This window comes from Psychromonas sp. SR45-3 (genome assembly GCF_014163575.1).
Taxonomy (GTDB): Bacteria; Pseudomonadota; Gammaproteobacteria; order Enterobacterales; family Psychromonadaceae; genus Psychromonas; species Psychromonas arctica.
Map to the genome: position 1 here is coordinate 186,087 of NZ_JACJDP010000003.1, position 43,911 is coordinate 229,997.

General features: G+C 37.1%; 38 protein-coding genes. 27 read left to right on the forward strand and 11 right to left on the reverse strand.

Annotation, left to right across the window (positions count from 1 at the left end; genetic code table 11):
- Positions 1 to 136: 136 nt before the first annotated feature.
- Positions 137 to 1,618 carry a ketol-acid reductoisomerase gene (gene ilvC, locus H5084_RS03320; RefSeq protein WP_028868380.1) on the reverse strand — a complete coding sequence of 494 codons (1,482 nt, stop codon included), beginning with the start codon at positions 1,616 to 1,618 and terminating at the stop codon, positions 137 to 139.
- Positions 1,619 to 2,003: 385 nt separating this feature from the next.
- Here ilvC and H5084_RS03325 point away from each other — a divergent pair, with 385 nt between their 5' ends.
- The 4 genes from H5084_RS03325 (at position 2,004) to H5084_RS03340 (ending at position 4,791) form a co-directional block, all read left to right on the forward strand.
- A complete protein-coding gene (locus H5084_RS03325; RefSeq protein ID WP_182689525.1) occupies positions 2,004 to 2,873 on the forward strand; it encodes a sulfurtransferase in 870 nt (289 codons plus the stop codon).
- Positions 2,874 to 2,939: 66 nt separating this feature from the next.
- Positions 2,940 to 3,821, forward strand: coding sequence for an HTH-type transcriptional activator IlvY (ilvY, locus tag H5084_RS03330; protein ID WP_182689526.1), 882 nt, complete (start codon positions 2,940 to 2,942; stop codon positions 3,819 to 3,821).
- Between the two features lie 239 nt (positions 3,822 to 4,060).
- Positions 4,061 to 4,372 (forward strand): ubiquinone biosynthesis accessory factor UbiK, encoded by a 312-nt coding sequence (gene ubiK, locus H5084_RS03335; RefSeq protein WP_182689527.1) that lies wholly within the window; start codon positions 4,061 to 4,063, stop codon positions 4,370 to 4,372.
- Positions 4,373 to 4,383: 11 nt separating this feature from the next.
- Positions 4,384 to 4,791 (forward strand): DUF2750 domain-containing protein, encoded by a 408-nt coding sequence (locus tag H5084_RS03340; protein ID WP_182689528.1) that lies wholly within the window; start codon positions 4,384 to 4,386, stop codon positions 4,789 to 4,791.
- 142 nt (positions 4,792 to 4,933) lie between these two features.
- Here the strand turns inward: H5084_RS03340 and rraB are convergent, their stop codons facing one another.
- The 4 genes from rraB to hemL form a co-directional block, all read right to left on the reverse strand.
- Positions 4,934 to 5,299, reverse strand: coding sequence for a ribonuclease E inhibitor RraB (gene rraB, locus H5084_RS03345; protein ID WP_182689529.1), 366 nt, complete (start codon positions 5,297 to 5,299; stop codon positions 4,934 to 4,936).
- A gap of 26 nt (positions 5,300 to 5,325) precedes the next feature.
- Positions 5,326 to 6,069 (reverse strand): 1-acylglycerol-3-phosphate O-acyltransferase, encoded by a 744-nt coding sequence (locus H5084_RS03350; protein WP_028868375.1) that lies wholly within the window; start codon positions 6,067 to 6,069, stop codon positions 5,326 to 5,328.
- A 3-nt stretch (positions 6,070 to 6,072) separates the two neighbouring features.
- Positions 6,073 to 8,352, reverse strand: coding sequence for a DNA topoisomerase IV subunit A (gene parC / locus H5084_RS03355; protein ID WP_028868374.1), 2,280 nt, complete (start codon positions 8,350 to 8,352; stop codon positions 6,073 to 6,075).
- 450 nt (positions 8,353 to 8,802) lie between these two features.
- Positions 8,803 to 10,080, reverse strand: a complete 1,278-nt coding sequence (gene hemL / locus H5084_RS03360; RefSeq protein ID WP_028868373.1) for a glutamate-1-semialdehyde 2,1-aminomutase — start codon at positions 10,078 to 10,080, stop codon at positions 8,803 to 8,805.
- A 212-nt stretch (positions 10,081 to 10,292) separates the two neighbouring features.
- Between hemL and clcA the strand changes: the two genes are divergently transcribed.
- From clcA to H5084_RS03400, 8 genes are all read left to right on the forward strand, one after another.
- Positions 10,293 to 11,705: a H(+)/Cl(-) exchange transporter ClcA gene (gene clcA / locus H5084_RS03365; RefSeq protein WP_182689530.1), complete on the forward strand. Its 1,413-nt coding sequence runs from the start codon at positions 10,293 to 10,295 to the stop codon at positions 11,703 to 11,705.
- Positions 11,706 to 11,716: 11 nt separating this feature from the next.
- Positions 11,717 to 12,445, forward strand: a complete 729-nt coding sequence (locus H5084_RS03370) for a DUF6776 family protein (protein ID WP_051369088.1) — start codon at positions 11,717 to 11,719, stop codon at positions 12,443 to 12,445.
- A gap of 79 nt (positions 12,446 to 12,524) precedes the next feature.
- Positions 12,525 to 12,875 carry an iron-sulfur cluster insertion protein ErpA gene (gene erpA, locus H5084_RS03375; protein WP_028868371.1) on the forward strand — a complete coding sequence of 117 codons (351 nt, stop codon included), beginning with the start codon at positions 12,525 to 12,527 and terminating at the stop codon, positions 12,873 to 12,875.
- Positions 12,876 to 13,581: 706 nt separating this feature from the next.
- Positions 13,582 to 14,766, forward strand: a complete 1,185-nt coding sequence (locus H5084_RS03380; RefSeq protein ID WP_182689531.1) for an efflux RND transporter periplasmic adaptor subunit — start codon at positions 13,582 to 13,584, stop codon at positions 14,764 to 14,766.
- 5 nt (positions 14,767 to 14,771) lie between these two features.
- Positions 14,772 to 17,924, forward strand: a complete 3,153-nt coding sequence (locus tag H5084_RS03385; protein WP_182689532.1) for an efflux RND transporter permease subunit — start codon at positions 14,772 to 14,774, stop codon at positions 17,922 to 17,924.
- Positions 17,925 to 18,237: 313 nt separating this feature from the next.
- Positions 18,238 to 18,864 (forward strand): trimeric intracellular cation channel family protein, encoded by a 627-nt coding sequence (locus H5084_RS03390; protein ID WP_028868370.1) that lies wholly within the window; start codon positions 18,238 to 18,240, stop codon positions 18,862 to 18,864.
- A 344-nt stretch (positions 18,865 to 19,208) separates the two neighbouring features.
- Positions 19,209 to 20,540 carry an amino-acid N-acetyltransferase gene (gene argA / locus H5084_RS03395; protein WP_028868369.1) on the forward strand — a complete coding sequence of 444 codons (1,332 nt, stop codon included), beginning with the start codon at positions 19,209 to 19,211 and terminating at the stop codon, positions 20,538 to 20,540.
- Complete coding sequence (locus tag H5084_RS03400; protein WP_259396669.1) at positions 20,537 to 21,613, forward strand: TAXI family TRAP transporter solute-binding subunit; 1,077 nt, start codon at positions 20,537 to 20,539, stop codon at positions 21,611 to 21,613. Before argA ends, H5084_RS03400 begins: the two co-directional genes overlap by 4 nt.
- Before the next feature lie 247 nt (positions 21,614 to 21,860).
- On the opposite strand, the gene fur is transcribed toward H5084_RS03400, so the two are convergent.
- The 5 genes from fur to H5084_RS03425 form a co-directional block, all read right to left on the reverse strand.
- Positions 21,861 to 22,289: a ferric iron uptake transcriptional regulator gene (gene fur / locus H5084_RS03405; protein ID WP_028868367.1), complete on the reverse strand. Its 429-nt coding sequence runs from the start codon at positions 22,287 to 22,289 to the stop codon at positions 21,861 to 21,863.
- A 27-nt stretch (positions 22,290 to 22,316) separates the two neighbouring features.
- Entirely contained in the window at positions 22,317 to 22,844 is a 528-nt protein-coding gene (gene fldA, locus H5084_RS03410; protein ID WP_182689533.1) for a flavodoxin FldA, read from the reverse strand.
- Between the two features lie 10 nt (positions 22,845 to 22,854).
- Complete coding sequence (ybfE, locus tag H5084_RS03415) at positions 22,855 to 23,133, reverse strand: LexA regulated protein (RefSeq protein ID WP_028868365.1); 279 nt, start codon at positions 23,131 to 23,133, stop codon at positions 22,855 to 22,857.
- 88 nt (positions 23,134 to 23,221) lie between these two features.
- Positions 23,222 to 23,443 carry a DUF2788 domain-containing protein gene (locus H5084_RS03420; protein ID WP_028868364.1) on the reverse strand — a complete coding sequence of 74 codons (222 nt, stop codon included), beginning with the start codon at positions 23,441 to 23,443 and terminating at the stop codon, positions 23,222 to 23,224.
- A 298-nt stretch (positions 23,444 to 23,741) separates the two neighbouring features.
- A complete protein-coding gene (locus H5084_RS03425) occupies positions 23,742 to 24,524 on the reverse strand; it encodes an alpha/beta fold hydrolase (protein ID WP_028868363.1) in 783 nt (260 codons plus the stop codon).
- Positions 24,525 to 24,675: 151 nt separating this feature from the next.
- On the opposite strand from H5084_RS03425, the gene H5084_RS03430 reads away from it, so the two are divergent.
- The 4 genes from H5084_RS03430 to H5084_RS03445 all read left to right on the forward strand — a co-directional run bounded on the left by H5084_RS03430 (position 24,676) and on the right by H5084_RS03445 (position 30,398).
- Positions 24,676 to 25,311: a Negative modulator of initiation of replication gene (locus tag H5084_RS03430; RefSeq protein WP_028868362.1), complete on the forward strand. Its 636-nt coding sequence runs from the start codon at positions 24,676 to 24,678 to the stop codon at positions 25,309 to 25,311.
- A 33-nt stretch (positions 25,312 to 25,344) separates the two neighbouring features.
- Positions 25,345 to 26,997, forward strand: a complete 1,653-nt coding sequence (pgm, locus tag H5084_RS03435; protein WP_028868361.1) for a phosphoglucomutase (alpha-D-glucose-1,6-bisphosphate-dependent) — start codon at positions 25,345 to 25,347, stop codon at positions 26,995 to 26,997.
- Between the two features lie 498 nt (positions 26,998 to 27,495).
- Positions 27,496 to 29,988 carry a glycogen/starch/alpha-glucan phosphorylase gene (locus tag H5084_RS03440; RefSeq protein ID WP_182689534.1) on the forward strand — a complete coding sequence of 831 codons (2,493 nt, stop codon included), beginning with the start codon at positions 27,496 to 27,498 and terminating at the stop codon, positions 29,986 to 29,988.
- A 104-nt stretch (positions 29,989 to 30,092) separates the two neighbouring features.
- Entirely contained in the window at positions 30,093 to 30,398 is a 306-nt protein-coding gene (locus H5084_RS03445) for a DUF406 family protein (RefSeq protein WP_182689535.1), read from the forward strand.
- Between the two features lie 16 nt (positions 30,399 to 30,414).
- Here the strand turns inward: H5084_RS03445 and H5084_RS03450 are convergent, their stop codons facing one another.
- On the reverse strand, positions 30,415 to 31,152 hold the full coding sequence (locus tag H5084_RS03450) for an FCD domain-containing protein (protein WP_182689536.1): 738 nt from the start codon (positions 31,150 to 31,152) through the stop codon (positions 30,415 to 30,417).
- Between the two features lie 259 nt (positions 31,153 to 31,411).
- On the opposite strand from H5084_RS03450, the gene H5084_RS03455 reads away from it, so the two are divergent.
- From H5084_RS03455 to hemH, 11 genes are all read left to right on the forward strand, one after another.
- Positions 31,412 to 32,377: a TRAP transporter substrate-binding protein gene (locus tag H5084_RS03455; protein WP_182689537.1), complete on the forward strand. Its 966-nt coding sequence runs from the start codon at positions 31,412 to 31,414 to the stop codon at positions 32,375 to 32,377.
- A gap of 11 nt (positions 32,378 to 32,388) precedes the next feature.
- The gene (locus H5084_RS03460; protein ID WP_182689538.1) at positions 32,389 to 32,916 is read left to right on the forward strand and encodes a TRAP transporter small permease; all 528 of its coding nucleotides are present in this window, start codon (positions 32,389 to 32,391) and stop codon (positions 32,914 to 32,916) included.
- A gap of 1 nt (position 32,917) precedes the next feature.
- Positions 32,918 to 34,192, forward strand: a complete 1,275-nt coding sequence (locus H5084_RS03465; protein ID WP_182689539.1) for a TRAP transporter large permease — start codon at positions 32,918 to 32,920, stop codon at positions 34,190 to 34,192.
- Positions 34,193 to 34,212: 20 nt separating this feature from the next.
- A complete protein-coding gene (locus H5084_RS03470) occupies positions 34,213 to 35,349 on the forward strand; it encodes an alpha-hydroxy acid oxidase (RefSeq protein WP_182689540.1) in 1,137 nt (378 codons plus the stop codon).
- Between the two features lie 14 nt (positions 35,350 to 35,363).
- Entirely contained in the window at positions 35,364 to 36,416 is a 1,053-nt protein-coding gene (locus H5084_RS03475) for a zinc-binding dehydrogenase (RefSeq protein ID WP_182689541.1), read from the forward strand.
- Positions 36,416 to 37,921, forward strand: a complete 1,506-nt coding sequence (locus H5084_RS03480) for a mannitol dehydrogenase family protein (RefSeq protein WP_182689542.1) — start codon at positions 36,416 to 36,418, stop codon at positions 37,919 to 37,921. Before H5084_RS03475 ends, H5084_RS03480 begins: the two co-directional genes overlap by 1 nt.
- Positions 37,918 to 38,988 (forward strand): mannonate dehydratase, encoded by a 1,071-nt coding sequence (uxuA, locus tag H5084_RS03485; protein WP_182689543.1) that lies wholly within the window; start codon positions 37,918 to 37,920, stop codon positions 38,986 to 38,988. Before H5084_RS03480 ends, uxuA begins: the two co-directional genes overlap by 4 nt.
- A 203-nt stretch (positions 38,989 to 39,191) precedes the next feature.
- A complete protein-coding gene (locus H5084_RS03490; protein ID WP_028868358.1) occupies positions 39,192 to 40,526 on the forward strand; it encodes a DEAD/DEAH box helicase in 1,335 nt (444 codons plus the stop codon).
- Positions 40,527 to 40,974: 448 nt separating this feature from the next.
- The gene (locus tag H5084_RS03495) at positions 40,975 to 41,244 is read left to right on the forward strand and encodes a DUF3081 family protein (protein ID WP_182689544.1); all 270 of its coding nucleotides are present in this window, start codon (positions 40,975 to 40,977) and stop codon (positions 41,242 to 41,244) included.
- 169 nt (positions 41,245 to 41,413) lie between these two features.
- Positions 41,414 to 42,163, forward strand: coding sequence for a bifunctional 2-polyprenyl-6-hydroxyphenol methylase/3-demethylubiquinol 3-O-methyltransferase UbiG (gene ubiG / locus H5084_RS03500; RefSeq protein WP_182689545.1), 750 nt, complete (start codon positions 41,414 to 41,416; stop codon positions 42,161 to 42,163).
- A gap of 623 nt (positions 42,164 to 42,786) precedes the next feature.
- Positions 42,787 to 43,827 carry a ferrochelatase gene (gene hemH, locus H5084_RS03505; RefSeq protein ID WP_182689546.1) on the forward strand — a complete coding sequence of 347 codons (1,041 nt, stop codon included), beginning with the start codon at positions 42,787 to 42,789 and terminating at the stop codon, positions 43,825 to 43,827.
- The last annotated feature ends 84 nt before the right edge of the window (positions 43,828 to 43,911 follow it).

A 43,911-nucleotide genomic window follows, 5' to 3' on the forward strand; every position in this document is an offset into this window, starting at 1 on the left:
TTAAGAAGCTTCTACGATTGTTTTCATGTCTTTCGTGTTTTCATAACGCCACGTAGTTTCTTACTTATCGCAGAGTCAAAAAAGCCAAGCGAGTGCTTGGCTTAAATAGAAAACTTATTTAATTATTAACGAATTATTAAGAAGCTTCTACGATTGTTTTCATGTCTTTCATGTAACCGCGTAGTTTCTTACCTACGATTTCTACTGGGTGGCTACGAATTTCTTCGTTGATTTCGATTAAACGTGCGTTATCAACAGAGTTAGACTTAACTTCAAGTGCTGAACCTAGGTATTGTGGGCTCATTGCTTTAACGAAGTCTGCAAGTAGTGGTTTTGCAGCATGGTCAAACAGGTAACAGCCGTATTCTGCTGTATCAGAGATAACAACGTTCATTTCGTAAAGTTTCTTACGAGCGATAGTGTTAGCAATAAGTGGTGTTTCATGTAGAGACTCGTAGTATGCAGACTCTTCGATGATACCTGATGCAGTCATTGCTTCAAATGCTAGCTCAACACCTGCTTTAATCATTGCAACTAAGAAAATACCGTGGTCGTAGAATTCTTGTTCACCGATTTCCATGTCACCAGCTGGTTGCTTTTCGAAACCAGTTTCAGCAGTTGCCGCGCGCCATTTAAGTAGATTAACGTCATCGTTAGCCCAGTCAGCCATCATAGTTGCAGAGAATTCACCTTCAATGATGTCATCCATATGCTTGTTGAATAATGGGCGTAGAATATCTTTAAGTTGTAAAGACATATCAAACGCTTTGATTTTAGCTGGGTTAGATAGACGATCCATCATGTTAGTGATGCCGCCGTATTTAAGGCCTTCAGTGACTGTTTCCCAACCGTATTGAATTAGTTTAGAAGCGTATGCTGGCTCAAGACCGTCAGCAACCATTTTTTCGTAACCTAAGATTGCGCCAGTTTGTAACATACCACAAAGGATAGTTTGCTCGCCCATCAGGTCAGATTTAACTTCAGCAACAAAAGAAGACATAAGTACACCAGCACGATCACCACCTGTAGCAGATGCGTATGCTTTAGCCCATGCAAGGCCGTGACCCTGTGGATCATTTGCTGGGTGAACAGCAATTAGTGTTGGAACACCGAAACCACGTTTGTATTCTTCACGTACTTCAGAACCAGGACATTTAGGTGCACACATGATAACAGTGATATCTTCACGTACTTGCATACCTTCTTCAACGATATTGAAACCGTGTGAGTAAGCTAATGTTGCGCCTTCTTTCATAAGAGGCATAACAGCGCCAACTACAGCAGTATGCTGTTTGTCAGGTGTTAAGTTACATAGTAAGTCTGCTTGTGGAATTAGCTCTTCGTACGTGCCTACTGTGAAACCATTTTCCGTTGCATTTTTCCATGATTGACGTTTTTCAGCGATGGCTGCAGCACGTAAAGTGTAAGAAACGTCAAGGCCTGAATCGCGCATGTTTAAACCTTGGTTTAAACCTTGTGCACCACAACCGATGATAACTACTTTTTTGCCTTTTAATGCTTCACTTCCTTCAGCAAATTCGCTGCGATCCATAAAACGACATTGACCTAGTTGATGTAACTTCTCACGTAGAGGAAGAGTGTTAAAGTAGTTAGCCATTTAGATGAGCTCCAAAATAAATTAATAGGGGTAAAATCAATCGTAATAATTAAGTGTTCTATTTTTGCTGAAAACTTAGATCTAATATTTAATACAATCGAATATAACGTTTAACATTGAACGTTGTTTACATTTCGATGGTCACTATAACGTATAAGTAATATTGCGCAAAATGATATATTAGCAATGTCATGTTGCAGAAAGTGAAATGCACTACCTTTATTATTGCAGTTATAGAAAAAGTATTACTTTTTTATCACACCTAATTTAACAATGCTGTATCTTGAACCCTTATAGAGATTATTGTTGATTTGAATATGTTGTTTTATAATTATTGATTGTTAACGTTTACACTTTTTATCTTGTTGTCTTAAAAGGAGTTTTTATGTCTTTACTGGTATTGCCGAGTGACTTGGTTTCGGTCGAATGGTTGGCTGAACACTTGCATCATACAAACTTGATTCTGTTAGACGCAAGCTGGCACATGCCGATGACAATGCGTAATGGTTATCAAGAGTGGTTGAGTGAACGTATCGATCATTCGCGTTTTTTCGATTTTGACCGTGAAGTCTGTGATAAAAAAAGTGCATTGCCCCATATGATGCCTACTGCTCAGCATTTTGAACTATCAGCGCAATTATTAGGTATTAATAATGACCATGCCATTGTGGTTTATGACAGTATTGGCATTTTCTCCAGCCCAAGAGTGTGGTGGATGTTTAAAGCGATGGGGTTTAATAATATTGCCGTATTAGATGGTGGTTTGCCTGCTTGGAAAGAAGCGGGATTGAGTGTAGATACTCAACCTCCTTGTATTGATGGCTATCAACAAGGTAATTTTAAAGCGGTCTATCAACCTGAATTAATCAGCAATAAAGAACAGGTACATGATGCGATTGATAAGCGAGGAGTATCAATTATTGATGCCAGACCTAAAGCCCGTTTTTTAGGTGAAGAACCTGAGTTTAGACCTGGATTGCGTTCAGGGCATATGCCATCAGCGATCAATTTACCCATTGACGAAATATTAAATAATAAGACCATGAAAAATGCTTATCAGTTGGCGCAAATATTTGAGGCATTAATGCCGCAAAAGCAACGTTTGGTATTTAGCTGTGGATCCGGTGTGACTGCTTGTATTCTTGCTTTAGCCGCTAAAATTGCTGGTTATGATGCGTTAAGTGTCTATGACGGTTCATGGAGTGAGTGGGGCGCAAATGAAAATTTACCTGTCGTGCAAAAAACGACGAATTAGTTTTCAATAAGCGAACACAATAAAGTGTGCACAATAATGCTAAATAAAATAAATAAGGCACGTTAAATGGATATTAAGTCATTACAAACGTTTGTTCATTTAAGTCAAAGCCTACATTTTTCAAAAACTGCATTAGCCATGCATGTGAGTCCATCTACTTTAAGCCGACTTATCCAACGTTTGGAAGAGGAACTTGGCTGCAGCTTGTTGATACGCGATAATCGTTCAGTATTATTAACTGAAGCGGGTGTCGCTTTTAAACAGTTTGCCATTCAGCAAATAGAGCAATGGGAATTGCTCAAACATTCGATCACTAAAGGCTCTAATGAATTAGAAGGTGAAATTAATTTATATTGCTCAGTGACGGCAGCCTATAGTCATCTTCCTCCTATCCTAGAACGATTTAGACGTATTCATCCTAATGTCGATATAAAACTATCTACCGGAGATAGTGCCGTTGCGATTGAGCAAGTAATGCTGCATCAAGTTGATTTTGCGATCACCGCGCTTCCGGATAACTTTCCTGCGCGTTTACATTTCAGCCAATTAGCTGAAATTCCTTTATCTATTGTCGCGCCTACTATTCCCTGTGCGGTTACTCAAACGATCAAGCAATCACCGATAGACTGGAAAAATATTCCTTTTATTTTACCTGAGCATGGGCCGATACGCCGTCGCTTTGATACTTGGTTCCGTTCATTAAAATCAGGAAAACCACAAATTTACGCAAAAGTAGCAGGACATGAAGCTTTGATCAGTATGGTCGCTTTAGGCTGTGGGGTTGGGGTTGTGCCAGATGTTGTTGTTGAGAATAGTCCAGTGCGATACCGCGTTCAAAGCTTGTCTGGAGTGGGAGAGATTGCTTCATTTAATTTAGGGGTGTGTTGTTATAAAACACGCTTATCAGAACCTTTGATTGAAGCTTTTCTGAATTGTGTAGAAGCTTAGCTAAAAGCTCAAGTTAATAACAAAAATTATTGAAACAGCCTCTGCGATTGGACATTAATGCTAAAGCCTTAAATCCTCAAGCTTCAAATCCTCATTACAAGGGGAATAACGGTGCTGAAAGTGGTGTGAATCTCTTGTTGCCATTTTTGCTTATCAAAAAATAAGCATTGCTCGGATATTCCCATAGAAATTAAGTAAACTGGGGTTTACAATAGCGGCTAATTATTAAGGAGCTTTTTATGTTTAATCCACAGAAATTAGAAGAAATCGCAAAGCAAGTCAGTGATGCAATGCCTGAAGGTGTAAAAAGCTTTGGTAATGAAATTGACCGTAAAGTTAAACAAGTATTACAAGCTCAACTAGGCAAGTTAGATATGGTTAGCCGAGAAGAGTTTGATGTACAAACACATGTGCTATTGCGTACACGTGAAAAACTCAACCAAATGGAAGAGAAATTTGCGCAATTAGAAGCTAAGTTAAATCAAAACAACTCAGCTAGTACTGATAAAAACCCATCAGAAAATAATTCAACAAACATTGAAAAAGAGTAAATAGGAATCAAATGAAAGATCAATATTTAAAACGTGCAGAATTATTTGTAGAACAAGTGGCTGCAAACAATGAATTATTCGGTTTGTTTGATGAAAATTTAGGTTGGGCAAATTGTCACGCGCACGATAATAAAGATGCCACTGCTGTTTATTTATTTTGGTCTGATGCCGCTTTGGCTGAGAAGTTAAAATCAGAAGAGTGGGCAAACTACAAAGTTGAACCTATTGCTTTAGAGGTTTTCTTTGAATCATGGTTAGACGGCATGCAAAAACAGCAAGTTTTTGCGGGCGTTAACTGGGATGAAGAGTTGTGTGGTTTAGAGATTGAAGCAATGGTCTTAAAAAATGCATTAATTGAAAAATTTCAAGTTGATGATGCAGACGTTGAAGTAGAACCTGAAGCAACAGAAGCAGTTTAACTTTTACAATAATTGTTTATTTGTGCAGAGATTGTGTTTTGTAAAATGATTGTTTTTTGCAATAAATTGTTGAGATATAAAAATAAAAAACCAAGCTCGTCGCTTGGTTTTTTTATAGATGTTAACTAATGAAGTTTAAGCCTTATTCTTCAGGGTAAGTGCCCCAACCGTCATAGTCAATATCAAATGATTTAGCTAATGCGACTAGTTTTTCAACGTCTTCAAAAATAGCTTCTTCATCTAAGTTCATTTCAACAACCACATCAAAGCTAAGAATAATTGAGCCATCTTCTAGCTCTAACTCTTCAGGGTCGGTTACCTCATAACCTTTTTTGAAACAAGCGATAGCGGCTTTTTCTAATACGTCAAAGTTATCACAAGATAGGTGATGTTCAATCATATAAACAGCATCAGGGTTACTGCCGTCTTCTAAAATAGCCTCAACAATTTCTGCTGTTTCTTCAGCTAATTCCGCTAATAGTTCTTCATGTGTAAGTTCTTCTGACATTTTTATCTCTTCTCTATCTAAGTGAATTATTTACAACAATCGGTATTAGAATCTGGACGATTCACTTCTTCATTAAGTTGTTTGTATTTGGCTAGCATGATCTCATAAGAATCATTCATTAAGCGACGAATTTCACGCTTTTTGTATTGGGTAATATCAATCGGATCTAACATTTCAACAATCACTTCGCCATTATCCCAACGATTTAAGTTAACTTGTTGATGCGTATTAGATACGACTGTGGGGACCACGTTTACACCTGCTTGTAATGCTGTATGGAATGCACCCATTTTAAACGGCATTAAACCACGGCCGCGGCTACGAGTGCCTTCAGGGAATATCCACACACCTAAGTTTTTAGCGCGCATTTGTTCTACTACGTCGGTGATCGTATTTTTTGATTTATCTTTATTGTCACGATCAATCAAAATATTACCCGTTAACCAGTAAATAATGCCGAAGAATGGAATCAATACCAGACTTTTTTTACCGATAGTGACAGAGCCCGGTTGAACCGCACCTGTTGTGGTGACCATATCGTAATTGTTTTGATGATTTGCAATATAAACAACAGAGCCATTATTTTTGGCACTTTCAGGTACTCGAACCGTGACTTTTAATCCTACTAAACGTGACATTTTGCTAAATAACATCGCAAAGTGATAGGTGTTTTTAGGATTACGTGGACTCAAAATACAGTAAAAGAGTGAGTACGCACTCATTAGAATAACGGCAACAATAATTAAAATTGCTCTGATAATAAATAACATAGTTTATTGGTTCTCTTCTTGTTCAACTTCAGATGTAATGACTTCAATATTATCAACGCGCTGTAAACCACGTGGTAATTTGTTACCACGACGGCCACGTTCACCTTGATAATGCGCTAAATCGCTTGGCTTTAAAGTAAGCTTACGTTTACCTGCATGCAAGGTGACTGCACTTTCTGGCGAGATAATTTTCAGCATAGTAACAAACTCTTCTCGTTTAGTCGCTTTAGCTGTCATGATGTTGATCATCTTGTTACCTTTACCCTTACTCAAGCTTGGTAAACTTGCAACTGGAAAAATTAACATGCGACCTTCATTACTGATGGTTAAGCATAAGTCGAGTTTATTATTTGATAATTTTTGTGGCGCGAGTAAATGGGCATTAGTAGTTAGGTTGATCAAAGCTTTACCGTTTTTATTACGGCTATTAATATCACTTAAATTGGCTACAAATCCATAACCATGGTCACTGCTGATAATATAACGATCTGAATCATCTCCCATCAATACACAGGCAAAAGGTACGTTTTCATTTTGATTGAACCGACCCGTTAGTGGCTCACCTTGAGAACGAGCTGAGGGTAATGAGTGTGCATCTAATGAATAAACACGGCCTGTAGTATCAATAAATAGACAGCTTTGATTGCTTTTACCTTGGCAGCTAGTTAGGTATTCATCACCAGCTTTATAGCTCAGAGCTTGTGGATCAACATCGTGACCTTTAGCACTGCGCACCCAGCCCTGTGTTGATAATACAACTGTCACTGATTCACTTGGCATTAATTCTTTTTCAGTTAATGCTTTTGCTTCTAATCTTTCAACCATTGGTGAACGACGGTCATCACCGTATTTATCAGCATCTGCTTTGATCTCTTTTTTTACTAGCGTATTTAAGCGTCTGTCTGAGCTAAGTAGTTGTTCTAATTTCTTTTGTTCTTCAGAAAGCTCAGCCATTTCGCTACGAATTTGAATTTCTTCAAGTTTAGCTAATTGGCGTAGTTTAATTTCTAGAATGGCATGCGCTTGCGTATCGGATAATGAGTAACGAGACATTAGCTCCGCTTTTGCGTCATCATAGGTACGTATGATTTCAATCACTTCATCGATATTTAAGTAGGCAATTAATAAACCCTCTAAAATATGAACGCGGGCTAAAATCTTATCTAAACGATGTTGTAGGCGGCGACGTACTGTATTACGACGATAGACTAACCATTCACTTAAAATAGTGACTAAGCCTTTGACACTTGGGCGTTGGTTTAATCCCAGCATATTAAGGTTTACTTTATGGCTGACTTCTAAATCTGTAGAAGCAAAAAGATGATTCATTAATGCTTCAATATCGATTCTATTTGAACGCGGAATGATCACTAAGCGTGTTGGATTTTCATGGTCTGACTCATCGCGCAAATCAGCCACCATTGGTAGCTTTTTATCCTGCATCTGTTTAGCAATATCTTTTAATATTTTGCCGCCTGACACTCGATGCGGCAAAGCAGTGACCACGATTTCACCACTTTCTACGATATAAACTGCACGACTTTTGAAACTACCACGTCCGGTCTTATAGATATTAACGATCTCACTACGCGGTGTGATGATTTCAGCTTCCGTAGGGTAATCAGGACCTTGTACAAACTCCATTAAATCTTCTAATGAAGCTTTTGGGTTATCAATCAGGTGTAAACAAGCGTCGGCTACTTCTCGCGCATTATGCGGCGGAATATCTGTCGCCATACCCACAGCGATACCTGTGATACCATTTAACAAAATATGCGGCAAACGAGCGGGTAATAATTCAGGTTCTTTTAAGGTGCCATCAAAGTTCGGTTTCCAATCCGTTGTACCTTGGCCAATTTCAGACAGTAATAACTCAGAAAAAGCAGATAAACGAGATTCGGTATAACGCATCGCAGCAAATGATTTTGGATCATCGGGCGCACCCCAGTTACCTTGACCATCGATTAATGGGTAACGGTAGGAGAAGGGCTGTGCCATTAATACCATCGCTTCATAACAAGCACTATCACCATGAGGATGATATTTACCTAATACGTCACCGACGGTACGAGCAGATTTTTTATATTTTGCTAAAGCTGATAAACCTAACTCAGACATAGCGAAAACAATACGGCGTTGTACGGGTTTTAACCCATCGCTGATATGCGGAAGTGCACGGTCCATGATCACATACATGGAATAGTTGAGATAAGCATCTTCAGTAAATTTAGCGAGCGATAATTGCTCCACGCCTTCTAAACTCATGTCTAACACGTCACTCATATTGTACAGCCCTATATTGGTAATGGATAAATAAAGCGTGAGTATACAGCACTTGTATTCTAAGACAGAAATAGAAATGAATTTGTGCGAATTAAGTGTGAAAAAATTGCATTAATAGAGCTAAATTACAGCAAGTTAGCCTTGAACGTTTATTTTGAGCAGAATAATAATGGCGATTGAGTTAAATGGTGATTGTGTTTTAAGGATGTATTGGAAGATGGATAGACAAGCTAAACAAGTCGCATTGAGATGACTGTTTAGCTTGAACAAGAGAACATTGATGATAAATAGAGAAGATTGATGACTTTATTCGATTTACTATTTATCTATTTTACTATTTATCTATTTTACTATTTATCTAGCTTTCTCTTTAGCGCATTTTAGTTGTTGTTTGATAACTTTTAAAATGCGCTTTATTGCTCAGTCAGTTTATGACGCTATAGAGAATATTTATAACTGAGAAAATGCTTTTTTAGCCGCTGAGATTGTGTCGTTAATATCTTGCTCAGTATGTGCTAATGATAAAAATCCAGCTTCATATGCTGAAGGAGCAAGGTAAATACCTTGATCTAACATCAAATGGAAGAATTTTTTGAATCTTTCAATATCACAGGCACACACTTGTTGGAAATTAGTAACTTCTGCTTCATTGGTAAAGAAGAAACCAAACATGCCGCCAGCATAATTCACACTAAGCGCGATACCTTCTTCAGTTGCTGCTTGCTTTAAACCTTCTGCAAGTTTCTTAGTTTTAATGGCTAGTTGCTTGTATTCAGGTGTATCTAAAGCCGTTAATGACGCTAAACCTGCATGCATTGCAATTGGGTTGCCCGATAAGGTACCCGCTTGGTAAACAGGGCCCGTTGGTGCAATAAATTGCATCACTTCACGGCTACCACCAAATGCGCCGACAGGCATACCGCCGCCAATCACTTTACCTAACGTTGTTAAATCTGGTTTGATATTATAAAGCGCTTGAGCACCGCCAAGTGCAACACGGAAACCAGTCATTACTTCATCAAAAATCAACAAAGCTTTATGCTGGTCACAGATATCTCGTAACCCTTGTAAGAAACCGGCCGCTGGCGGAATACAGTTCATGTTACCTGCAACGGGCTCAACAATAATACAAGATATTTGGTCTTTATATTCTGCAAATAATGCTTCAACAGAGGCGAGATCATTAAAGTTAGCGGTTAAGGTGTGTTTAGCAAAATCAGCTGGAATGCCCGGTGAACTTGGTTGACCCAAGGTTAATGCGCCAGAGCCGGCTTTGACTAATAAAGAATCAGCATGGCCGTGGTAGCAACCCTCAAATTTTAATATTTTATCTCGGCCTGTAAACCCGCGAGCTAAGCGAATTGCACTCATCGTCGCTTCAGTACCTGAACTTACCATGCGGATTTGTTGCATAGATGGAACTAGCTGCTGTACTTTTTCTGCCATGGTGATTTCAATTTCAGTTGGCGCACCAAAGCTAAGGCCATTTTCAGCGGCATCAATCACGGCTTTTTTTATCGCTGGGTGGTTATGACCTAAAATCATAGGTCCCCATGAACCGACGTAATCAATATATTGTTTGTCATCTACATCATAAATGTAAGCATCTTGTGCTTTTTGTATGAATAAAGGGCCGCCACCAACGCCATTAAATGCGCGAACCGGTGAGTTTACACCACCAGGAATAATAGATTGTGCACGGCTAAATAGTTCAGTTGATTTGCTCATAAGCATCCCATTAATTATTTTTAAGTCGAGAGAAACTGCAATATACCCATGATAAATCAAGATGCAACTGACAAAGCAGAGTCGATAATGATTTTAACAGGGGTTTATCGTTTAAATGTTTGTTAACATGATACCAATCAAGTAATTTGAATGATTATTTTTATTATAATATTAGTTTTTCTTCACTTTCTCGTTTAGGTTGTACTGCATTTATGAAAATAGCATTGCCGTCGGTTTTTATTAATGGATTAAAGCGTTTTATTGAACGTTTTTTCACCAGAAAAAGTAGCGCTTTATTAATATGGCTTTCTATTTTTATTGGACTCTTAGCTGGGACCGTCTCTGCATTATTTGACCACGGCATTGTTTGGGTATCAGAAATGCGCCTAGAATTTATCCATACCTATGGTGACAGCGGTCTGCCATTATGGCTGATTGCCATTCCTGTCTCATCTTTAATGGCTGGAACTGCTTTTTACATCACTCATCGTTTTGCACCAGAAGCCGGCGGCAGTGGTATTCCTGAAATAGAAGGTGCGATGGAAGGAATGCGACCAGTACGTTGGAAACGCGTCATTCCAGTTAAGTTTTTTGGTGGTTTACTGGCATTAGGTAGTGGCATGGCGCTTGGGCGTGAGGGTCCTTCGGTTCAGCTTGGTGCGAATGTCGGACGAATGATTTCAGATTTATTCAAAGTCGATAAAGTGGATGCGCAAGCTTTATTAGCCGCGGGTGCTGCCGGTGGTTTAGCCGCCGCTTTTAATGCCCCCTTAGCTGGCATTATGTTTGTTATTGAAGAGATGCGTTCACAATTTAATTACAGTTTAACCTCTACTAAGAGTGTATTTATGAGTGCCGTTATGGCGACTATCGTGATGCGCTTGTTCACTGATCAAGATGCCGTTGTAACGGTCACACAATATTCTCATCCTGACTTATACACATTAGGCTTCTACCTTATTTTAGGTTTTTGTTTTGGTGTGATTGGTATTTTTTTTAATAAGATGGTCTTAGCGACACAGGACATGTATTTGTCTATTCATCAAAATCAACGTTGGCGTTTTGTAGGTATTGGCTTATTTTTAGGGGCGTTATTTGGTGCGTTGTCTGTGATTGAACCTGATATCGCATTTAGTGGTCTTGAATTAATTCCGCATGTGGAGGGAGGGCAATACCTTGCTGGGGGCTTGCTGCTTTTATTTATTTTACGTACATTCACCACTTTAATCAGCTTTGGCTCTGGCGCGCCTGGTGGCGTATTTGCGCCCACGCTTGCGTTAGGTACTTTATTTGGCATGTTATTTGGCGTTATTGCTCAGGCATTATTTCCTGAGTTGATCACTGACCCAGGCGCTTTTGCGATTGCAGGAATGGGCGGGTTATTTGCGGCAACAGTACGTGCGCCGATCACTGGCATTTTATTGGTAATAGAAATGACCAGTAATTATGAAATGATTTTACCATTAATTGTTACTTGTTTAGGTGCCACTATGGTTGCTCAAACGTTAGGGGGCCGTCCTATTTATACTCAATTATTAGAAAGAACATTGAAATTATCAATGCGTGCCAAACGTCAACAAACAACGGATAAAGCAATGTTCCGTATTAATGATAAATATAAGTAAGAAGGAACTGTATGCGCGGTTATAGAAAGAGCTTTTTTAAATGGTTAACTATTAGTTTATTGTTTGCTTACTTTGGTTTTATGGTAGGGAAATTTAAACAAGATATTTTATACAATAGTATTCATTTATTAGAGTTAGATGCCGCCAGCCTAAATGCAGAAAATCAGGAGCTAACCCAACAGTTAAGTTTAATTCAAGCCGATTTTATCGCTGAAAAGCAAGTTAATGAAACATTAGTCGTTGAAAATAAAACGTTGAACCAAGCGCTAGATGCGAGTAATAATAAATTATATTTTTATGAGCAAGTGGTTGCGCCAGGCCTTTCTGTAAGCGGATTAAATGTCTATTCATTTACCGTCACTCAGGCTGCAGAAAAAAATCATTGGTCATATGAGTTAGTGTTAATGCAAACTCAAACGGGGCGACATGTTTTAACGGGGAGTGTTGATATTACTTTTGCTGGCGCGGATGACAGTGAAGGAACTGCAAAACCAATTAAGTTGAGCGAACTTGATAAAGATTTTAGCGGCGCATTTAAGTTTAAATACTTCCAAACCTTAAAGGGGGAGTTTGTCTTACCTAAAAAGGCAAAAGTGGAACAAATATTTGTATCTGCTGATGCTAATGGTTCTCGTTGGAGTCGTTCTCAACGTGTAGAAAAAATTTATGACTGGAAAGATTTTATCGAAAATGGTGGTTCATCGCTTAAAGAATTAGAAACTCAAGAAGAGAGTGAATAAATCATTCCGCTTATACTTGAACAAATTAGTCAGGTATTAGATAATAGGTTCGGGCAAACTAATAGGACTAAAAATTATAATGACAAGCGAAGTGGAAATAGCGTTACCGATTTATTTCAGTGATAACGCAGCAAATCGAGTTAAAACGTTGATTGCAGAAGAGGAAAATCCTGATCTGAAATTACGTGTTTATGTCACAGGCGGCGGTTGTTCTGGTTTTTCGTATGGCTTCACTTTTGATGAAAAAGTAAATGATGACGATACTTTAATTGAGAATAGTGGTGTGACCTTATCAGTTGACCCGATGAGCTTGCAATATCTTGTTGGCGGTACAGTGGATTTTGTTGATGGTTTAGAAGGTTCTCGCTTTTTAGTTAATAATCCAAATGCTACAGCAACTTGTGGTTGTGGATCTTCGTTCTCTATCTAATCTTTTATTGGTTAGAATAATCATGATCAAGCGTCATTGTTGAAAATGTAAGTGCTCACTTTTAAAATTATTAGTGAGCATTAAATTTCAATAATCGAGCCTATCAGCCTTCCTTAATCACTATTCCTTTTATCCATCGCATTTATATCATCCACTCTGCTAATCCTGAATTTATTACCCCTCTATTTACCCGATTTAATTCTGTAACTCATGCTGCACTTTATGAGGGACATTAAGCGCTTTTTGATTTACTTTGACACATTGCTGGCAAGGTTAGGTAGTAAGGCTTATCTGATAAGGGAAACCGTCATCGTGTGCGATGACGATAGATGTTGTACTCAGATGTATCATTACAATGTAAGAAAACTCATTTCATTGAACGATAGTCGCTCACGCCACGCAAATACAGCGACGCCATTTAAAACTAAAATGTATAAGTAGTTGTTAATCGTAAAAATTACAATAAAGACGTGAGGAGTTTTATTTTGCGAAATAAATCCGCTATTTACTGTGATTAGCATCGGACAATTTAATCAAAGTAAGTGCTACAGCTCCCTTTTATCTGCATCCTTTGCTTAAGGTCTTCTTATTTAAGGATACCTTGCTTTATCGCAACCTTAATTTATCTCTATTTTAAATAGTTAATAACTTTACCTTGGTGATAAGTCTATTTTTTGTAACCGAATCATTCTTTTTAGGGTCATTTATGTTCTCTCGTATTATCACTTTTATTACTTTAAGACCCTATCTCATTGCATTAGTCATTGTGATTTTATTGGTTGTTTGGATGGTGCTACCCCACCATACGGAAACTGCGGAAAGTACAAATCAACAGTCGCAGCTCGAAAGCGAATCAGTGGATAATGAGCAACGAACTACCTTACCTAAAGTACAAACGACACACTTTGTTACTAAAAAAATCACTAAATACCTGACACTCTATGGCAGAAGCGAAGCGAACAGTCGTGCTGTTATTCGAGCTGAAATAGCGGGTAAAATCATTAGTATCAATGCCAATAAAGGTGACTATGTTGCACGCAATAAAAACATTGTTAATATTGAAAAGGGGGAGTTAGCCGCGCAATTAAAACAAGCTAAAGCTAGCTTGTTGGAAAGAGAATTAACTTATAAAGCCGTGAAGTCATTAAATGATAAAGGTTTACAGGGGCGTGTTCGTTTAGCCGAGGAGAACAGTTTATTTTTATCTGCACAAACGATACTCGCACAATTACAGTTAGCGTTGAAGCGTACTCGTGTTGTTGCTCCCTTTAACGGTATTTTACAGCAACAGTTTTCTGATTTAGGCGATTATTTGCAAGTAGGCGATCCTATCTTTAGCCTTGAAAATGTTGACCCGATGGTGATTAGAGGTGATGCCACCGAGCATTATATGGGTGATTTAAAATTAGGATCAACGGTGCATGCAACGCTCTTATCGGGCGAGATTATCGAGGGGAAAATATCTTTTATTGCGGCAATGGCTGACAGTGATAGCAGTACTTTTAGGGTGGAGGCTGAGTTTCCCAATCCAGAGCAAAAAGTGCTGTCAGGTATTAGCGCTAAGCTAGCTATTCCTTTATATCAAGTTGAGGCCATTTATGTGTCTCCTTCCGCATTAGCTTTAGATGAACAAGGTAACCTCGGTGTGAAACTGGTCAAAGATGGCGTGGTTGCTTTTCAAGGTATTACATTAGTTGAAACTGATAATGATGGCGTATGGTTATCAGGTTTTACAGGTGATGTTGATATTATTACCTTAGGGCAAGGTTTTGTTAAAGTAGGAGATCAAGTTGATGCAGTTGACCAAGGTGAGTTTGAACAAGACGAAGTAGAAAAAAAGCAGACCTCTGATCATCACTCAGTCAATACTCCACCTAACGGCGCGGAGTAGTTGCCATGAAAACAGTGATTCAAGGTGCATTATCAAGAAAGCGAGCAGTATTATTGTTGTTGGCTTTTTTACTGATATCGGGATTATACGCTTATCTTAATATTCCCAAAGAAGCTGATCCTGATGTAAAAATCCCCGTTATTTATGTCTCTATCACCCATGAGGGAATTTCTCCTGAGGATGGTGAGCGCCTTATTTTAAGACCTTTAGAACAAGAGTTACGAAGTTTAGAAGGTGTAAAAGAAATGAAATCAACTGCTAGCTCGGGACATGCTTCCGTTGTGCTTGAATTCTATATCGATATTGATATAAAAGCGGCGTTGATAGATGTGCGCGAGAAAGTTGATCAAGCAAAAGGAAAGCTACCGCAGGAAAGCGAAGAACCGATTATTAAGCAAGTAACGCTTGCGACAGAAAATCCGGCATTAACTATTTTGTTATCGGGCAGTGTGCCGGAAAGGGCGTTAATTAATATTGCCCGCATAATGCAAGACAAGCTTGAAGGTTTTGTTGAAATCTTGGAAGTTAATATTGGTGGTGACCGTGAAGATATGGTGGAAATTTTAATTGATCCACTGTTGATGGAAAGCTACCAGCTTAATATGAACGATATTTATAATTTAGTTTCTCGTAATAATCGTTTGGTTGCAGCGGGAGTGCTGGATACAGGGAAAGGGCGTTTTCCTATAAAAGTACCTTCTGTGTTTTCGACCATAAAAGATGTCATGTCTATGCCAATAAAAGTGACTGGTGATAGTGTGATCACGTTTGCTGATGTCGCTAAAATCCGCCGTACCTTTAAAGATCCAAGTTCATTTGTGCGAGTGAATGGTTTACCTACTGTTTCGTTAGAAGTTATTAAAAGACCTGGCGAAAATATCATTGAAACAGTTGATAAAGTCAAAAAAACAATGGCTGAGAGCCAAGATCTGCTACCTAGTAATATCCATGTCAGTTATGCCGGTGATAGTTCTAAAGATGTAAAAATCATGCTTAATGATTTGCAAAACAATGTACTAAGTGCAGTGCTATTAGTGGTGATTGTTATTATTGCGATACTCGGTATTCGCAGTGCTGCACTAGTCGGAATTGCCATCCCTGGTTCATTTTTAACTGGTATTCTAGTGTTATGGGTGGCAGGCATCACCGTTAACATTGTGGTGCTCTTTGCTTTGATCATGGCTGTAGGTATGTTGGTTGATGGCGCTATAGTGGTCACTGAGTTTGCGGATCGGGAAATGAGTGCTGGTGTGGCTAAGCATAAAGCGTATCTAGATGCCGCACAACGTATGGCATGGCCAATTATTGCTTCCACTGCTACCACCTTAGCAGCTTTTGCTCCTTTATTATTCTGGCCAGGAGTGACCGGTGAATTCATGATGTATTTACCGTTAACCTTGATGGCAACATTAACCGCATCGTTATTGATGGCGCTTATTTTTATTCCTGTATTAGGAAGTGTTTTTGGTAAAACACGACTATTAACGGCAAAAGAAAAGCATAATGCAAAAATGGCTGAAGAAGGCGAACTATTAAAACTTTCTGGATTCACTGGACGTTATGTTAAGACATTAAATCAAGCACTTCATTATCCTTGGTTAGTCTTGTTGGCGGCAATATTAATTGCGACATCAGGCATCTTTTTATTCACGCAGTCTCATTTAGGGGTTGAGTTTTTTCCTCAAGTTGAGCCCAATGGCATCAATGTCAAAGTTCGCTCTTATGGTGATTTTTCAATTGATGAACAAGATCAAATTATGCAGCGTATCGAACAGCGTATTCTGCCGCTAGTTGATGAAATAGAAACGCTATACGTGAAAACAGGTGATTCGACGGAGGGAATAGTCGGTAGCATGCGTATTAATTTAAAGGATTGGCAAGATAGGCGTGCAGCTAATCAAATTATTAACGATATTGAAAATCGAACTGATGATTTACCGGGAGTAGAAATCGAGCTAAAGAAAGATCAAGCAGGACCACCTTCAAGTAAAGATTTGCAAATAGAAATTAGTTCTCGTTTTCCTGAATTGTTACAGCAAGCAGCAGACAAAATTCACGACGCGTTATTGCAAAAATCATATTTAGTGAATATCGAAGACGACAGTGCCAAGCCTGGCGTGGAATGGCAGTTTCAGATCAATCGAGCAGATGCCGCACGTTATGGTGCAGATGCGACATTATTAGGAAGTAGTGTGCAGTTTTTAACTAATGGTTTAATGCTTGGTTCCTATCGTCCCGATGATGTGGATGATGAATTAGATATTCGAGTGCGTTACCCAGAACAGGAGCGTAGTCTAGGAAAGCTCGCTGATTTACGCCTACAAACCCCGTTGGGTCATATACCGGTCAGCCATTTTGTTGCCTTAACCCCAGTCGCTAAAAAGTCAGCGATACAAAAAGTAGATAGTCGTATTGTGATGACGGTAGGTGCAGATATGGCAGCAGGTTATAACTTGAGTTTACTGTTGCCTGAATTAGAAAAACAACTCCCTAAGTTACAGCTCGATCCTCGTATTTCACTTAAAATACGCGGGCAAAATGAAGATGAGGAGGAAGCGGCCGCTTTTTTAAAAAATGCATTTATGGTTGCTCTGGCAGCAATGGCATTAATTTTAATATTACAATTTAACTCCTTCTATCAAGCCTTTTTGATTTTGAGTGCGGTTATTTTTTCTACTGCAGGTGTATTTATTGGTTTGTTTATTAGTCAAAGTGCCTTTGGCATTGTCATGTCAGGGATTGGTGTGATCGCCTTAGCTGGGATTGTGGTAAACAATAATATTGTTTTGATTGATACTTACAACGTATTAAAAGCGCAAGGTGTTGCAACTAAACCAGCGATTTTAATGACTGGCGCACAACGTATACGTCCAGTTTTATTAACAACATTTACGACTATCTTAGGGTTGATGCCAATGGTAATGAAAATGAACTTAGACTTCTTTAATCAAACCATTGAATTTGGTGCGCCATCAACACAATGGTGGGCACAATTAGCTACTGCTATTGCGGGTGGATTAACCTTTGCAACGGTATTAACTTTAATTCTAACTCCTTGTTTATTAATACTTGGTGCAAACGTTGGCGTTTGGTGGGCAAACTGCTTACAAGGTAAAGACAAAACCACTGCTGACAACACTTACGACTCCGCTGAATGATCTTTAACATTCGCTGAAATAAAAGGTGTGCTTATATTTCTATTGTTTATGAGTGAGAAAAAGTAATATCCAATACGCATTTTATGATCTATTACTCCTGTCATATTAACTACTTAGTACTTAAATAGTATTCTTGTCAGTTTTGAGTAAGATAAATAGCTTCTGTAGAGATGTAAATAGCTCACTACAGAGCTTAAGTTAGCTATCCCTGTATTGGAATTAACTCAAAAACTGAGATCATTTAATGCCTGTTATTTTTATAGAGTGTGACACCAAAATATAGCTTAAAGCCTAATAAGGAATGGTTAATCAAATGTTAGATAGTTTTATTTATGTTTCAGATCTAATTGGTGTGATCACCTGTGCTATTTCTGGTGTATTAGTTGCTACGCGGTTACGTATGGACCCCTTTGGCATTATCGTCTTAGCGGGCGTGACTGGGATTGGTGGCGGTACCTTGCGAGATATGATGATGGGCGCAACCCCAGTTTTTTGGATTGTGGATAATATGTATATTTACGTGATTATTATTACCGCAATATTAAGTCTAATATGGCTTCACCGCATACATCGGTTTCCTGCTTATTTGTTACCCATTTTTGATGCCTTTGGTTTGGCTATTTTTACTATTAATGGAGCACAAAAAGCGTTAATGCTTGGGTTTAGTTGGCCGGTTGCTATTGTAATGGGGTGTATTACAGGCGTAGTGGGGGGCATGATCCGGGATATATTAAGTGGACAAATACCTTTTGTATTACAAAAAGAAATTTATGCGACAGCTTCTATTCTGGGAGCAACATTATACGTGCTGTGTGATTATATTGAGCTAGGCCCTATTTTTTCTATGGCTGTGGCAATGTTAGGCACCTTATCATTACGTTTATGTGCCATTTATTACCACCTTTCTTTACCTGTATTTAGTAACGATCGAGAAGCATGAGCAACGAGTTTGTCATTTAAAGGCAATACTTAATCACTAAAGAGCATTCATTTAACATTGTTTAAACAATTGTTTTGCCAACACAAAGCTGTACTTGGTAGACTCCCTATACTAGGGGCGGTTGATCTTTAGTATTTAAATTTGTTCACCATAAGGCATCTTGTGGTGAAATAAAAGGGTAACGTTGACTGACTATTTGTATTGTTTTTTGCTTGTTTATGCAAAATAATCACGTTGTATAAGCTTCGCCTTATATAAATTGTCAGCAGTTCGTTACAAAATTAACTTGAAAGATCAACTTGGCCTACATGTTTAGTGGATTATTGTGAGCAATAGGTAGGCAAATGGAAGCAGTAACAAATTCAACACAATTGATAAATTGGTTTCGTAATTCAGCCCCATATATCAATGCACATCGACACAAAACCTTTGTTTTAATGATTGGTGGCGAAGCATTAGAAACAGATAATTTTCAACATATCATTAATGATATTGCGTTACTTAACAGTCTTGGTGTGAAGTTGATTTTAGTACATGGAGTACGTCCTCAAATTCAAAAGCAACTTGATATGAACGGTCATAGTAGTCAATTTCACGATGATCTCCGGATCACTGATGATCGTAGTTTGACCCTCATTAAGCAAGCTGTCGGTGCGGTACAAATCGAATTACAAGCTGGGCTATCGATGGGATTAGCAAACTCTCCGATGCAAGGCGCAGCAATTCGTACGGTGATCAGCAATGTTGTCACTGCTCAACCTATTGGTGTCAAAGACGGTGTAGATTTTTGTCATGCTGGTAAGGTTCGCCGTATTGATGTTGATGGCATTAAAGCCCAACTCTCTTCTGGCGCGATACCGATTATTTCTCCGATTGGTTATTCAGTAACGGGTGAAGTATTTAATCTTCTTGCGGAAGAAGTTGCAACCCAAGTTGCGATTGATATGAAAGCAGATAAATTAATAGGCTTTTGTTCTCATCAAGGTGTGTTAGATGAAAATGGCGAAGTGATTTCAGAGTTATTACCAGAAGAAGCTCAAGCTCATATTGATGCAATGGAAAAAGAATCAGAGCATGCTTCGGGGACATTACGTCTTTTACGTGCTGCGGTAGCAGCTTGTCAAGCTGACGTAACACGTTGCCACCTCATTAGTTATCATCAAGATGGTGCATTATTAAAAGAGCTATTTACGCGCGATGGTACTGGTTCGCAGATTGTAAAAGAAAGTTATGAAAAAATTCGTACGGCTACTATCGATGATATTGGGGGGTTATTGCAATTAATTGAACCACTTGAAAAACAAGGTATTTTAGTTAAACGTTCTCGAGAATTGTTAGAGAATGAGATAGAGCATTTTTTGATTGTAGAACGAGATGGCATGGTCATTGGTTGTGCGGCTTTATATCCATTTATGGATGATAAAATGGGCGAATTAGCTTGTTTAGTCAGCCATCCTAAATACCGTAGAGCAGCACGTGCTGATAATCTTGTTGCACACGTTGAGCGTAAAGCCAGACAATTAGGATTAGAGTCGATTTTTGTGTTAACAACACAAAGTATCCATTGGTTTAGAGAGAGGGGGTTTGCGTTTGCAGAAATTAGCCAATTACCCGCGGCTAAAAAAGAGATGTATAACTTAAAGCGTAACTCAAAGGTATTAATAAAAAAAATATGAATAAAATAAAAGAAGTGTTTAAGCAAGTAATTTCAAACTGCCATTTAGCGATTGCAAGCGTTAATCTTATGCGTAGTTTAAATTTACCTTTACGCTCTCTTATTGTAGTGCTGAGTACGGTCTTTCTGCATTCTAATGTGACTGCGAAGGTAGACTATGTGTCCATTGGTACCGGTGGCATCAGTGGTGTTTATTATCCAACTGGTGGCGCGATTTGTTTTTTAGTTAATCAGTTAAAAGATGCCGATAGTTTTCGCTGTGAAATTAAAAGTACACCGGGTTCTATCTATAACTTGAATGCACTAAAAGACCATAAACTTGATATCGCCGTGGTGCAATCTGACTGGCAGTATCATGTTTATAACGGTACTTCTATCTTTAAAAGTGAAGGAAAATTTACTCAGTTAAGATCCTTATTTTCAGTGCACTCGGAACCCTTTACCGTGTTAGCAAGGAAAGATGCTAAAATTACCAGTTTTGAGCAGCTAAAAGGTAAGCGCGTTAATATAGGAGCTCCTAATTCTGGCCAACGTGGCACCATGGAAATGCTGTTAGATATTTACGGTTGGCAAGAATCTGATTTTGCACAAGCTACATCATTAACACCCAGTGAACAAGCGCAGGCGCTATGCGATAATAAAATAGATGCTATTGTATATGTTGTTGGTCACCCTAATAGCTCGATTAAAGAAGCGAGTAGTGCTTGTCGAACTAACTTAGTGAATGTTAAAGGGGAAAAAGTATCGCAACTGATAGCGACACATAGCTATTACGATAAGGCATCAATATCTGCCAACATGTATCGCGGCAGCCCTAAAAAAACGATGACATTTGGCGTTGGTGCTACGGTAGTGACCACAACTGATTTACCGGATCAAATCGCCTATGAAATAGTCAAAGCAGTCTTTGAAAATCATACCGACTTTGTACAGTTACATCCTTCTTTTGAATTTCTCACTAAGCATGCAATGGTTACTCAATACTTATCTGCTCCATTACACCCTGGTGCATTACGTTATTATAAAGAGGTAGGATTAATTCAAGATGATTCGAATACGGTAGTACAAAACTAATCTGACGAAGCAAACTGAACTCAAGCAACATTAAGCTTAGCTTCTCCTTACCCAAAGCAAGCAATACCTTCACAATACTTTGTTAGCGATTATTGGCGACGATCATTGTTACCGCCATAGCGATTAAACTGCTCATATCTATTCTTCGCTATAAGCAAAAAATAAACATAAAAAAGCCCGTTATTAAACAGGCTATTTTTATCGTATTAGCATTGTAAGTACATGCCTCAAAAGCAGCGTAAGCTGTTTAAGTATTATGTTTACATTCACCATCAACAGGTTCACCGTAAAGGTATAAACTGTGGTTGGTTAATTTAATGCCATATTTTTCTGCGATAAGTTTTTGCTGCTCTTCAATAAGCGGATCATTAAACTCAATGACTTCACCACATTTTAAGCAAACTAAATGATCATGATGTTCTTGATGAGTTAATTCAAAAACTGATTTACCACCTTCAAAATGATGACGAGTAACGATCCCAGCATCATCGAATTGGTTTAATACACGGTAAACCGTCGCTACACCTACTTCATCGCCTTGTTCAAGCAATTTCTTGTAAAGATCTTCAGCACTTAAGTGTTGATTCTCTGGCAGCTGTAATAAGCTTAAAATTTTCAAACGTGGTGATGTTACTTTTAAACCCGCTTCTTTAAGGGCTAAATTTTCATTACTCATGTCATTTCCTAACTGCTGTATTTGGATTTAGTCGGCTAATTCCGCTAAACACATTTCATTATAAATTTGCTCAGACCAAGCTTTAACACGTGATGCAGTTAATTCAGGCTGACGATCTTCATCAATCCCTAAACCAATGAACGTATTATCATCGATTGAAGCTTTTGAAGCTTCAAAGTCATAGCTTTCAGATGACCAATGTCCAACAATAATAGCACCTTTACTTTCAACTATATCGCCTAACTGTCCCATTGCATCTAAAAAGTATTCAGCATAATCTTCTTGATCGCCACAGCCAAAAATAGCCACTAACTTATCAGTGAAATCAATCTCTTCTAAATCTGGGAAAAAATCATCCCAATCACATTGCGCTTCACCGTAGTACCAGGTAGGAATACCAAATAAAATAAGGCTAAATTCTGCGATATCTTCCTTGCTACTTTTAGCGATATCTTTTACTTCAACTAATTTCTTACCTAATTCTTTTTGTATCATTTTTGCTACAGCTTCAGTGTTACCTGTATCGCTACCAAAGAAAATACCTACGCTTGACATACTCTATACCTTAATTTATTTGATTTAACTGTGCATGTAGTAGTTTATTAATTAACTCTGCACGACTTATTGATAGTGTGTCAGATAGCGTATTTAATTGTTCAAATAATTCGCTATCTACTTTTAATTCGATTCGTTTTAAACCGTTTTGCTTATCTCTTAACGTCTGTTTTTGCTTATTTATTTTTAGCTGAACTTGACGCGAATGAGGATTGCTTTTAGGCCTGCCTCGGCGTACCTCGTTTGCAAATAGATCGCTAGTAATGCGATCAAATGATTCCTTTGCCATTTTGTTACCTAACAATACTTACCTAAGAATTCTTGTCTAGTAACCTGACTGAGCAATATTGCTTAGTCATCATTACCGAGAGAATTATTTAACCAATACCTGAATTAACCCATACAATTTCTATAATTGCTTTTGAGATGAAACCGATGCAACCAAAAAATAATACTGCCCAAACAACCTGACGCCCAAATTTTGGTACATTACCTTTTTTTAATACGTCTTGAATGGCTAAACCGATGAATAAAAAAAGTAAAAGGTAAAAACCATATAAACCAATTGTTTCAATTTGCTCAGTATATTCTTGCAGCATATTTTAGCTTCTTTTAAAAAAGGGAATATAGCATATAGATGCTATCGAAAATAGGCAAATATGTTTGTAAAAGCCTAGTCTCCATTAATCTTTTAGGTTCATTTTTATTGTCATTTATTCATGTTTGGTAACAAGGTGATGACTATTATGTCTGGCCATTCTAATTAAATAGGCGATTTTGTACATAATAGTCACTCAAATGCCAAACCTTCGACCTTGTCTAAAAGCACTGTGTAGTCTGACTGAGGCTTTAATTACTCGCGCTTACTTTCAAATGACGTTGTTTTATTACTGACACCTAAGCAAAAAAGTTAACGACTAACCGGTTAAAGGTCTTTGCCTTTTCTGCATGTAACCAATGGCCGGTATCATTAATAATTTTAAGCCGTGCATTGGGAAATAATGCCATCACTGATTCAATACTTTTTTCATTAATATAATCGGAGCGTTCACCTTTAATGAATAATGTTGAGTCTGTATATTCACCATCAATCGTTGGCCATCCACTGATCAAGTGATAATTATGGTGTAAGTTATCAACATTATAAACAAAGTCAAAACCATCATCACCACGTTGATAAGACTTTAATAAAAATTGTCTTACTTCCGGTGTTTCCACATAACCCGCTAATATTTTTTCAGCTTCTGTTCGGTTTTTTGCCTGTAATAAGCTAACTGATTGTAAACCAGTAAATACATCGCTGTGCCGATCGCCGTAAGCAACCGGTGCAATATCTGCAACCACTAAGTTTTTAATACGTTGTGGTTGCAATAGGGCACAAGTCATTGCGATTTTTCCGCCCATGGAATGTCCAACTAGTGAAAATTTTTCGATACCTAACGAATCAGCTAGTTCAAAAATATCTTCTGCCATTTCAGGGTAAGTCATACTTCGACTACGTGGACTTTGTCCGTGATTACGAACGTCTACTAAAATAACATCAAAATTAGCTTGCAACTCTTTTGCTAAGCCGGAAAGGTTAGATAAACTACCAAATAAACCGTGAATGATAAAAATAATCTCATTTTTATTAGCTGGTTCATGTTTAGCGGCTTGTTTTAGTTGGTAATTTAGTAGCATAAAAGCTCATTTTAAGTGAGAATAAATAAAGTTAAAAATAATAACAAATTATGCATTAAAGCTGAAAGTATTTACACCTCCATATTAATGGTTATGTGATTTTACTGTATTCTATTCAGCTAGTACAAATAAGTAAGGTAATGGGGAAATAATGAAAACGATCGAAATAGAAGATGATCTATATAAGTATATTTTGAATAATATTGAAGCCTTCGGTGAAACACCCTCCCAAATTCTTCGTCGTTTACTGGCATTGTCGGATGATAATACGGATCAGACAACCGCTCCTGAGAAAAATGCTAGTGTTGAAAATAAACCTTCTACTCGCACCCAATCGACACAACAGCTTGTACAATCCAATAACAATAGAGCTGAAAACATTCCAACAGAGCACCATTCAACTGAAAAAAATGAACATTTTCATCAAGGAGTGCAACAGCTCTTTACAGATCCTGCTTTTACTTCTGAGTCGGTGATAACTCATAAGTTCATGATGATGCTAACGACTATGTATTTTGAGAAAAAAGAAGCCTTTATTGAGGCAGCAGAAACCACCAAAGGTCGTACTCGTGCCTATTTAGGTACCCATTTACAGGATTTGTTGAACTCCGATAATGAAGAAGAACTCGCTCAATTTAAAGCGAGCAAACCTAGAATGATCCCGCAAACGCCTTATTGGGTGATCACCAACGCAAATACCGGGCGTAAGCGTATCATTTTAACGCAAATGATGGCTTCAATGGGTTACCCACATCATTTAATTGAACGTATTAAAGAAGAAATTTAATTTTACTTATTTTTATCACAATCTGAGGTACTTATGGCAATTCATCCGCGCGCAGGCCAACCTGCACAAGCAAGTGATTTAGTTGATATTCCAAAATTAGTCTCTGCATACTATGTCAATCTCCCTGATGTTGAAGTAGCAGAACAACAAGTTGCCTTTGGTACCTCCGGGCACCGAGGCAGTTCTTTTAAATATGCATTCACCGAGCTACATATTCTTGCTATTACACAAGCCCTAGCTGAGTACCGTAAAGAAAAAGGGTACACGGGGCCTGTTTTTATCGGTAAAGATACACACGCATTATCTGAGCCTGCTTTTATTTCTGCAGTACAAGTATTAGTAGAAAATGGCATTAAAGTTGTTGTGCAAAAAGGCGGTGGTTACACTCCAACGCCTGTTATTTCACATGCGATCTTACAATATAATAAAGCACACCCAGATTCTCTTGCTGATGGTATCGTTATTACGCCATCGCATAATCCCCCTGAAGATGGTGGTTTCAAATATAACCCACCTAACGGCGGTCCCGCTGATAGTGACGTGACTAAAATTATCCAAGACCGTGCGAATGAAATCTTAAACGATAATTACGATGATATTTTACAAGCTGATTTTGATGAAGCGATGCAATCTGACCTAGTGGAAGAATATGATTATATTCAGCCTTATGTTGATGATTTAAAAAATGTGTTGGACCTCGATGCAATTGCTAAAGCCGGCATTAAAATTGGTGTTGATACATTAGGTGGTTCAGGTGTTGCTTATTGGCCTGTGATTGCTAAAACCTATGGTCTTGATATTGAAGTAGTAAACGATCGTGTTGACCCTACTTTTTCATTCATGACATTGGATAAAGATGGCAAAATCCGTATGGATTGTTCTTCACCTTATGCAATGGCTGGTTTAATCAAGCTTAAAGACCATTTTGATGTAGCGATTGCTAATGACCCTGATTATGATCGCCACGGTATTGTGACGAGATCTTCTGGTCTGTTAAACCCCAATCATTACCTTGCGGTTGCTATTAACTATTTGTTTACTCATCGAGCAGGTTGGTCAGATAAAGCGATTGTAGGTAAAACACTAGTATCAAGCTCAATGATTGACCGTGTTGTTAATCAATTAGGCCGTGAAATGTGTGAAGTACCCGTTGGTTTTAAATGGTTTGTAGATGGTCTATTTGAAGGTAAATTTGGATTTGGTGGTGAAGAAAGTGCAGGAGCCTCTTTCTTACGTAAAGATGGCACCGTATGGAGTACTGATAAAGACGGTATTATTTTAGCGCTATTAGCAGCTGAAATAATTGCTGTGACTAAGAAAGATCCTGGCGAACACTATGCTGAGTTTGCTGCAAAATTTGGTGCACCAGTTTATCAACGTTTTGATGCGCCTGCGTCACCAGAGCAAAAACAAGTACTGGCTAACTTAAGCCCAGATATGGTTGAGGCTGAAATGCTAGCGGGTGAAAAAATTACTGCTAAATTAACGCATGCATCAGGCAATGGCGCTGCTATCGGCGGATTAAAAGTGACCACCGAAAATGGTTGGTTTGCTGCGCGTCCATCGGGCACAGAAAATATTTATAAAATATACTCTGAATCTTTTCTAGGTGAAGATCATATCGCTTTGATCCAAAAAGAAGCACAAGAAATTGTGGCTCAGGCATTTGCTAAAGCAGGTCTATAGTCCAATACATAAATATATTTAAACAATAAAAAATAATATTATAGGGCGAAGTTGTTACTTCGCCTTTTTTATGTGCTGTAAAAAATCGTCTCTCTAAACTCTCTGTATAATAATTTTTTGTTTTATTTTTAACTAGAACAATTAGTTACCGCTATTGACCAGAACTTTGCTCCACTCTTTAAAAATTTTAATCTGTATTTTAGACGATATATTAAGACAAATAGACTTGCTTGTTTGTTTTTTGATCTAAATTATAAAATTAAAATTATTTTTACATGATTGGTTTTTGTGATATATATCACAATGTTTATTTTGAATCTTGGCTTCAATAGGAATTCATTAAGCTTGCGACCTCAAACTGAGGGGGAGCATTTTCTAAAGTATTACTTTAGAGGGGGCGTTAAGGTATTATTTTAAATATTAGTACTTTCTCATTCTCATTTATAAAGAGTTTTATATGGAATAGAACTTTATCCTCACTTAACTAATAGGTATAACATGGCGACTAAAAAATCTAAAAAAACGGCAGCAAAGGATTCTGTAGCAGTGCCTACGGTTAGCAGTGCTGAAATGCAACAAGCAATCATCGACCGCCTACATAAAGGCCTTGGGACTGATGAACATAAAGCAAATAATAAAGCGTGGTGGAATGCAACCTGTCAGGCTGTCAACGAATTAGTTTTTGAGAAACTAACAAAAACACAACAAGCTCACTCAGAGAAAGACACTCGCGCAGTGAACTACTTATCCCTTGAGTTTTTAATGGGACGTTTGTTATCGAACAATCTACAAAATTTACAAGTTTTTCAAGTTACTGAAGAAGCGTTAAAAACGTTAGGTAAAGACCTATATGAAATATGCGATGAAGAACCGGATATGGCATTAGGTAATGGTGGTTTAGGCCGTCTTGCAGCATGTTTTATTGATTCACTAGCAACACTTGGTTACCCTGCGATTGGTTACGGTATTCATTATGAACACGGACTATTTAAACAAGAATTCCAAGATGGTCGTCAAATTGAACGTCCTGATACATGGCGTGAATACGGTAATCCATGGGAAATTTGCCGTCCTGAATCTATTCAACTTATTCCTTTATACGGTTATGTTGAAACTGTGTTTGATCAAAAAGAAGGTTCTCGTAAAGTTTGGCATGCGGGACAAAAATTAAAAGGTGTTCCTTGGGATATTCCCATCGTCGGATACGGTGCTAAAACGGTTAATATTTTACGTTTATGGGAAAGTCGTGCTCATGAAGCTTTTGACTGGGATGTATTTAATGCCGGTGGTTATGTCGACTCACAAGTTGAAAAATCAAAAGCTGAAACTGTCTCTAAAGTGCTTTATCCAAATGATTCAACAGATGCAGGTAAAGAGTTACGTTTAATTCAACAATACTTCTTCTGTGCTTGTTCAGTAAAAGATATCTTGCGTCGTTTTAAACGTGCAAATAAAGATTTATCGTTATTACCTGAAAAAGTGGCAATTCAATTAAATGACACACACCCAACGATTGCTATTCCTGAATTAATGCGCATCTTAGTTGATGAAGAGCGTTTAGATTGGGATTCTGCTTGGAAAATCTGTCAAGAAACATTTGCTTACACCAACCATACTTTATTACCAGAAGCATTAGAAAAATGGTCTGTGGCTTTGTTCGAAAAAGTATTACCGCGCCACTTAGAGATAATTTATGAAATTAACTCGCAATTTTTAGCGAATGTTGTTGAGAAAAAATGGCCTGGAGATGATCTGAAAAAAGAAAAATTATCAGTCATTGAAGAGTCGCAACAACGCATGGTACGCATGGCGAACCTTTGTGTTATCACTGCTTATAAAGTAAATGGTGTGGCTGCGGTCCATTCTGAGCTTGTTAAAACGGATCTATTCCCTGAGTTCCATGAGTTATTCCCTTGTAAATTAGTCAATGTTACAAATGGTGTAACTCCACGTCGTTGGTTGAAAGCTTGTAACCCAGGATTAGCAACGTTATTAGATGAAACTATTGGTGATGACTGGGTGCTTAACTTAGATAAGTTAAAAGGCATTCTTCCAAAAGCTAAAGATGTTGCATTCCAAAAACGCTTTATGGACATTAAAAAAGAAAATAAAGTAGAGCTCGCTAAAATCATTAAAGATACAACCGGTGTTGAAGTCTCTGTTGATGCTATTTTTGATGTGCAAATCAAACGTCTACACGAGTACAAACGTCAGCAGTTAAACTTGATTCATATTTTAACGCTATACAAACGTTTACTTGAAAACCCTGATTATGACATGGTACCGCGTGTATTCCTGTTTGGTGCTAAAGCCGCTCCAGGTTACCACATGGCCAAAGAAATCATTTTTGCATTGAACAAAATTGCAGACAAAGTGAATAACGATGAACGTATTCAAGGCAAATTAAAAGTTGTCTTCTTACCAAACTACCGTATCTCATTGGCTGAAAAAATGTTCCCTGCGGCGGATGTGTCTGAGCAAATATCTACAGCTGGTCTAGAAGCATCGGGTACAGGTAATATGAAGTTCTCATTAAATGGTGCATTAACTGTCGGTACGATGGATGGTGCAAACATTGAGATGGCTGAAGAAATTGGCGCTGAACATATGTTTATCTTCGGTTTAAGTGTTGATGAAGTGAAAGCATTAAAAGCAAGTGGATATAATCCATATGATTACTATTACAAAAATCCAGAGCTAAAAGCGGTACTTGATTGGTTAGATACTGACTTCTTTACACCGGGTCATGCTGGCTTATTATCTGATATTAAACGTAGTTTATTGGAATGGGGTGATGAATATTTATGTCTTGCTGATTACGCATCTTATGTTGCTGCTCACCAAGATATCGATACACTTTATCGTGATCAGTCAGCTTGGGCTGAAAAGGCTATTCTGAATGCAGGTGCAATGGGTAAATTTAACTCTGACCGCTCAATTGAAGATTATGCAAGCAAAATTTGGAAATTAGAAAAATTTCCTGCAGCTTAATGATGTAAATCATTAAAAGGTAAAAGGCGACATTTTATATGTCGCCTTTTTTGTTTAAAGCGAGCTACAATCTGACCACTTGTATAATAAACACAGAGGTAAATATGTCTGAAAATATCCAAACTCAAGAAAACGATGTATGCGAAGCATGCGGTACTATTGTTGAGCTAGGTAGTGTTATAGCAGAAAATGACACACTACTTGTATTGCCTTTTAGCGGACCAGATCAAGCCAGTGTTGAGCAATTAGCAGATAAATATATTAAAGCGGCAAAAGCACGTTTTGCAACAGTAAAAGTAGACGTCGATTTTCAACAAACTAATGACAGTGTTGAAAGCAAGGTCTCACTACAGTTTGAATGTACCGCTGAAAAACTTATTTTTGAAATGGGTTTAAGTGCAATTGCCTAATTATTTATTTATATATTTAAATAAATAAATATCCATCAAAATCAGGGGCACTAGTATCAGATAACTTAAATAAGTTTTCTTTCACATTTTCTAGATGCTCCCACATCGCTATTCTTGCTTCTTCGGCATTTTTTCTTTGTAATGCATATAGGATATTTTTGTGGTCCTCAATCCAAAGCTTATCTAATCGTTTATCAGTCACATGAGTATGAAGTTTTGACCACATTTGGCTGTGATTTCTTTGCTCCCATAATCCTCTTGCAATCTCAACAAGAACGCTGTTTCTAGATATTGTTGCAATTTTAGTATGGAATTCTTGATCGTATTCTTCACTATCATTTTCTTCCTTTTGCCCATCTTCAAGTAATTGATGTAGGTGTTTAATATCAGCTTTAGTTACATGTAGGGCTGCGAGGCTGACGATGCTACTTTCTACATATTGCCTTGCTTGTAATAGCTCAAATGGGCCAATATCATTATTATGAAGGCCAACAATATTTTTCAACTTAAAGTTTCTATTTCCAAAGCTGTTAGACTTTAAGTAAATTCCTGAGCCTTTTCTTACTTCAACCAAATCATAAATTTCTAACATGATAAAGGCTTCTCTGATGATGGTCCGACTCGTTTGTAGAATATTAGATATTTCTCTTTCCGACGGTAAACGCTCTCCTTCTTTCGCACCATTTTGTGAAATAAGCTTTAATATTTTTTCAGCCACTTCTTTATAAGCACGCTCAGTTCCAACATTTTCCATATCATACCTACTTGTAATAATTCTTTTTAAGGAAATTATTATAAGACAAAAGGTATTGAAAGGAAATTAAATTGGAGTGCCAATTTTTTAAAAGGTGTGCAATATGTGTTATATAGTGGTGGTTTTTACACTTTATAGTTTATTGCGTCGTGATCACAATTTATTAACAAACAATTTGAGTAAAATTCGAGCTTCTATATATTAATTGGTGAACCAGATGTTAAGTATTGACATACCAATAATTAAATAAGGAATATTTATGAAACGTTTACTCACTTTATTAACAATAGCAACGGCTTGCGCTACTTCTTTTACAGTAAGTTCTGCTGATTACACATTAAAGCTTGGTCATTTAGCAAATGAAGATAATGTTTGGAATAAGGCTGTAGTTAAATTATCTGAAGATGTCTATAAAAAATCTAATGGAAGATTAGAAATAAACATTTATCCAAATGATCAATTAGGTAATGAATTGGATGTGATTAATAGTATTCAATTAGGTACTGCGGATATGACTATCTCAGGAGAAAGTTTACAAAACTGGGCTCCTAAGGCTGCATTATTAGCTATCCCATACGCATTTAAAGACAGTGAACAATTAGCAAAAGCTGCGAATGGTGAAGTGGGGAAAGCCATTGAAAAACAAATAACTCAAAAAACTGGTTTGGTTCCTATCGCATGGTTTGAGCGTGGAGCTAGAAATCTAACTTCTAATAAACCTATTAAAACACCTGATGATTTAGATGGAATGACATTGAGGGTTCCTAATGTGCCTTTATTCGTTTCAGTATGGGATGCTCTTGGTGCAAAACCTATCCCTATGTCCTTCAGTGAAGTATTTACCAGCCTACAACAAGGCACAATCAAAGGGCAAGAAAACCCATTGTCTCTGATTAAAAGTGCTTCTTTTTATGAAGTTCAAGATTACGTTAATTTAACTGAGCATGTGCGAAGTTGGATTTATGTGGTTATCGGTCAAAACCAGTTAAATAGACTACCACAAGATTTACAAAAGATATTACTTACTTCAGCAAAAGACATGCAAAAGTATGAGCATGAATTGATGCTTGAAGATGAAAAGCAACTTGTTAATTTCTTAAAAGAGAAAGGAATGACATTTGTTGAAAGTGATCAAGCACTATTCAGAGAAAAAGCATTAGAGGCTGTGCAAAAATCGCTAAATAAAGAGCAGTTATCTTTGTTTGAACAAATCCAAAAATTATAAAGAGAACGAATATGAAAGTTAAACAAATGATGAATGATAATTATTCTTTATACTCGATTATTTCTAGTATTGATACGTGTGTATATAGAGTATTTGCAGTCTTAACCACAGTGATCTTTAGTGGCTTATGCGCAGTTGTATTACTTCAAGTGTTTGCTAGGATTTTTCTAGATTCATCACCAGTGTGGACTGAAGAATTGTCGCGTTATTTGTTTATTTTCAGTATCGCATTTGCGATTGGCATTGCTTACAGAAATGGTGAAATGGTTGCAGTTGATATGCTATTTGACCGTTTAAATGGAAAAAATAAATTACTTTATACACTTTTGATTAATTTTATGGTGATTGGATTTATATGCATGTTATTGAATCCATCTTATCAATTTATGAAAATAGGGCAGTTTCAAACCTCTCCAACGCTTCGAATAGGGATGAGTTATATCTATGCATCATCACTCATATCATTCTCTAATATTTTGTTTTTTGCTGTTATTAAAGTGTTAAAAACAATGATCAAATTAATTGCCAAGGAATACTAAAATGGAAGTTACTCTTTTATTTGTTAGTTTTTTTACTCTTCTTTTTATTGGAGTTCCTATTGCTATTACTTTAGGTATTTCATCATTACTGTATCTTGTCACTTCAGGTATTCCTTTAACGATTGTTCCACAAAAAATGTACTCGGGTTTAGATTCATTTGTTTTACTTTGTGTTCCTGGCTTTATTTTGGCTGGGAATTTGATGAACTCTGGAAATATAACGGATCAAATTATTCGTCTGAGTAATGCTATGGTTGGCCATATTCGAGGAGGTCTAGGATTGGCTAATGTTGCAGGCTCTATGCTCTTCGGTGGTGTTTCCGGTACTGCTGTCGCTGACACTGCAAGTATTGGGTCTGTCATGATCCCTGGCATGAAAAAAAATGGTTATGACGGACCTTTTGCTGCTGCAGTAACTGCAGCCTCTTCAACGATAGGACCGATCATTCCACCAAGTTTACCTATGATTATCGTAGGCACATTAACCGGTTTATCCGTTGGTCAATTGTTCTTAGCTGGTGCAGTTCCGGGGCTCCTACTTGGTTTTGGCATGATGATTACTGTTTACATACTTGCTATTAAGCGCAATTATCCTAAAGGTGAGCGTGTTTCATTTAAAGAACTATTGAGTGCTTTTAAATCTAGCTCTGGTGCTATCTCTTTAACTTTTCTTATTTTATTCGGAATTGTTGGAGGTTTTTTTACCCCCACTGAAGCATCGATTGTTGCTTCATTTTATGCAGTAGTGCTTGGTCTTTATGTATACAAAGGTCTTAAATTTAAAGATCTCCCAAAAATCCTTTTAAGTACAGCTATTACTAGTGCTTCTTTAATGGTGTTAGTTGGCTTAGCGAATGTATTTGGTTGGATATTGACCAGTGAAAAAATCCCTCAGATGATTTCTAATCTTATTCTAGGTATCAGTGAAAATCCGATAATAGTATTGCTGATCATTAACTTGCTGTTGCTTTTTGTGGGGACTTTTATGGAGACGATTGCAGCACTTATTATTCTCTTCCCTACATTATTAGGGGTCGCTGTCGGTGTTGGTGTTGATCCTATTCACTTCGGTATTATTGCCGTATTAAACCTAATGATTGGTTTAAGTACTCCGCCTGTTGGTGTCTGCTTATTTGTTGCTTCGTCTATATCGGGTATTTCAATGGAGAAAGTATCTAAGGCGATTATTCCTTTTATTATTTGTAACCTTATTGTGCTGATGTTGGTGACTTATATACCTGAATTGTCACTCTGGTTACCAAAATTTTTCTTTTAATAAAAGAAGTGAGCATAAATATGTTTCATTCTAAATATCCTGACTACTCTCGAATGAGGGATCGTAGCAAACGCAATATACCTAAATTTGTTTTTGACTATTTAGAAGGAGGTTGCTTTGACAACATTGCTGTAGAGGCTAATCGTAGGGCATTTAGAAATATAAAATTAGCACCTCAGTACTTAAAACCTTTCAAAGGCTGTGATTTATCAACAACGCTTTTTGGGAAGACTTATCAGGCTCCGTTTGGCATTGCACCAATTGGATTACAAGGGTTAATTTGGCCTAATGCACCAGTTATTTTAGCTAAAGCGGCAAAGGATCATAATATTCCTTATATATTGAGTACTGTGTCTTCTGACTCTATAGAAACGATAGTAAATATAGCTGAAGAAAATGCTTGGTTTCAGTTATATAACCCAGTTGATGAAACAATTCAGGACGCTATATTTTCTCGCTTAAAAGCATGCGGATATAAAAATTTGGTGGTAACTGTTGATATTCCTACTTTTGGATTTAGACCGAATGATATTGCTAATGGATTAACGATGCCTCCTAAGTTTTCTCTTAATAATTTTATTGATGTTTGTCGAGTTCCTAAATGGGGGCTATCGACATTAAAGCATGGAATTCCTCGCTTTAAAAACCTTGAGCCCTATATGAAAGAACGCAAATTAGACTTACCAGAGATGATGCGGATTATGGCAATGGGGAAAGTAGATGTAGATGGGTTAAAACGAATCAGAGATAAATGGCCTGGAAATTTAATTATAAAAGGAGTTTGCTCAAAGGTGGATCTTAATTTAATAAAAGAAATAAATGCTGATGGGATTATTGTCTCGAATCATGGTGGTAGGCAGTTAGATGCGAGTGAATCTCCAATTGAACTATTAAACAAAATCACTCCTGGCGATTTACCATCAAACCTACAAATTATGATGGATAGTGGTGTACGTTCGGGGGTGGATGTTGCTACAGCATTAGCTTCAGGTGCTAGCTTTACATTTTTAGGTCGATTTTTTATGTATGCCGTTTCTGCGTTAGGGAATAAAGGTGGAGACCATGCAATTGAGCTATTAAATGCACAGTTGACACAAGTATTAGAGCAAATTAGGTGTGAAAAGCCGAGTCAACTCTCGGAATTTATCGTTAAGTAATAAGGATATAAAATATGAAAGCCTTCCAAATCCATGGAAAAGAACAAGGTAAGTTAATTACAAAAGAGCTTACACCTATAGGCAGTAATAAAGTTAGAGTATTTATTCGTTCTGTTGGAATATGCGGTTCAGATTTACATTATTATTTTTCAGGGGCATGCGGTGATTTTGTTATTAAAGCGCCTTTTACTTGTGGCCATGAAGCATCGGGGCGTATTGGGCAATACGGTGATAATTGTTTAAAGCAATTGAATGAAAATACACGTGTTGCAATTAATCCAAGTCATTCGTGCGGTGTTTGTGGTGCTTGTTTAGAAGCTAACTCACATTTATGTGAATCACTTTCCTTTTTAGGCTCTGCGTCAACTTGGCCTCACACTGATGGTTTTATGCAAGGTAGTATTGATGTATATCCTGAGCAGTGCTTCCCTCTTCAAGATAATATTAGTTTTGAAGAAGGTGCTTGTGCGGAACCATTATCTGTTGCTGTACATGCTATTGAAAAAGTAAATTCTCTTTCTAATAAAAATATCTGTGTATTTGGCGCTGGTGCAATCGGTTTATTACTTGCTCAAGTTGCTAAATTTTATGGTGCAAGAAGTGTTACGGTTGTTGATATTCAAAATAATCCGTTGAGCATTGCTGATAAAATGGGAGCGGATAACACTGTTAATGTTTTGGAGCAAAAAAATAAATTAGAAGAGCTAGCTAATCAATTTAATGGCTTTGATGCCATTTTTGAAGCAACAGGAAGCCAGCCTGGATTAGAGAATGCTATCCAGTATGTTAAAAAAGGGGGGCACATTATACAAGTAGGTACTTTACCGGATGAAGTAGTCACAAAGTCACTTAGATTGATTATGAATAAAGAGATTCAATATATTGGTTCGATGCGCTTTACGAATAAAAATTTTAGTGATGCTGTGGAAATGATTAATTCAGGAATGATCAACGTGAAATGGATTCTATCTTCTTCTCATCCAATAGAAGAGGTGGATCAAGCATTCCATAAAGCAAAAGATAAATCAGTCTCTTGTAAAGTTCAAGTATTGCTAGGTGAAGAATAATGATATTGAATAAAACATCGTTAAAGCAGGCTGGTTTTGATACCTCTTATACTGCTAATGTTGGCGTTGGAATTGTTCATCTAGGTTTTGGTGCTTTTCATAAAGCTCATCAAGCTTGGTTAACTGATCGGGTGATTCAAGAGTTGGGAGGAAATTGGAAAATTGTTGGTGTGAATAACTGGGGAGCAGCAGGTAAAACTGTATCAGAAACAGGAAAAGAAACACAATATTCACAACAAGATAATCTATTCTCTATTTGTGAAACTGATAATCAAGATACAAAAATAATGGTTGTTGGGTCTATTGAGGAAGTTTTATTTAGTAATCAAACCAACAAAATAATGTCTTATTTAACAGCTGAAACGACTAAAGTTGTTACTTTGACCATCACTGAAAAAGGGTATTGTCACCTGCCATCAACTGGAAGATTAAATTTAGAACATCCGCTTATTAAGCATGATCTAAAGAATATCAATTCTTCTAAAACGGCTATTGGCTTTCTAGTGTCTGCTTTACAGGTTCGAATGTTGAATGGAATTAAGCCATTTACACCTCTCTCATGTGACAATTTGCCTGAAAATGGTCATACATTAAGAGATATTGTATATGATTTTGCACAACAACTGAATACTGAGCTACATCAATGGATTGTTGAGAATGTCACTTTTCCTTGCACTATGGTTGATAGAATTGTCCCTAAAGTGACGGATAATGATAAAAATAAGATCCAAAGCCTATTACATCTTCGAGATGAATGTGGCGTTATAACTGAACCGTTTTGTCAGTGGATCATCGAGGATAATTTTTGTAATAACCGTCCAGATTGGGATAAAACCTCTATAAAAAATATTATTTTTACAGACGATGTTCTTCCGTTTGAGGAAATGAAGTTACGTTTATTAAACGGGGCACACTCTATAATTGCTTACCTTGGTTGTTTATCAGGTTATGAAACTGTTTCTGATGCGCTGCAAGATAAAACATTTAAATCATTTGTTCGTTCTATTATGGATTATGAAATAACTCCATCATTATCAGATGTTGAAGGTGTTGATCTAGAAAATTACAAATCTTTATTAATTGAAAGATTTGAAAATACCTCTTTAAATCATAAAACATCTCAAATTGCGATGGATGGTTCTCAGAAAATACCTCAACGTTGGTTGAGTGTTATTAAGTTTGCTTTTGATCAACAATTCAACACGCCTGGTCTATCTTTAGCTTTAGCCGCATGGGTTATTTATAGCAGAGGCGAAACTCTATCAGGAGAAACAATTGAGGTTCACGACCCATTAAAAAGTACTTTTAAGAAGATATGGGAAGACTCTAATTCAATAGATCAGGTTATAGATCAATATTTATCTCTTAACAGTATTTTCCCAAGTGATATTGCGAGTAATGTTTTATTTAAAACGCAGCTGACGAGTAACGTTAAACAACTAATTTCAATTGGTGTAGATCAATCAATTGAAAAATTTGCACAAATTAAAAGGAGTAAATTATGAAGATGACGTTTCGATGGTATGGTGAGGGCAATGATAAAATTGATTTACCTTATATTAAACAAATACCTGGTGTTGAAGGAATTGTTTGGTCTTTACATGACATGTCGGCAGGGAGTTTGTGGAGTCAAGAGCGTATTGATGCAGAAAAAGAGAAAATTGAAAAAGCAGGCTTTCATATTGACGTCGTAGAAAGTGTTAATGTGCATGAAGATATAAAATTAGGGTTAGCTTCTCGTGACCAATATATTGATAATTATATTGAAACTTTAAAAAGACTGTCTAAAGCAGGGGTAAAAGTGGTTTGTTATAACTTTATGCCAGTGTTTGACTGGACTCGAACAGAACTATATAAAGAACTAGAAGATGGCTCAAATGCATTATTTTTTGAACAAAGTAAAATTAATGATATTGAACCAATAGAGTTAATTGAGAAGTTATCAAAAAATGTAGATGTGACCATGCCTGGATGGGAACCTGAAAGGTTATCTAAATTAAAAGAAACGTTTAAGCTATACGAAAATTTTTCAGCAGAGCAACTATGGAAAAATTTACAATATTTTCTAGAGCGTATTATCCCAACTTGCGAAGAATACGATATCAAGATGGGGATCCATCCTGACGATCCTGCTTTTCCTATTTTTGGATTACCAAGAATAATTATCAATAAAGAAAATATTTTACGTTTTCTTAGTTTAGTAGACAGTCCTTATAATGGCTTAAGTCTCTGCTGCGGTTCACTTGGTTCAAGTAATAATGATATACCAGATATTATTGAATCTGTTCATCATCGTATTCATTTTATGCACATTCGCAATGTGAAACGATTTGAAAATGGAGATTTTATTGAGTCGTCTCACCGAGCGTGTGATGGTTCTGTTGATACTGTTAAAGTGATTAAAACATTACATAAACATAACTATAAAGGCTATGTTCGCCCAGATCATGGACGACATATTTGGGGGGAAGAAAAATGGGCTCGTCCAGGATATGGGTTATATGATAGAGCATTAGGTATTATGTATATTTTAGGTGTTTGGGATAGCTTAGAGCCTGCAAAAGTTGACTAATAAATGCTAAAAAGAGGGCAATTAATCTATTGTTCTCTTTTTGGTGTTTCCCTCATTAATAACAGTCTATTGATAATTCATACTCCAGATTTTCGCTCAAAAGGTAATTATATTCCCACTTATTCAAAACTTCATTTCTTGTTTTTCCGCTTAATCGTTATACTACGCACTTATTTTCTATTTTTACTTCCTTGGAGCATACATTGCTAATTAAAGATTTACCCATTGATCAGCGTTTGATCACTTCTGTTTCACATTTAGGTTTTACTGAAACAACACAAATTCAAGCTGAAGCTGTGCCGATTGCTGTATCTGGGAAAGATCTTTTAGCATCATCTAAAACGGGCTCAGGTAAAACGTTAGCTTATTTATTACCGGCGATGCAACGTGTACTAAAAACACGTGCGTTAACTCGTCGAGATCCTCGTGTATTGATCCTGACACCAACTCGTGAACTTGCAAAACAAGTTTACTCGCAGTTACGTCTGTTAGTCTCTAATACCAGTATTAAGTCTATCTTAGTGTTGGGCGGGGAAAACTTTAATGATCAAGTAAAAGCGATTGATAAACACCCTCACTTTATTGTGGGCACGCCAGGACGTATTGTTGACCACCTTAAAAAAGGGTTATTACATTTACCGGGATTAGAATTGCTTATTTTAGATGAAGCGGATCGTATGCTTGATTTAGGTTTTGCGGAGCAATTAACGGCCATCAATGAAGCTGCCAATCATCGTCTACGTCAAACGTTAATGTTTTCAGCAACCTTAGGACATGGCGAAGTGAATGAATTCGCTGGTCACCTGTTAAAGTCCCCTATTCGTATTGCAGTAGGTGAAGAGAATCAACAGCATAGTGAAATTACACAGCGCTTTTATTTGGCTGATAACCTAAACCAAAAAGAAAAATTATTGTTTCACTTCCTTAAAGAAGAAAAAATAGACCAAGCAATTATCTTTACCGCTACACGTGCTGATACGGAACGTTTAAGTGCTATTTTATTAGAGAAAGGCATGCTTGCTGCTGCCTTGCACGGGGACCTGACCCAGAGTAATCGTAACCAGATAATGGATACCTTCTCACGCGGTAAAAATAAAATATTAGTGACAACAGATATCGCATCACGTGGGTTAGATTTAATCCATGTTAGCCATGTATTTAACTTTGATATTCCAAAACACACTGAGGAATATATACACCGCATTGGCAGAACAGGCCGAGCTGGCGAATTAGGTGATGCTATTTCTATTATTGGCCCTAAAGATTGGGATAACTTTAAAAAAGTAGAAAGCTTTGTCGCACAAACAATCAGTTTTGACAAAGTGGAAGGTATTAACCCGAAATTTAAAGGCTTAAAACCAGTACAAAAGAAAATAGTGAAAGCTAAAAAAGTGGTTGAAGATAAGAAAAAACCATTGGCTAAAAAAGCCAAGGTAAGTACTAAAAAGCAAGAACATGTTTTCCATGAGTCTATCGATGTGGGCGCTGCACCAATGCGTCGTAAGAAAAGAATTATTGTTGACGATTCGGAAGATTAATTTCTATCAGTATTGATTCATCGTTTCATATGGCGATGAAATAGTATTTAACTAATGCCTTAATGAGCGATCATTGAGGCATTTTTTTTGCGTATAAAGTTTCAATTTAACTCGCTGATCTTTTTCTTTGTTGATTCGTATTAATTACAATGGTCCTTAATTATACCGATTACATTAAATAAGTGATCTAAATTTTGTGCAGGACACATGACTTAGTTTAAGGCGTAAATTTAGCTAACTGGTTGTTCCCTTTACGAAATTTATAACGAATAAATAAGTTATTTTAACAAGTAAAATAGCTCAGTCAATTAGTGTGATTGGTATTAACTCAAATATGTTTATTATGTTAGTTAGATAAGGCTAGAAAAGTTAATAAACTTACTGATTTTAAGGCCTTTATCGCTTAACTAAATAATGTCGGTATTGAATAACTATAGGGGCACAAGTTATGGACGTAGATAAATTAAAAAAACGAGACTTACTACAGGCTTTTGATCTAGTGACTACTAAGGGAAAAAAGACCGATGGGGTGTATGAACTATCAGGTGTAAAAGCATCTCAGGATTTTGATGGTTACACATGCTGGTTATCATTTAAAGATTTGACGGTGACTTTATTATTCCATGGGGCTTTTGATATGGATTATGAAGATGAAGATACACAGAAAGCATTTTTTAAAAAAATATCTAATATGTTAGACGATAAAGACAGCTTCTAAGCGCTGTAATCACTTAGATGAAGTATAAATCTACCGATTAAACCATTCTTCAATTTGCAGTAGAGAACTAATGCTGAAGCCTTTGTGATTACATTTGTGATTACATTTTTCAAAACCACTTTTCGATAGCATTTTTCCATATCACTTTTACATGAAAACAGGAGGCAACATGAGTCAGTTAACATCTACCAATACAGTTGATGCATTGGAAGTGGCTAAATTTGAAGCAATGGCTGAAGAGTGGTGGGATGAACAAGGCAAGTTTAAGCCTCTGCATATGTTAAATCCTACTCGGTTGCGATATATAACCGAACAGATAGCCGCTCATTTTAATCGAGATCTTAATAAGCCAGCACCTTTTAAAGGTTTGCGATTATTAGATATTGGCTGTGGCGGAGGATTGTTAAGCGAACCAATGGCTCGTTTAGGCGCTGAAGTGGTCGGTGCGGATGCTGCGCCAAAAAATATACCTGTGGCACAAATTCACGCTAAGCAATCAGAATTAACAATAGACTACCGTAATACCATGGCTGAAGCATTAGTTGATGAAGGTGAGTTGTTTGATGTGATCCTTAATATGGAAGTCATTGAACATGTCGCCTCTCCGCAAGCACTTTTTAATGCCTGTGAAGCATTGCTTAATAAAGATGGACTGATGTTATGCTCTACTATCAACCGGTCTCCTAAAAGCTATTTAGTCGCTATTATTGGAGCGGAAAGGGTGATGCGTTGGTTACCTATCGGTACACATCAATGGCATAAGTTTATTAAACCAAATGAGCTTCATCATTTAATAAAAACATCTGGGTTAAAGCTTGTCGATAAAAGTGGTTTTGTGTTTAATCCTATTTTATGGCGCTGGTCAATTTCAGCAAAAAATGTCTCGGTGAATTATGTCATGGCAATCTGCAAGCCTTAAAAGTAACGTGACTTTTTCTATTTAAATACATTCTTAAAACAATAAAATTTAAAATATCAAAACTATAATTCTGTAAACCATAATTTTCTAAATCATAAATTTCAAAGTTATCAATTTCAAAGTTATCAATTTCAAATCATAAACCTCAAATGACTAAATCGAGAAATTAAAGTGGATGCCGTTATAGCCTTTATTGTAAAAATGGATGCAGACTAGTTTGAACTGGTAGTTAAGATAGTTACGATAGTTATGACGTTTATTTACAAGTATCATGACAAATCCAGCGCAATAGTGATCTAAAATAGCCGTTGTTTCGTTATTTAACCTGAGTGCTGGATAATGGACGTGTAATATTATTAAATATTCATATGTAAAATCTTTAGTTGATACTGTGCCATTCGTTTTGTGTCGTTCAAGGTAAATTCTCGAAACAATTTATCTAAGTAATAACTGTTTGTTGAAAGGTTATTTAACATAGAAATATGTGTAAAGAGATAGGTAAGGTTGATTACGTTAACCGATTTGCAAGCAATAAGTTTTTTTAAGCAGTAAAATAGATATTCTATAAACTGTTATTAGTATTAACTCACCTTTTAATTTTTTATGCTCATAAGGAGCTTTTTGTGTCACGTTTTTCAGGCATTACCGATAATCCCCATGAAGGGCGCTTTCATCAAAAGACAGGTATTTTACTGACTAATTTAGGCAGTCCAGATGCGCCAACAGCAAGCTCAGTTCGAACTTACCTCAATGAATTTTTATCTGATCGACGTATTGTAGAGATCCCGCGTCTAATTTGGATGATGATCTTACATGGCATTATTCTTCGCGTGAGACCGAAACGCTCTGCAAAACTGTATAAAAGTATTTGGACTGAAAATGGCTCACCATTAACGCACATTACTCGACTGCAACGCGATAAATTAAGTGCACTCTTAAAACAACAGGGGTATGTAAATACAGAAGTGGTTATGAGTATGCGTTATGGTAACCCTTCTATTCAATCGGGTTTAGAGGAGTTGCGTGAGAAAGGTTTTACGCGGATCGTTGTATTACCTTTATATCCTCAATATTCAAGCCCAACAACAGGCTCAACATTTGATGCGGTTGCCAATGTGTTACGTGAATGGCGCTGGGTGCCAGAGTTACATTTTATTAATGGATACCATAAAAATACCACCTACATTGATGCTCTCGCTAATAGTATTCGAGAAGACTTACAGAAAAATGGTATGCCGCAAAAGTTAGTTTTTTCTTATCATGGTATGCCAAAATTATTCTTAGATAATGGCGACCCTTATCATTGTTTATGTTTACAAACGACTCGTTTAGTTGTTGAAAAACTAAATTTAGATAAAGATCTGCAGTTAGATAAAGACAATGTTATTAGTACTTTCCAAAGTCGTTTCGGCAAAGCAGAGTGGTTAAAACCTTATACTGACGAAACATTGAAAGGGTTGCCTGAACAAGGTATTAAAGATATTGCCATTATTAGTCCTGCTTTTAGTGCTGATTGCTTAGAAACATTAGAAGAGATCGAATCTGAAAATAGAGAAATATTTGAAGGGGCTGGTGGTGAAAAGTATCGTTATATTGCCGCCCTAAATGATCGTGATGATCATATTGAAGCGATGTTAGCGATATTAGAGCCTAATCTCTCTTAATTGCTTATGGGACCCCTTAAGCTTGGTAAATTGATCAATGGAAGCATATTGAATCGCATTCGTGTTTGACTGATACATACGTTA

Coding starts and splice junctions, on each gene's coding strand:
- erpA (WP_028868371.1), top strand. CDS start 12,525: ATGACAAGCGAAGTGGAAATAGCGTTACCGATTTATTTCAGTGATAAC.
- H5084_RS03475 (WP_182689541.1), top strand. CDS start 35,364: ATGAAAGCCTTCCAAATCCATGGAAAAGAACAAGGTAAGTTAATTACA.
- H5084_RS03420 (WP_028868364.1), bottom strand. CDS start 23,443: ATGCTGCAAGAATATACTGAGCAAATTGAAACAATTGGTTTATATGGT.
- ybfE (WP_028868365.1), bottom strand. CDS start 23,133: ATGGCAAAGGAATCATTTGATCGCATTACTAGCGATCTATTTGCAAAC.
- ubiK (WP_182689527.1), top strand. CDS start 4,061: ATGTTTAATCCACAGAAATTAGAAGAAATCGCAAAGCAAGTCAGTGAT.
- ilvY (WP_182689526.1), top strand. CDS start 2,940: ATGGATATTAAGTCATTACAAACGTTTGTTCATTTAAGTCAAAGCCTA.
- fur (WP_028868367.1), bottom strand. CDS start 22,289: ATGAGTAATGAAAATTTAGCCCTTAAAGAAGCGGGTTTAAAAGTAACA.
- uxuA (WP_182689543.1), top strand. CDS start 37,918: ATGAAGATGACGTTTCGATGGTATGGTGAGGGCAATGATAAAATTGAT.
- pgm (WP_028868361.1), top strand. CDS start 25,345: ATGGCAATTCATCCGCGCGCAGGCCAACCTGCACAAGCAAGTGATTTA.
- H5084_RS03390 (WP_028868370.1), top strand. CDS start 18,238: ATGTTAGATAGTTTTATTTATGTTTCAGATCTAATTGGTGTGATCACC.
- H5084_RS03480 (WP_182689542.1), top strand. CDS start 36,416: ATGATATTGAATAAAACATCGTTAAAGCAGGCTGGTTTTGATACCTCT.
- H5084_RS03465 (WP_182689539.1), top strand. CDS start 32,918: ATGGAAGTTACTCTTTTATTTGTTAGTTTTTTTACTCTTCTTTTTATT.
- H5084_RS03460 (WP_182689538.1), top strand. CDS start 32,389: ATGAAAGTTAAACAAATGATGAATGATAATTATTCTTTATACTCGATT.
- H5084_RS03495 (WP_182689544.1), top strand. CDS start 40,975: ATGGACGTAGATAAATTAAAAAAACGAGACTTACTACAGGCTTTTGAT.
- ubiG (WP_182689545.1), top strand. CDS start 41,414: ATGAGTCAGTTAACATCTACCAATACAGTTGATGCATTGGAAGTGGCT.
- parC (WP_028868374.1), bottom strand. CDS start 8,352: ATGAGTGACGTGTTAGACATGAGTTTAGAAGGCGTGGAGCAATTATCG.
- H5084_RS03325 (WP_182689525.1), top strand. CDS start 2,004: ATGTCTTTACTGGTATTGCCGAGTGACTTGGTTTCGGTCGAATGGTTG.
- H5084_RS03380 (WP_182689531.1), top strand. CDS start 13,582: ATGTTCTCTCGTATTATCACTTTTATTACTTTAAGACCCTATCTCATT.
- H5084_RS03440 (WP_182689534.1), top strand. CDS start 27,496: ATGGCGACTAAAAAATCTAAAAAAACGGCAGCAAAGGATTCTGTAGCA.
- H5084_RS03470 (WP_182689540.1), top strand. CDS start 34,213: ATGTTTCATTCTAAATATCCTGACTACTCTCGAATGAGGGATCGTAGC.
- H5084_RS03445 (WP_182689535.1), top strand. CDS start 30,093: ATGTCTGAAAATATCCAAACTCAAGAAAACGATGTATGCGAAGCATGC.
- H5084_RS03370 (WP_051369088.1), top strand. CDS start 11,717: ATGCGCGGTTATAGAAAGAGCTTTTTTAAATGGTTAACTATTAGTTTA.
- H5084_RS03455 (WP_182689537.1), top strand. CDS start 31,412: ATGAAACGTTTACTCACTTTATTAACAATAGCAACGGCTTGCGCTACT.
- H5084_RS03385 (WP_182689532.1), top strand. CDS start 14,772: ATGAAAACAGTGATTCAAGGTGCATTATCAAGAAAGCGAGCAGTATTA.
- H5084_RS03340 (WP_182689528.1), top strand. CDS start 4,384: ATGAAAGATCAATATTTAAAACGTGCAGAATTATTTGTAGAACAAGTG.
- H5084_RS03450 (WP_182689536.1), bottom strand. CDS start 31,152: ATGGAAAATGTTGGAACTGAGCGTGCTTATAAAGAAGTGGCTGAAAAA.
- hemL (WP_028868373.1), bottom strand. CDS start 10,080: ATGAGCAAATCAACTGAACTATTTAGCCGTGCACAATCTATTATTCCT.
- H5084_RS03430 (WP_028868362.1), top strand. CDS start 24,676: ATGAAAACGATCGAAATAGAAGATGATCTATATAAGTATATTTTGAAT.
- H5084_RS03425 (WP_028868363.1), bottom strand. CDS start 24,524: ATGCTACTAAATTACCAACTAAAACAAGCCGCTAAACATGAACCAGCT.
- ilvC (WP_028868380.1), bottom strand. CDS start 1,618: ATGGCTAACTACTTTAACACTCTTCCTCTACGTGAGAAGTTACATCAA.
- argA (WP_028868369.1), top strand. CDS start 19,209: ATGGAAGCAGTAACAAATTCAACACAATTGATAAATTGGTTTCGTAAT.
- H5084_RS03400 (WP_259396669.1), top strand. CDS start 20,537: ATGAATAAAATAAAAGAAGTGTTTAAGCAAGTAATTTCAAACTGCCAT.
- rraB (WP_182689529.1), bottom strand. CDS start 5,299: ATGTCAGAAGAACTTACACATGAAGAACTATTAGCGGAATTAGCTGAA.
- H5084_RS03350 (WP_028868375.1), bottom strand. CDS start 6,069: ATGTTATTTATTATCAGAGCAATTTTAATTATTGTTGCCGTTATTCTA.
- clcA (WP_182689530.1), top strand. CDS start 10,293: ATGAAAATAGCATTGCCGTCGGTTTTTATTAATGGATTAAAGCGTTTT.
- fldA (WP_182689533.1), bottom strand. CDS start 22,844: ATGTCAAGCGTAGGTATTTTCTTTGGTAGCGATACAGGTAACACTGAA.